The organism is Rhizobium giardinii bv. giardinii H152 (genome assembly GCF_000379605.1).
Lineage (GTDB): Bacteria > Pseudomonadota > Alphaproteobacteria > Rhizobiales > Rhizobiaceae > Pararhizobium > Pararhizobium giardinii.
On the sequence record NZ_KB902713.1, the window covers coordinates 57,672 to 114,372 of the forward strand.

Consider the following 56,701-nt stretch of genomic DNA (forward strand, 5'->3'; position numbering starts at 1 on the left):
TACGGCATCGCCGAATTCATCATCGAAACGCCGCCGCTCGGGGCTGCCGAACGGCTGGCCTCCGTCGAGCGCCTCGCCAAGGAACGGCTTTCGCTCGCCGCCTGATCTCTCGCAAAAGGATTTTCCCGATGGTTCAGAAACATATTCCGTTCGGCATCATGCTGCAGGGGCCCGGTGGTCATATGAACGCCTGGAAGCATCCGAGCGGCCCCGCCGATGCGAGCGTCAACTTCGAGTTCTTCGTCAACACCGCGCGTCGCGCTGAAGCGGCAGGCATCGCCTTTGCTTTCGTGGCAGACGGCCTCTACATCAACGCTCAGTCGATCCCGCATTTCCTCAACCGCTTCGAGCCAATCTCCATCCTCTCGGCGCTCGCGGCTTCAACCTCGAAGATCGGTCTCGTTGGCACGGTCTCCACCTCTTACAGCGACCCCTTCACGGTTGCGCGCCAGTTCGCCACGATCGACCTGATCTCCCGCGGCAGGGCGGGATGGAACGCGGTGACGACCCCGCTAGAAGGGTCCGGGCGCAACTATAGCCGCGAGCACCCCGAACACGAACTGCGCTATGAGATCGCCGACGAGTATCTAGACGTCATCAAGCGCCTCTGGGACTCCTGGGATGACGACGCCTTTGTGCGCAATCGCGAAACCGGCGTCTATGCCGACACGTCGAAGCTGCGAAAGCTTGACCACAAAGGCCGCTTCTTCCGCGTCGAGGGGCCGTTGAACATCGGCCGCTCGAAGCAAGGGCAACCCGTCGTCTTTCAGGCTGGAGCCTCCGATTCCGGGGTGAAGCTGGCAGGTAAACATGCGGATGCGGTCTTTACCAATGGTGGCTCGATCGAGGACGGAAAAACCTTCTACAAGCAGGTGAAGCAGAGCGCGATCGCGCAAGGACGCCGCGCTGCCGATGTCGGCCTCTTTCCCGGTATCGCCCCGATTGTCGGCAGAACGGAGGAAGAGGCCGAGCAGAAATATCAGGCGATCCGCAATCTCGTCACCATCGAGGAGGCGCTGCTTTATCTCGGCCGCTTCTTCGATCACCACGATTTCGGTGTCTATCCGTTGGACGAGCCGTTCCCTGATATCGGCGATATCGGCAAGAACAGCTTCCGCGCCACCACCGACCGGATCAAGAAGACGGCGCGTGAACAGAACCTCACGCTGCGCGAGATCGCGCTTGACGTTGCGACGCCCCGCACCGCGTTCATCGGCACGGCGGACCATATTGCCGATGAATTGATCCGTTGGGTGGAGGAGGGCGCGGCCGACGGCTTCATCCTGGGCTTCCAGGTGATCGCCGAAGGGCTGGACGACTTTGCAACCCACGTCCTGCCGATCCTGGAGAAGCTCGGTTATTTCAACCCCGTGCTTGAAGGCGAGACCCTGCGCGATCATCTCGGCTTGCCCTATCGCGAAAGCCATTATGCCGCTCCGCCCGCCGAGATCGAACGCGGAAAGGCGGTCGGCGCCTGAGGCGCCGGGAGAAGGCCATGAACATCATCGCCCAGACTCCACGCCTGAACGACCCGGTCGAGCAAGGCATTGCGGCCATTCTCGACGAATTCGTGGCGTTGCGTCACGACCTGCATCAGTATCCGGAGCTCGCCTTTCAGGAGCGCCGGACCAGCAAGCTGATCGCCTCGCTTCTCTCATCCTGGGGGTATGAGGTCGCAACCGGCATTGCCGGAACCGGCGTCGTCGCGACACTGAAGCGAGGTACCGGCGACCGCCGCATCGGCATCCGCGCCGACATGGACGCGCTGCCGATCGAGGAGGCGACGGAGCTTGCCTATGCCAGCAACAATCCCGGCGTCATGCATGCCTGCGGTCATGACGGGCATACCACGATCCTGCTCGCCGCCGCGCGCTATCTGGCCGAAAGCAGTGCGTTCGACGGTACGCTGCACCTGATCTTCCAGCCGGCCGAGGAGATCGGCGCCGGCGCCCGCAAGATGATCTCCGAAGGCCTGTTCGAGCGTTTCCCGGTCGATGCGATCTTCGGGCTGCACAACTGGCCAGGCGTGCTTACCGGGCAGTTCGGTTTCGTCGCCGGTCCCGCGATGGCCTCGGTCGACCAGGCAAAGATCCGTATCGTCGGCAAGGGTGGCCATGGGGCGGAACCGCACCGCGCGGTCGATCCGGTGCTGGCATCGGCCTCCTTCATCACAGCATTGCAGAGCGTCGTTTCGCGCAATGTCGACCCGCAGGAGATGGCGGTGGCGACGGTTGGATCGATCCATGCCGGCTCGGCCTCGAATGTCATCCCGGAAAGCGTCGAACTGAAGCTCACCATGCGCGCCTTCACCGAGAGCGTTCGCCAGCAACTGCAGGAGCGTATCCCCGCCGTGGCTCGGGCGCAGGCCGAAAGTTTCGGCGCGGTGGCGGAGGTGGATTACCGGCTGGGTTTCCCGGCGCTGATCAACCATCGCGGCGAGACGGATTTCGCCCGCGACGTGGCGCTCGATACGTTCGGCCCGGCACGGGTGGAGGAGGGGTTCAAGCCGCGCACCGCGAGTGAGGATTTCGCCTTCATGCTGCAGGCCAAACCCGGCAGCTACCTGTTCGTCGGCAATGGCGAGACCGCGCCGCTGCACAGCGCCCACTACGATTTCAACGACGCGATCATCGCACCTGCCGCCCGTTATTGGGTCCGGCTGGCGGAAACCTTCCTCAACTGAGACATCAACAGGACCGGCGACATGAGCGACACGTTTCTCTACACCACGCCCCTCGATCCGCGCGCAAAGCCGCTCATCGACGAACTGACCTACGAATACGACAAGCGCTATAAGTCCTATTTCAGCGCGGCGGGCGCGTCGGAAGAGATGAACCGCTATCCGGTCGAAGCCTTCGCGCCGCCGCACGGCAATTTCCTGCTGCTCCAGCGCAATGGCGAAACGATCGGCGGCGGCGCCTTCAAGCACTATGATGACCGTACCGCCGAATTTAAACGCATCTGGACACGGTCCGACCTGCGCCGGCAGGGACTGGCCGTCAAGGTCCTGGTCGAGCTCGAGCTCCAGGCTGCCCGCCAAGGCTATTCGCGGGTCTACCTGACAACGGGGTTTCGCCAGCCGGAAGCCGTCGGGCTCTATCTCAAATATGGCTACACCGCGCTATTCGACGTCGAGGCCGATCCGGAAATCTACAAGACGTTGCCGTTCGAAAAGCAGATCGGCCATTTCGCGGTGACAGGGGCGGCGGCGCTCGTCCAGCCAGACCATGCGCTGCAGCACGCCGCCGCGCACCGCTGACCATTCGGCAAAACCATAAAGGGGAACGTCATGGCAATCACCACGGATTTCGCCGGCATCGAGCCCGGCCGCAGGACAGCGGAGCACAGCCAGGACTATTCGCGTCACCGGATCGAGCCGGCGCGCCATCCCGGCCGCCTGGTCGGGACGGTTTTCGCAGCCATTGTCGTCGTCGCGGTGCTCTATTCGACATTCACCAATCCGCGTTGGGGATGGAGCGTCTTTGCCGACTGGTTCTTCGCCGAACCGGTACTGGCGGGCCTCGGTCGGACGCTCTTGCTTACCGCTCTTGCGACGATCTCGGGATCGGTTCTCGGAACGGCGCTGGCGCTGGCGCGAGTATCGAAATCACCGCTGCTGTCCGGTCTCTCTTGGGGCTATGTCTGGTTGCTGCGGTCGATCCCGCTGATAGTCCTGCTGCTGGTTCTTAACAATCTCGGCTATCTCTACGAGACGATCCGGATCGCGGTCCCCTTCACCGGCACGGTGCTCGTCGATTATCCAACGGTGCAATTGCTGACGCCGTTTGCCGCCGCCTTCCTCGGCCTTACGCTCAACCAGTCGGCGTTCTTCTCGGAAATCGTTCGTGGCGGCATCCTCTCCGTCGATCAGGGTCAACTTGAAGCCGCTGCGGCGCTAGGCCTTCCGCGCCGTCGCCAAGTGTTCCGCATCGTCCTGCCGCAGGCGATGCGCACGATCCTGCCGACCGGCTTCAACGAAATCATCGGCCTCGCGAAAAGCACGTCCATGGTCTATGTGCTCGCCTTGCCGGAACTGTTCTATACGGTGCAGGTCATCTATCGCCGCAATCTCGAAGTTATCCCGCTGCTGATGGTCGCGACGGCTTGGTATCTCGTCATCATGACGGTACTGTCGATCGCGCAGCACTATATCGAGCGGTATTTCTCGAAAGGCGCCGTGCGCAATCCGGTGCCGCTGCCGTTCCAGTCCTTCTTGTTCCGCTTTCGTCGGCCGCTGCAGGCGCAGATCGCGAGCACGCCGGCGCAGGCCGTGCGGAAAGCCGGCTTCAGCGATGCGCCGCTGCTGAGGGCAGGGGCTCCCGTGCGTGTCCAGGGCATTTCCAAAAGCTTCGGCTTCCTGAAGGTGCTCGATGCTGTCGATCTATACCTGCCGGCCGGCAGCGTCACCGCGATCCTCGGCCCCTCAGGCTCCGGCAAATCGACGCTGCTGCGATCGATCAACCATCTGGAACGTGTCGATAGTGGCTTCATTGCCGTGGACGGTCATCTGGTCGGCTACCGCCAGAGCGGCGAGACGCTTTATGAGCTGAAGGAAAAAGACATTCTGAAGCGCCGCGCCGATATCGGCATGGTCTTCCAGAACTTCAATCTCTTCCCGCATCTGACCGTGCTGGAAAATCTCATCGAGGCGCCGATGCAGGTCCGGGGGACAGACCGCGGCGCCGCCGTCGAACTGGCCCGGGAACTCCTCGCCCGCGTCGGTTTGACGGACAAGATTGATGCCTATCCGCGCCAATTGTCCGGCGGCCAGCAGCAGCGCGTCGCCATCGCTCGGGCACTGGCCCTGAGGCCGAAGGTCCTCCTTTTCGACGAGCCGACGTCAGCACTCGATCCGGAACTCGTTGGCGAAGTGCTCGACGTGATCAAGGAACTGGCTCGGACCGGCACGACCCTCGTCATCGTCACACACGAGATCGGATTTGCCCGCGAAGTGGCCGATACGGTCGTGTTCATGGAAGGCGGCCACATCCTTGAGGTCGGCCCGCCGGCACGGATTTTCAGCCGGCCAGAGCATCCGCGCACGCGCGAATTCCTCGCCAAGGTTCTCTAGCAGATTCCCGGCCGCGTGGGCGGACGAGATGGGACTATAAACGGATACAACCTAAAGATGAAAAGGAGACGGGAAACATGACTATTCTTCATGCGGCTAAACTTCTGATGGCAGGTGCCGTGACCATCGCGGCACTTGGGGTCGTTGCGGCGCAGGCGGCCGATACGTTCGATCTCAGCCCGGACACCTCGAACCGGGTCCGGGCCGAAAAGAGCGAAGCGGCGATCAAGGCTCTTTCGCCTGACTTCAAGTTCGTGACACCTGGCAAGTTCACCGTGGCCATCAATGCCTGGGATCCGCCGATCGCCACCTTCGCAAACGATGCAAAGACCATCGTCGGCGCCGATCCCGATCTGGCTTCGCTGCTGGCGGATTCGCTCGGCCTCGAGCTGGAAATCGTCTCCGTCGCCTGGGCCGACTGGCCGCTGGGTGTTGCCTCCGGCAAGTATGACGCCGTCATCAGCAACGTGACGGTGACCGAGGAGCGCAAGGAGAAGTTCGATTTCTCCACCTATCGCAAGGACGTGCTGGGCTTCTACGTCAAGGCCGACAGCAAGATCACCGAGATCAAGGAGCCCAAGGATGTCGCAGGGCTGAAGGTCATTACCGGCGCTGGCACCAACCAAGAAAAAATCATTCTGGAATGGGATCGCGAGAACGTCGCGGCCGGCCTCGCGCCGATCGAGGTGCAATATTATGACGACCGCGCCGCAAGCGACCTCGCCTTGCAGTCGGGCCGTGCCGATGTCGAGTTCAATCCGAATGCGACACGGGCCTATGGTGCATCGATCAAACACGACACCAAGCTCGTCGGGATCGTCAGCGGCGGCTGGCCGCTGACTGCCGAGATCGCCGTCACCACCCGAAAGGGCGCAGGCCTTGCCGATACCGTCACCGTCGCGATCAACGACCTGATCAAGAGCGGCAAGTATGGCGAAGTGCTGAAGCGCTGGAGCCTCGACGCTGAAGGCATCGACCAGTCGCAGACCAACCCGGCCGGCCTGCCGAAGAGCGGTTCCTGATATCGAGTTGGGCAACCCGACATGGTTCGTTGGGTTGCCTGCCTTTGTTTTTCCCTGGAGATCACGACCATGACCGACCAACCGGTTTTCCGTCCGTTCCTGATGGCGGCACTCGTTTCTACCCTCGCCTTGTTCTCGACCGCTGCGCGCGCCGACGACACTGCTTTCGGCCTCAGCCCTGAGCAACCGGCGCGACTGAGGGCCGAAAAGAATGATGCGGCGATTGCCGCGATCTCGCCGGACTTCAAGTTCGTGACGCCGGGCAAATTTACCGTGGCCGTCAGCCCGGGCGGACCGCCGCTTGCAACCTATGCGACGGATGCAAAGACCGTGGTTGGCGCCGATCCGGATTACGCGTCGGCCATTGCCGATAGCCTCGGGCTTGAGCTTGAACTGCTTCCGGTCGCCTGGATCGACTGGCCGCTCGGCTTGACCTCGCGCAAATATGATGCCGTCATCTCCAATGTCGGCGTCACCGAGCAGCGCAAGGAGAAATTTGACTTCTCGACCTATCGCCAGGGATTGCATGGCTTCTTCGTCAAGTCCGGCAGCCCGATCACTGCGATCAAGGAGCCGAAGGATGCCGCAGGCCTGCGGTTCATCGTCGGTGCCGGCACCAACCAGGAGCGCATCCTTTTGCGCTGGAGCGACGAGGATGTAGCAGCGGGGCTGAAGCCACTGGAACTGCAATATTACGACGACGAAGCGGCAAGCCTGTTAGCTGTCTCTTCCGGTCGGGCCGATGTCATCGTCCAACCGCATGCACAGCTCGTCTTCATCGCCGCCCGCGATCACAACATCAAGCGCGTCGGAACGCTGAGCGCCGGTTGGCCGGATCGCTCGGACGTGGCGATCGCCACGAAGAAGGACAGCGGTCTGGCGGATGCGCTCACCATCGCCACCAACGGCCTGATCACGAGCGGGGTCTACGGCAGGATCCTCGACCACTGGCACCTGTCGGAGGAGGCTCTGCCGCAGTCGGAGACCAATCCGCCTGGCCTGCCGCGATCCTGAGGTACATGTACGATGAGCAGCGTTTCCATCCATCATATCGGCTTTCTTACCCCCGGAAACTACCCGGCTCATGATCCGCTGTCCGGTCTGGAAAAAACCTTGCAGCTCCTGGAGTATGGCGAGGGGCTCGGTTTCCAAAGCGCGTGGGCCCGCCAGCGGCATCTCGAGCCCGGCATTTCGTCAGCCACCGCCTTCCTGGCCGCCGCGACCCAGAGGACCAGCAGCATCGAGCTCGGCACGGCGGTCATTCCGATCGGTTACGAAAGCCCCTACCGTCTGGCGGAAGACCTCTCGACGGTCGATGTGCTGTCGCGCGGGCGGCTCAATGTCGGCTTGAGTGCCGGCCGGCCGCTGCACGCCGACCTGATCGCGCCGCTGGTCTTCGACGGTGACTGGGAAAGCTTCGACTTTTCCCACGACAGGGTCCTGCGCTTCGTCGACAACCTGAAGAGCAAGCCGATCGGGGATGAAACGACGTTCATAAAGACACCCTTCGGTCCGCAGCGCCCACGACTGCAGCCGCATGCCAAAGGGCTGATGGACCGCATCTGGTACGGTGGCGGTTCGTTACGGTCCGCCCGTTGGTCAGGGCAAAACGGGTTCAACCTTCTGATCGGCAATGTTACGAGTGGTGAGGACACGGATGATTTTTATGTCGCCCAGTCGCGCCAACTCAAGGCATACCGGGAGGCTGGTGGATCGGACAAGCGCGTTGCGCTCGGCCGCGTCATCGTCCCTCTCGATAGCGCCGACAGCATTACACGCAAGCGCTATCTCGACTATGCGGCCGGGCGCCATGAGCGAACATTGACGCCCCAGGGCGAACGCCGCACACTCTATCCAGCGGACCTTGTTGGCACGTCGGAGCAAATCCTCGAACGCCTGCTTGCCGATCCGATCATCTCGCAAGTCAGCGAGTTGCGGCTCGAGCTTCCTTATGAATTCGAGGATGAGGAATACCGCCAGATCCTCCACGACTTTTCCACGTTCATTGCCCGAAGGCTCGGCTGGTCCAACGGTTCGCTGCGAGAAAAGCGCACGGCGTGAACTGCCGCTTGCGCGAAAAACCCAGATCCACAGGCCGGATTCACAGGAACGACAAGTATTGACCAGAATCGTTGACTATTTTTTCTCCATTGGCTCGCCGTGGTCCTATATCGGCTTCGACTCTTTCGTCGAACTTGCGGCGAATAATTATGTCGAGATCAAGCCCTACCTCACCACCGTGGTCGAAGAGAATGGCGGCATCTTTTCGCGCAATCGCCCTCCGACGCAGTTATTGGACGCGCGACCTGAAACGTTGGGCGCGCCTAGCAAGGGCCTGATCCTTAAAAAACCGCGCTGATGTCGTTTGGCACTTCAACATGAGAATTCGGCGGTTCCGGCCGCATTTGGCATTTAATGTGAGTCTCGCAGACGGTAGACAGTCACAACAGCCGGTGCAGTATGGGCAACTCATTGGAAGATATACATTTTTGCAAAAGCCATAGAGGAAAAGCGTCTCTGCGAAAACGAAATCTCAAGTTAAGTGGCAAGGCCTGGGGACGAATCTCACATTAAATGCCAAGTCTCAAATTATGGGTGGCCGTAACTATATGATTTTGTTGGCGGCAGAATCTTACGTTTAAATGCAAAACCACACGCGGCCTCAACCGCATTCGGTTGGCCACAAATCCTGCTCCCGGAATTCTGCGGAGGATCGGATAGGACAGTGGCTATAGACTGGCAGTCCGGCAATGGCTATTCGTGATGAAGCGACGTATCGCTAAACCATCCCGTGGATTCTCCAAGGCCTCTTATATTGAAAAAAGTGCAACGCAGTTTTGCCGTCGAGTACAAAACCGGCAGGCGAAAACTCTATCCCAAGTCGAACTCGATCTGGGGCAACATGGATCTAAAGTCCGTCGCTCGCGATCTCGAGGAAGCGGCAACGCCTTATCTGTCAGGTAGCTCTCAGAGTGGCAAATCCGACAGCGAGATGTTTTTGCCGGCACCAGATCAGGCCGAGCCGTTGTTGACACCGCCTCTCGGCACGTCGACAACTACATCAGATACAGAGGAGACGAGCATGGCCCACGACAGCAATACGATAACCAATGCCGATGTACCGACCGTTGTCGAGACGCCCGTTGCGCCGAAGAAGCAAAGCAAACCCCGCGCCAAGAAAGCGGCTCCTGAGACGACGTCAGCTGACGCTACGGCAGAGCCAGCAACTGCTCTGACCGGCGCTGGTGGTGGGAAGGGGAGAGGGGGCAAGGCAAAGGTGATCGAAGCTGCGCCGAGCGCCAAACGGGCACCTGTGCGCCGTGCTCCAAAGTCTGTGCAGACAGCTTCAGCTGCGCCGATCGCGGCGATCGATGAGATGGCAGATCTCTTGCAGTTGGAAGAGGAAAATCAACGACTGCGCAAGCTTCTGGCTGAAAAACTTCGCGCTGAAAATGCTGATCTGCGCAAACGGCTCAAGCTCGATTGATATAAGCAGCCGGTCAATCGCCGGCCGCTATGCTTATCGAGACATACATTTTGGCCACGGTGAATGCTGTTGCCGGAATTGGAACTCGCAGCCTGCTTGCGGGGTAAAACGCGAGGTCGGATAGATGGCATCTCCATGGAAATTTCTTGCCCGACTGATCTCACCGGGACGCGAACAAAAGAGTGAAAACGGCTCGACCAACGAGGTTACGCCGGACCCCTCGGCTATTGCCGGTCAAACTAAACCGCCTGCCGAAGAGAGCGTGAATAGCGCTGGCCGACCGGCAAGCGAGGAGCTACCTCGTCACGATCAAACCGCTGCAATTTCCGCGGAGCCTGTACTTCCCGAAGAAGGCGAAAAAGGTGGCCGCGATAAGGTCGAACGCGAAGCCCCCAAAGTCGTGGGGGCCGCCGATCCAGCGTTATTCGGCGATCCTGGTATCGACGTCACCGCTGCACATGGTGCTACGAACACCAAGCGAGCTGTCGAGGTCGCACCACGCAAGCAAAGAAGTCGCAACAAAGAAGCGGTAGCGATTGAGAACGTTTCCCAGGTTAACCACACTGCAGACGAGATGAACCTCGATGAAGAGATCAGGGTGCTTAGGGGTCATCTAGCCAGAAAGCTAAAGCTGCAAAACGCGCAGTTAAGAAATATGCTGAAGCGGTTTGAACGGTGAAAATGTCGCTCTGCCTGCCCTTTCAGTCGGGATCGATTGCAAGCCTATTGCAGGTGACAATCTCAGTTTTGAAAAGGGTGTCGCCGGTTCGATTCTGTTAAAGGCGACGAGCATGATCCGCCGGCGCCACCCGCGGCACGTGATTGCCACAAAGTCACGAAAAAAGCCGGGTCTCGTGATGTTCTTCACGAGGCCCGGAAGTCGGCCGGACAGCCGGCCTCTGGGAGAACATATACCTTCTAGGGGCCTACGTGAGTTTCCCTACCGTCTTCTCGAGAATTGCCCACAATTCCTCGCCATATTTTTCGCGCCAGCTGGTGTAGAAGCCGCCGTCGCGAAGTTTCTGCCTGAACGCCTCAGTGTCGGGCTGATTGAATACAAGGCCCTGTTTGGCTAGGACGTCTTTGAGGGCCTCCGACAACTTGGCCATATCTTGGCGCTCATCGAGCGCGGCTTGGTTGATGTTGCGGCTCACGACCTCCTGCACATCCGCCGGCAGGCTTGCCCAGTTGCGCTTGTTGGCAACGCAGAAAAATGCGTCCCACATGTGCCGGGTTAATGCGCAGTATTTTTGGACCTCGACAATATTTGCGGTCTTGATGTTGGCCAGCGAATTTTCCTGTCCATCGACGACCTTCGTCTGAAGTGCAGAATAGAGTTCGTTGAAATTAATGGACGCCGGAGCTGCCCCAAACGTCTGGAACATGGAGGTCCACAGCGCTCCGACTGGAACGCGGATTTTCATACCGGCGAGATCTACGGGCGAGTTGACTGGGTGCGTGCTGGTGGTGATGTGCCGGAACCCGTTGTCCCACATCTTTTCCATCGGGAGGAGATTCACCTTTTCGATGAGCTTATGCAGAGCGACACCGAGTTCACCATCCATCGTCTTCCAAACCGTATCATAGTCCGGGAAAATGAAGCCGAGACCGTAGATCGAGGCCGCCGGTACCATCGTGGACAGTACATTGATACCAGAGTTCAGGAACAGATCGATGCCGCCTGCTCTCACTTGCGATAGCATGTCCGTGTCGCTGCCAAGCTGGTTGTTCGGGTAGACTTGCAGCTCCACCCGCCCGTTCGTCTCCTGCTGGATGCGCGTTGCCGCCTCCCTTGCGCGCGTGGTGATCGGATGGGTTTCGGCTAGGTTAAACGCGAACTTCAGGGAATATTCGGCTGCGGCAGCTCGCTTCATCGAAAAGCCGAGCGCGGTGGCGCTGAGACCCAGCGTTGTCGTCATTGTAAATGCGCGTCTTGTCAGATTTACCATTGCGTTCTCCTCCAAATAACTCTGTAAATTTTGACTGGTTGATGCCGGACTACAGGAAGCCAATCGAGAGCCACGGAACCGCAGCAACAACGGCAAGACCAATGGCCATGGCGACGATGTAACCGACGATCGGTTTCATCCCCGCATCGGGGCTGACCCGGGTGATTGCGCAGGCAGCGTAGTAGCCAACACCGAAGGGCGGCGCGAAGAGGCCGATACCCATCGCCAACACGACGACCATGGCGTAGTGCACCTGATGGATACCCAACTGTTGGGCAACCGGAAAGAGCAAGGGCGCGAACAGGACGATCGCAGGTATCCCTTCGAGCACACTGCCAAGGATGATAAATATGACGATCGAGACGATCATGAATGTGACCGCACCGCCCGGAAGTGTTGAAAGGTTTTGAGCCAGAGCTGTCGAGAAGCCTGATTGCGTCAAGCCCCATGCCATCGCCGTGGCCGCACCAATAATCAAAAGGATCGAACCGGATAGGCTCGCCGTCTCGACAAGCATCGGCTTGAGCCGGCGCCAGTCGAACTGACGGTAGAACACCAGACCCGCGGCAACGGAGTAAGCAATGCCAATAGTCGAAACTTCTGTCGCTGTAGCGACACCTTCGATGACGGCTGAGCGGATAACGAACGGAAGCGCAAGGGCAGGGAGTGCGGCGAGAAGCAGCTTGCTGATCTGCCGTCCGCTTGCTCTCTTGACTTGGCTCGAGTCATCATTGCGGCAGCGCCAGCGGACCAAGAAGCAGAGCGTTATCGCCAGAATGAGGCCCGGGAGAAGGCCACCGGTGAACAGTGCTGCGATCGACACCCCGGTTGCGGATCCCACCGTAATCAAGACGATGCTAGGCGGGATTGTTTCTGTCTGAGCACCCGTTGCCGAGAGAAGCGCGACAAGATCGCCCTCGTCTGCGCCGCGCGCCTTCATCTCCGGAAACAAGACCGGCGCGATAGCGGCCATGTCGGCAGCCTTCGATCCTGAGATCCCTGACACGAGGTACATCGCGGCCACCAGCACGTAGTGAAGCCCGCCGCGCACATGGCCAAGTAGGCTGGCTAGGAAAGCAACCATCGCCCGCGCCATACCCGTCATCTGAATGAGTTGCCCGAGAAACACAAACAGGGGGATCGCGAGAAGGATCAGGTGGCTGACACCCTCATCGATCCTGCCGACAATGATCAGAGGCGGCGTTCTGGTCGTCAGAATGAGGTAGCCGAATGTGGCGATCGCAAATGAAAAGGCGATCGGCACGCCGCCGAAGACACAGGCGGCAACGCCGCCGACGAAGAAAATGAGAAGATTGAGGTTTCCAAGACCAACGAGCACCGGCTTCAGCGCCCAAAACAAACAGAAGACCAATGCTACGGCTGCAACCGCGCCGAGTGCGAGCCGGAGATTCGAACTCTGCAGAAGCCGCAACACCGCGAAAACAAGCATCAAGGCGAAGCTCGTCGGCAGCGCCGAGGCGCGCCAAGAGTTCTGAATATCCATCGCGGGCGTCCAAACATAGGACTCTTCGATGGCATATTCCAGAGATGCGGGCAGGATCAGTACGAGGAAGGCAAGTGCCGCCGCAACCGAAACCAATTCCACGAAGCGGCGCGTATCGCCCTTCAATGCAGTAACGAGCGCCGTCATGCGCATGTGCTCCTGCCGCTGAAAGGCGACAGCCGAACCCAACATGGCAAGCCAGAGGAACAAGATCGAGGCCAGTTCATCCGACCAAACCAATGGCACGTGGAATACGTACCGCGCAACGACGGCCGAGAACAGCAGAAGAATTTCGCAAAGCACTAGAAGTGCTACTGGTATCTCCAGGCACTTTACCAAGCCGTGCTCAGTCCTGTGTGCCATTGCAGCCAGGTTTGACGTCCTTGCAACGTCATCTTCCATGGTTCCGTGAACAGTCACAGTGGCCTCCCCATTCGGCCACGCCTGCTCGTTTGCGTCCGTGTGCAGCGCATTCGTCTATCCGTCAAAATCGATCCTCCCACTGCCGTTCAGGCACTACTTCCTGCGGGAAGCTGACCAGCTTCCGTCCTCTAAAGTGCGTTCCAATGAACTCGCGCCTAGCTCCTCTAACGCGTAGGTATAAGGTATGAGGTCATACCCATGTTGGCAAGCGCTTTTTCTGTCGGCTGAGGTGAAGTCTTGAACAGGAATGGGCACGGCCTCCAGTCGAGGCATCGATCGGTCACCTCGACCGCTCAATGTATGGCCCCCGAACAAATCGAGCGGTTCCACTGGCTGGTGTGCACAAATGTCAGGGGATCTTAGAGTCGGCGAGGCGTCCCGTTTGACGACGGGGGCAAAGCCGCATCCTATTCATCGCGGCGCCGCAATCCGATTCTTGAAATCGGCGACCGATCGTCGGCGCACGTCCTGGGCTTAAGCACCGTCAGGTTCCCCGCTTTTGAAAGACTAGGGACGGAATTGTGGCGACATCGAGCCGGCACAGGCGCAGGATGCATGCGAACACTACCATCGACGCTTCCGCGAAACCCGATCGCCGCAATCAATGTCGGCTGCGAAAAGACTGGTTCTTCCTGTTATGCAATGATCAGCATGATGCGAAGAACTCGCTCTTTGGCGGCTGGACGGAGGTGAAAGGACCGGGGCAATCATCGCCACGTTGCTGCGGATGGCAAAAAATGAGATCGATTTTGCCGAGCTCACTCGGAGCCTCGAGCGCATCGCACCCACGGCTGGCTGGGCCCGAAATCGACGTGCTCACGCCGTGGAGCTACGCCGGCTGAACGGCGCCAGCTTGTCGCTTACGCCGGATGAAAGTTCAGCCGCCACTTGTCCCTAGGCGAGGGAAAGTGGCCTTTCAAAGGCACGGCATTATTAGCAGGCCGTCGATACCAGGAATATTTCGGCCAAGTGCGGCGGATCTGCCCGACGGCATCTGAGCCCCTCGGTTTGACTCAATCCAATATGCGCGCCTCCCAGGAAATAGCGGTCGCTTAAACAGCCGCTCGCGCTCGCAAGCTGTTGGTCTCTCCTTATCTCGCTCTCTCAGGCCAAGTGGGCTGGGCACGAGCCGCTGAGGCGCGGCGACGCTTTCTCTGAGGATCAGGATATGATACCGCCAGCTGCGATCAATGCTTCCACTGTATCGACATCGTGCAATGCTGAAGTGCCGATATCGAAATCGACGACGGGCACATTGGAAGCTCGGATAATACTTCTTGCACCCAGATCGCCCTTAAGCCTCGCGACCTCGCCCATGAGGGACCTGGGAAAGATAACGGGATTCCCGTGAATGTTCCCGCAGGTCGCTCCGATAATCGATCGACCACCATGAGCAACGAAAGCCTCAATAAGCGCGTTTAAATCAGCCGTTGAAACCGACGGCATGTCGGCCAGCATGACCAGTGTTCCTTGCGCTGATCGAACTTGGGGCGTCATCATCCCGGTTATCAAAGAACTCGACATCCCGCTGGCGAAATCGGGGTTGTGCGCAATGTTGATTGGAAGGCCAGAGAGAGCGGAAATCATCTCCGGAGCTCGAAAACCGACGACAACAGTAACGGAACGAGCCATGCTTTCACAGGCGCGCATGGCACTTCGCCTGACAAGTGGAATACCATCGAACAATGCCAGGAGCTTGCTATCTATGGCGGTCCCAAAGCGACGTGCCTGTCCTGCGGCGAGCAGCACAACAGCCACCTCTGAAGGGTCCGCAATCTTCTCCATATTGCCTCCTAGGCTCACGGCGCATTTACCTCGCCCACTACTCTATCACTTGAGACTAGGAATGGTCCGTTTCCGATTCAACCGCTTCTTATGACGCGGAAAGCTTTCATTATTAGACCTGATACCCTATATATGTGGTGTGAACCCAACCCATTCGCGCTCGTCGCCAGTCGCTATCCGATGAACAAGATCATAAAGATGCCCATGAATATTGCCTCCTCATCCGGTAATGAAAAGCCCTTGCTAATGCAGCGACAATCATCAGTTCGTCGAACGATGGAGATTGTATTCGAGACCTGGAACTTCTTGATACTTCGAGAAGCCTATTTTGGCGTGCGCCGGTTCGACAAATTTCAGCAGCGCTTGGGCATTCCGCGGCAGACGCTTTCGTCTCGACTGTCCAGCCTTGTGGCGAATGACATCCTGAGCACTGGAAAACGGCCGAACGAGCCGGGGCAACAATATTTCCTAACCGTCCGAGGAAAAGATCTCTTTCCGACGATGCTGTCGCTCATGGAATTCGGCGACAAGTGGCTGACGGGGGGCAACGAGCCCCCACTGAAGCTGATTCATAAAAGTTGTGGGTGTGAATGCCATCCCATCACGGTCTGCTGCGAATGTCTCGAACCCTTCACGGCAAAAGAGGTTGCGCCACGCGACGGGCCAGGCGCGGGGTATGCTCCGGTCGAAGCGCGGCCGACGTCTCGCAGAAGCTCGGATTCGACGCTTTTGGAAAGGGTGCGGCCCTGCTCAGTCGCGCGGACGCTTGGGATCATCGGCGACCGTTGGAGCTTCCTCATTCTACGAGAAGGCTGGTTCGGAGTTCGACGGTTCGAGGAAATGCGCGAGAACCTCGGCATTGCGACTAACATTCTCGCCGACCGCCTCGCCCGGCTCGTACAGGCGGGCGTATTGCGCAAGGTTCCTTATAACGGAGGCGAGCGCTTCGAGTATCGCTTCACCGAAATGGGCCTCGATCTGTACAAGCCCATGCTCGTCATGATGGCCTGGGGAGACAGGTGGCTCGCAGACGGCAAGCCACCGATGCGGCTTCGGCATAAGGCCTGCGGGCAGGATTTTTCCGCCATCGTGGTCTGCTCCGAGTGCAAGAAGCCCATCTCCTCCAAGGACACCGACTACATCCTAAGGTACCCGTTTGATCTTTGAAGGATTTGGCGTCCGATAAGGCATTTCTGAAATCAAACGACGCTCAGGGTTGAGGTGATGCGTCGAGAGGACGTATCTTCGAGCGCAGCATCTGGAAAATGCGCTCCGGCGTAACTGGCAGCGTTTCCACCGACACGCCGAGGTGAGAAAGCGCGTCCGAGACGGCGTTTGCGATCGCCGCCGGCGCGCCGATCGTGCCGCCTTCGCCCATGCCGCGAAAGCCGCCGATGTTGTTCGGCAGATCTGCTTCGATATGGACGATACCGATATCGGGAACGCTACTGGCAACAGGGACCAGATAGTCCGCAAAGCTCGCGGCAACTGCCTGCCCCTGGTCGTCGTGGACGATTTCCTCAAGTAGGGCAGCACCGATACCTTGGGCCACGGCGCCTTGGACCTGTCCGTCCACGATCATCGGATTGATGATCTTGCCGCAATCCTCGGCCACGACATAACGCAGGATTTTCACGCTGTAGGTTTCCGGATCGACCTCGACCATCGCAAGATGCGTCGAGGAGCAGGCGGTTCCGAGATAGGGATCGTAGGTTTCAGAAGCCGTAAGATCCTCACGCTGGTCTCTTGGAATACGCCCCATCTGCGTATAGACCGCAGTAGCGATTTCCTTAATTGTCATGGTCAGGTTTGAGTTTCTGCTTGTAACGATGCCATCATGTATGTCGAGGTCCTCGACACTCTGCTCCATCAGGTAGGCGGCAGCGCGCAAGACCTTGGCTTTCACATTGCGAGCTGCAAGCGTGGCGGCGCCGCCGCCCAGGACCGCCGAACGGCTGGCATAGGTTCCACTGGACATAGGAACCAGAGAACTATCTCCATGCTTGATCTCAATATCCTCGAGCTTGCAGCCGAGCTCGTCAACAATGACTTGCGCCAGTGTCGTCTCAAGCCCCTGTCCGTGCGAGGAGATGCCGAATGCCGCGGTAATCGCGCCGGTGGCGTCGATTTCGATCTTCGAGGTTTCCGTTCCTGTGTTGATCGGCATCCCGGGCGCCACTGAGATACGCGAGCCGATGCCGGTCAACTCGGCATAGCTCGCCAGACCGATTCCGATCCATCGACCCTCTTTCCTGGCTTTGTCTGTTTCGCGCAGGAGAGCGGGGTAATCCACATGATCGCAGGCTCCTTGGAGGCATTCCTGGAAGGCTGACTTGTCCCAGATAATACCGGAAGCAGTGCGATAAGGAAATTCTTCGGCCCGAACGAGGTTCTTGCGGCGGAACTCGACCGGATCCATGCCGAGCTTGCGCGCCGCCATCTCGATAAGCCTTTCCATCGCGAAGGTCGAGGACGGGCGGCCAACACCACGATAAGGACCCGTTGGTGGTTTTGGTGTGAGGACACCCTGGATCCGGCCTCGGTAATGCTCCATCCGATAAGGCCCGGGCAGGAAGCTGACGACCTGCACCGTCTCCAGTGCAGCGGTCCACGGGTAGATCGAGTAGGCTCCGACATCGCCGATCACGTCTGCACGCAGACCGATCAGCATGCCGTCCTTGGTTACCGCCAGCTCGGCCTCGATCAGTTCGTCGAAGGCCTGACTGGTCGCGGAAAGATCTTCCAGCCGATCGCTGATGTACTTGATTGGCCGCTTCAGCTTTCGAGCCAGCGCGCAGACAAGAATTTCTTCGCCATAGAGCGACCCCTTGCCGCCGAAGCTGCCTCCCACATCGGGGGCGACGACGCGCATGCGTGTTCCTGGGAGGTCGAGGCACCCCGAAAGCACATCGCGGATCACGCCTGGAATATTGGAGGATGTGTAAAGCGTGAGCGATTGTTTCCGGCTGTCCCATTCGGCGAGATAGGACCGGTTCTCCATGGCAGCGGCGGTCTTGCGCGTCATCCGGAACCTGCCTTTCACGGTGACGGCTGCATCCTCGAACGCCGCGTCGACGTCGCCACGCTTGAACTCGCGGCGGATGATGGTGTTAGTGCCGGCCTCCTCATGCAGGAGGGGTGCATCGTCCTTGGCCGCATCGACCTGTCTGATAGCGAAGGGCAGTGGCTCGTACTTGATACTGATATGTTCAAGCGCGTCTTCCGCCGCGTACCGGCTTTCGGCCACAATGGCGACGACCGGCTCGCCTACAAATCGAACCTTTCCGCGTGCGAGCGGCCATATGGGGGTGGCGTAGTAACCGGGCATGCGCGAGGCCGGAATGGCCGGTTTGATCTCTCCTTCCAGATCGCTCGCGTCATAGATCGCGACGACGCCGGGCACCGAGAACGCATCGCCGACATCGATGTTCAGGATTCGGGCATGTGGCTGGTCGGAGCGCCGCAATGCGATATGCAACATCCCGGCCGGCGCCATGTCATCGACATACTGACCAACACCCGTCAGCAGACGTGGATCTTCGGTGCGCTTGACCCGCTTGCCGACAAGTTTGGGCCGCAGCTCGACGGAGTGGTCCTGATGGATCATTCGTAGAACTCCACACCCTTTCGCAACCCTTGCCACTGCGTGTCGTCGTGGCCGGAAATGATGGTAGCTCCCCGCTCCTGAAGAGCTTTCAGGCGAGCGAGTGCCTCTGCAGCCAGCTCAATGTTCCAGGTATTCTTTGGAGCGATACCAGTGTCGATGTTGTCCTGGAGCGGCGCAGCATCCGAAGCGAGTATGAAGGAACCATCTTTTTCAAAATCGACACGGGCGACGGTCATTCCGGGGGTATGGCCCGGCATGGGCAGTAACACGATGCGCCCGTCGCCAAAGACGTCATACTCCGCATTGAAGGTCTGGAAACCCTGCGGCTGGTCCCATTCTCCTCGGAGATAGCCAAGATTTTCTGCACCATTTGCCGTTGCGGCCTGCGTCTCCGCCTCGTGGCAGAGGATCGTCGCGCGCCGAAAGTATGTGTTGCAGCCGCAATGATCGGGATGGAGATGTGAACAGATCACAACATCTATGTCCTCGGGATCGATAGCAAGGGTCTTCAACTGATGAACGACCGTCTGCTCAGGTGAAAAGATCGGGGTCATGACCTTGCTCAATCCACCCCATCGCGCGTCTGGATCGATGGCGGCCTCCGGATTGCATCCGCTATCGAACAGCACGTTGCCTCGGGGATGGCGCATCAGGGTGGCGTGAACCGGTAACTCGATCGCTTCTTCCTTCGGCGCCCCGGGGATGTAGATGGACCGGCGCATGCGTAGCCGGCCGCCTTCAAGAAAATGCATCTTCATTCTAGAGGTCCTCTCTCCTTGGCCAATTCGCGGACGGCATTGACGATGTTTTCATAGCCGGTACAGCGACAGATGTTTCCTGAGAGCGCTTCCCTGATCTCCTCATCTGTTTCCAGCGGGTGGTGGCGAAGAAGGTCGGTGATCGCCATAATGAAACCTGGCGTGCAGAAGCCGCATTGCAGACCATGATGCTCGCGGAACGCTTCTTGGATTCGTCCGAGTTTATCGACGCTTCCCTGGCCTTCGATGGTTTCGATTTCGCTCCCGTCTGCCTGCACTGCAAGCGTCAGACAGGAGCGTGCGCTCCTTCCGTCGAGAATGACGGTGCAGGCACCGCAAACGCCATGTTCGCACCCGATATGGGTTCCGGTCAGGCAAAGATCCTGGCGCAGGAAGTCGCTCAGCAGCGTTCGTGCTTCGATCGTGCGCGTCATATACGCTCCGTTGACGCTGACGGTGATCGTCTTCTCACTCATTATGCTTGAAGCCTTTCGTCTTCGCGCGGCTCCAGGCGGCGCGAAGGGCCCGTTTGGCGAGAACGCCCGAGAGATGCCTGCGGTAATCTGCAGAGGCATGGATATCCGTGTTAGGCATGAGGATTCCAGCCAGGCGATCCGCCACCATATCGAGAACCGGCTCGGAAACATCCGTCCCCTCGATGATGCCCTCGATCTCTTCAAGCCGCAGCGGGGTTTCACCAACGCCCATCATGCCAACGCGAACGTCAGACGCCATGCCATCTACACAATGCAGCGTCGTCGCAAAGCAAGCGAGTGCGAAGTCCCCGTGGCGTTTTGCAAACTCCTCAAATCCCCATCCGGCATCCGGTCTCATCGCGTCGAGCTCGACGCGAATTACAAACTCGTCCGGTTCCAGCGAGTTGACCAGCGATCCGACAAAAAATTCGGCTGCAGGTATTTCGCGTCTACCGCGCTGAGAGTAGGCGATGACCGTCCCACCGAGAAACCGTGTCATCATCGGCATCTCGGTCGCTGGATCCGCATGCGCGACGCTGCCGCAGAACGTGCCGCGGTTGCGTACGGTCATATGAGCGACGTGATGCATCGCCTCATGCACGATTGGCAAGTGTTGGCGGATGATCGCGTCTGCCGCGGTCATGTGGTGGCGTACTGTCGCGCCGATCCTCACCCGATCTCCGTGTAGTTCGATCCGATCAAGGCCCGCCACCCGGTTGATGTCGATGAGGATGGTCGGTTTTACCAGCCGAAAATTGATCATCGGCATGAGGCTCTGGCCCCCGGCGATGATCTTGCCCTCTCCCTCAGCTGCCGCAAGCGCTGCGGCAACCTCATCGATCGTGGTGGGCGCGATGTAGTCAAACTGTGCGGGCTTCATGTCGTCTGCGACCTCACCTGCGAAACTAACTTCCTCGACACGTTTTGTTCCTCCCGCATGGCGGTTCAACGCGAAGCTCGAATTTTCACTTGCATTATTAGACTTAAGATAGGAATGTCAAGCTATGTGATTTCGCCGTCAAAGGCGGCTACATCCAATTATCAGGTGAGGAGATGTACGCATGGAAATGTCAGGACAGCAGTTAATTCCGGCGACGAGGGAAGACGTATGGGCCGCACTCAACGACGCTGACGTGCTCAGAGTTTGCATACCTGGGTGTCAGGAACTGACAAAGTCTTCAGATACTGAAATGACCGCCGTTGCGGTTATGAAGGTCGGTCCGGTAAAAGCGCGCTTCCAAGGAGCGGTAACGCTCTCCGAACTTGATCCGCCTAACGGGTACAGAATTACTGGTGAGGGGCAGGGCGGCGTCGCAGGTTTTGCGAAGGGCGTCGCGACCGTGAAACTGGAACCGTCTGACAGCGGCACCGTACTTGTCTATACCGTCGATGCGCAGATCGGTGGCAAGCTGTCGCAGCTTGGTGGCAGGCTGATTGATGTTACTGCGAAAAAGATGGCGGGCCAATTCTTCAAGCGGTTCGCGGAGGAGATCCAGGCGCGGCAGAACGCGGCTGTTGACCCAGGCAGGTTGACCCCGCCGAAATCCGAAGCTGTCTCCCAGAAGGACGGAAGGTCTATTGGCACAGATCGCGCGCGGATAGAGGCAGCCTTTAGTCCCGGGCCGTCGCCCGCGGTTGCAGTCGCGCGCGCGGGTCCTTCGATGCCAGTCCTAGCGTTGGTGGTGTTCGTGTCCGTGTTGGCTGCGTTGTGGGCGGTCTATGGCGGCCTGCTTCCCAGCCTTCTACCGGCAGGTGATGACCGCGGTCGAATGTCTCCGGATCTGGCAAGCGCCGTGCAGTTGATAATGGCTGCGGCGATTGGCTACCTCTTTGGCGCCCAAGCTCGATAACAAGAACCGGAAGTCTGGCATAACAAGGCCGGAACGATAGTTCTGGCCTTTTACTTGTACAAGAAGACTTAATGTATCACTTGCTCCGACGATCGACGAAGAGCTTGAGTTCGCCAAAAACGCCACGCCGGAACATCATCACGCAGATCACGAAAACCAGGCCGATGATGAAGGTGATAGGCAGGCCGCTGGTCGACAAGAAGTGCTCCAGGCCAACGACCAGGGTCGAACCCACGATCGGACCGATCAGCGTTCCCATGCCCCCAAGCAGCGTCATCAGAATGACTTCGCCGGACATATGCCAGGTGACATCAACCAAAGAGGCAAGCTGGAAAGCGATCGCCTTCATCGACCCAGCGAAGCCCGACAGCGCAGCAGACAAGGTAAAGACGATGAGCTTGTAACGGTCTGGCTTGAGGCCAAGCGAGGTCACGCGGGTCTCGTTTTCACGGATTGCTGAAAGGGTGTGGCCGAAGGGCGAATTGACCGCCCGCCAGATGATCACGAGGCCGATGAGCGTACCGCCGAGCACGGTGTAGTACATGGCCGTGATGTTTCGCAAATCCAACATGCCGAGCAGGTAGCCACGCGGCACAGCCTGAATGCCGTCCTCTCCGCCGGTAAACGGCATCTGCACGGCCATGAAATAGACGAGTTGTGCAAGGGCTAGCGTGATCATTGCAAAATAGATCCCGTGCCGCCGGATGGATAGCGCGCCGAACACGAGGCCAAGCACGGCCGCAAATGCGGTTCCGGAAAGCACGGCCAGTTCGAAGGGCAAGTGCCAGATTTTTGCGGCGTGAGCCGCGATATAGGCGCCGCCACCGAAAAATGCCGCGTGGCCAAAGGAGAGTAAGCCTGCGTAGCCGAGCGCCAGATTGAATGCCGCTGCGAAAAGCACGAAGCACAGAATCTTGATTAGGAATAGCGGATACGTCACCAGCGGGGCGATAAGCAGGATCGCAACGACCGCGACCAAGACGAGAAAACATGCTGGTCTAGCAAATCCGCGTGCGGCAGCGGGACTGGACAGAGTGAGACCGTTCATATTCACGCCTCGCGACTAAACAGGCCTACCGGCCGGATGAGAATGACCAGCACCATGACTACGAAGACCGCGATCGAGGATGCTGCGGGATAGAAGGTCTTGGTGAGGCCCTCGATGATGCCGAGGCCGAGGGCCGTCAGGATGGCGCCACCGATCGATCCCATGCCGCCTATAACGACCACGGCGAAGACAACGATGATGATGCTGGAGCCCATGCCGGGGCTTACCTGGTAAAGCGGCGCTGCAAGGGCCCCCGCAAAGCCGGCAAGGCCGACGCAGAAGGCGTAGGTCAGGGTGAGCATCAGGGGCACGTTGATCCCGAAAGCTTGGACCAGGGCGGGGTTCTCGGTGGCGGCCCGCAGGTAGGCGCCGAGCTTCGTGCGCTCGATGGCAAGCCAAGTCAGGATGCAGATGGCAAGCGAAACCACGATGACCCACGCGCGGTACATCGGGAGAAACATGAAGCCGAGATTGATGCCGCCGGTCAACGCCGTAGGAACGGGATAGGGCTTGCCTGCCGCGCCGAAAACATGGCGGAACAGCCCTTCCAGCATCAGCGCGATGCCGAAGGTGAGGAGAAGGCTGTAGAGGTGATCCATCCGATAGAGCCGCTTCAGCAACAGCCGTTCGACGACGACACCGAAAATGCCGACCACGATGGGAGCGGCAATCAGAGTTCCCCAATATCCAAGCCCCAGGCGGGAAAGAAGATACCAGGCAACGAAGCCACCAAGCATATAGAACGCACCGTGTGCAAAGTTGATCACGTTGAGCATGCCGAAGATGATCGCAAGACCGAGGCTCAGCAGCGCGTAGAACGAGCCGTTGATCAAGCCAAGCAGTAATTGGCCGAGAAGGACGGGCAGCGGCACCCCGAGAAAATCAGTCATCGGATTTTACCTGTTTTATGATGCGCTTCACCGTCACACCCCCAGATACCGGTTCAGCCGGTCCATGTTGGCGTCAAGCGCGCTATTGGAGATTTCGTCGACGACCTTGCCCTGATCGAGCACGAAGTGGCGATCGGCAACCGACGCTGCGAAGCGCAGATTCTGTTCAACCAGAATGATCGTCATGCCGCGGTCCTTGAGAATGCGCAACGCGGCGCCGATCTCCTCGATGATCACGGGGGCAATACCTTCCGTCGGCTCGTCGAGGAGGATGAAATCGGCTCCGGTGCGCAAAATCCGGCCGATCGCCAGCATCTGCTGCTCGCCGCCTGAAAGACGCGTTCCGGGCGTGCTGTCGCGCCCCTTCAAGTTCGGAAAGAGGGTGTAGATCTCGTCCACGCTCATTCCTCCCGATTGCCAGGCGGGCGGAAACATGAGGTTTTCGATGACGTTCAACTTCGAGAAGATTCCGCGCTCCTCCGGGACGTAGCCGATGCCAAGGCGAGCGACCTTGTGGGCCGGGACCTTCAGGAGGTCGGTGCCCTGATAGGTGCTCGCGCCGGTACGTTTGCCGACGACGCCGATCAGGCTTCGCAGTGTAGTTGTCTTGCCGGCGCCATTGCGGCCGATCAGGGTGACGACCTCGCCTCTTCTGACATTGAAGTTAACGCCGTGCAGAACATGACTCTCGCCGTACCAGGCTTCGAGATTGCTGACGTTCAAGAGTGTAGGTTCAGCCATGGGTGCCTCCGATGTAGGCTTTGCGAACTTCGGTATTGGTCGAAACCTCTGAATAGGTTCCCTCCGCAATCACCTCGCCACGGCGGAGCACCGTGATCATGTCGGATAGGTCCGCAACGACGCCGAGATTGTGTTCAACCATCAGTACGGTACGGCCCTTGCCGACGTGTCGGATCAGCGATGCCGTTCTGCCAATGTCTTCCGTTCCCATGCCGGCCATCGGTTCGTCGAGCAGCAGAACTTCCGGTTCCAGCGCCAGCGTAGTTGCCAATTCAAGGGCGCGCTTGCGTCCGTAGGACAGTTCGCTGGCCTTCGTCCGCGCCTTTTCGGCAAGACCGACGCTTTCGAGAAGCGCCAGCGCCTCCTCGTCGAAGCGCTTCAGACACCGGTTGGACCTCCAGAACGAGAACGTCTCACGCTCGCGGGCCTGAAGCGCCACCCGCACATTTTCGCGCGCGCTCAGGTGCGGAAACACAGACGAGATCTGGAACGAGCGGACGAGGCCAAGCCGCGCGATGTCGGCAGGCGCCATGTCAGTAATATCGCGGCCCTTGAAGAAGATTTGCCCCGAGCTCGGGGAAAGGAACTTGGTCAGCAGGTTGAACAGCGTGCTCTTGCCGGCTCCGTTAGGGCCGATCAGCGCGTGGATCTGTCCCCGCCTGATCCGGATATCGACGTTGTTCACGGCGACGAAGCCGCCGAACGAGCGCGTCAAATTGCGCGCCTCGATTATAGGTGCGTTCTCCGGCACGGATCCTCCCTATCTGCTCAATTTCCTCCAGTGGCGTCAGACGATGACTGCCACGCGCCTCTCCTCGCAAAAGGCAGTTTCAGAAAAACACACAAAGTCTAATAATGCAAGCTTGCATAACGGCGAAAATTCTGTCTATCTTACCACGGCACCCTACGGTGGCGGATCATATGTCGGCGTCTCGTTGATAATAAGTATGATAGCGCAAGTTTGTTCAAAGCGCTCGCGGAGGAGCTGCAGCGCCGGATCTGGGAGGATGGAATGTTGAAGCGTCTACGAATTTTGCTGTCTTGCGCCGGGGCTATCGGCGCCATGTGCGTTCAGGTCCAGGCCCAAGATTCAGGGCCGATCCGGATCGGCGTCCTGACCGACGTTAGCGGCCAGTTCTCGCACGAGGCCGGCGAGGGCGCGATTGCCGCCGTCAAGATGGCGGTCGAGGATTTCGGCGGCAAGGTCCTCGACCGTCCGCTGGAGGTCGTCGTCGCCGACCATCAGAATAAGCCGGAGGTGGCCGTGGCCACGGCCCGCGAATGGTATGGCTCGCAGGGCGTGACGATGATCAACAACCTGATCAATTCGGGCATAGCTCTGGCTGTCACGCAGGTTGCCAAGGATGAGGATAAGATCGCCATCGTCAACGGTTCCGGTTCGTCACGCCTGACGAACGACGGCTGCACGCCGAACAGCATTCACTACTCATATGATACCTATGCGCTCGCCAACGGCACCGCCAACGAACTGATCCGGGAAGGCAAGAAGAACTGGTACTTCCTAACTGCCGACTACGCCTTCGGCCACGCGCTCGAGGCGGATGCAAGCCAGATCGTCAAGGCAAACGGCGGAACCGTTTCCGGCGCCGTCCGCTATCCGATCGAGACTGCCGACCACAGTGCCTTCATGCTGCAGGCGCAGGCATCGCCCGCCGATGTCGTAGCCATGGCCGGTTCCGGTACAACCTTCGTTAATGCGGTCAAATCCGCCGCTGAATTCGGGCTTGCCTCGTCAGGCAAGACAGTTGCCGGCCTGCTTGTCTGGGATACGGACGTCCACTCGCTCGGGCTCGAAACGGCGCAGGGCATGATCCTGACAAATGCCTTCTACTGGGATCGCGACGACGAGACCCGGGCTTTCGCCAAGAAGTTCGAGGCGCGCGTCGGTCGTCCGCCGCATATGGGCGACGCAGGGGACTACTCCTCGACCATGCACTACCTGCAGGCCGTCAAGGCCGCCGGCACGACGGACACCAAGAAGGTTATGGCTAGTATGAAGGAGACGCCGATCAACGATTTCTTCGCAAAGGGCGGCAAGATCCGCGAGGACGGCCGGATGGTGCATGACATGTACGTTTACCAGGTAAAGACGCCGGCCGAATCCAAGAGCGAATGGGACCTGTTGAAGCTTGTCACGACCATTCCCGGCGACAAGGCGTTCCGCCCGCTTTCCGAGAGCCAATGCCCTCTGGTCAAGAACTGAACGAAATGGAGTGCCCGGCTTTCTTGCGCCGGGCACGCCCACCGCGATGGCATGGGCCCGCTAGTCCGGGGTCAGCAGGGAAGAGAAGAGCAGAAATGAGTGATATTCTAGTGGAGAAATCCGACGGTATAGCCATCGTCACACTGAATCGACCCATGCAGCGCAACGCTGTGACCTTTTCGATGTGGTGCGAGCTCGCGGAGCTATTTCGTCAGTTCGACGGTGATACGGATATTCGCGCTATTCTGCTGATGGGTGCGGGAAGCGATTTTTCTGCCGGCGCTGATATCAGCGAGTTCGAGACGGTCCGGGGGGGAGTGGAGGAAAGTACACGCTACGAGGTCGCCGTTGATGCGGCGGGTGACGCCATCTACGAGGTCTCCAAGCCCACGGTTGCGGTTGTGCGCGGTTATTGCCTGGGTGGTGCTGCGCATCTTGCCATGTCCTGCGATTTTCGGATTGCGGAAGAGAGTGCCACCTTCGGCATTCCCGCCGCCCGCCTGTCGATCGTCTATGGCGTCTCCGCGACCCGCAAACTGTTTTCGCTCGTCGGCGTCAGCGAGGCAAAACGAATTCTATACTCGGCAAGTCGATTCACTGCGCGCGACGCGCTTGCCACCGGTTTCATCGACGAGCTTGCAGCGGATGCGCACGCGGCTGCTCTGGAACGCGCCAATGCCATGGCCGCCAACGCTCCCCTGACGATTAGGGGTGCCAAGTTCATCCTCAACGGCTGTACTCGGGGGGATCTCGACCGTGTCGAGGCGGAAAGACTGATCGACAAGGCGAGTTCAAGTCACGACTACGCCGAAGGACGCAAGGCGTTCGGCGAGAAGCGCTCGCCGCGGTTTCTGGGCCGATAACGGTTTTGGCCTCATTCACCAATTCGCTGCGAAGGCAGCAATTCAAGTATCAAGGAGACAATGCAATGGAGACCAATCTCAAGGGCAAGGTGGCGTTGGTCACGGGCGGTGGCCGGGATGTCGGAGGCGATATCGCACGCGCTCTCGCTGCCGAAGGCGCCGTCGTCGCGGTGAACTACAGCCGTTCCAGGGATGAAGCTGAGGCCGTTGTCACATCCATCGAGGCGTGCGGCGGAAAGGCAAAAGCCTACCAGGCCGACATCAGCGACAATGCCCAGGTCAAGGCGATGATCGCCGCCGTCACGGCGGACTTTGGCACGGTCGACATTCTCGTCAACAATGCCGGTTACGTGAAGTACCAGCGGTTCGTGGACTCGACCCCGCAAGACTGGAAGCAGCAGATCGACGTGTGTCTCTACGGCGCGATCAATTGTTGCCATGAGGTGGCGCCGCTGATGATCGCGCAGAACTCCGGCCGCATCATCAATCTCGTCGGCGACAGCTCCCGCATCGGCGAAGCCAACCTTGCACTTGCCGCCGCCGCGCGCGGCGGTACGATTGCGCTCGGCAAGTCGCTGGCCCGGGAATTCGGCCGCAACAACGTCACCGTCAACACGGTCTCGCTCGGCCTGATCGAGACCTCCCATTCGGACCCGGAATTCCTCGAGAAGAACCGCGAGAAGATCGTCAAGGCTTATCCGTTGCGCCGTATCGGCAGGCCCGAGGATATCGCCCCAATGGTCACCTTCCTCGCTTCCGAGCCATCGTCCTGGGTGACGGGCCAGGTCATCAGTGTCAACGGCGGCTTTTGCATGGTCTAACGGGAGGATTGGGAGGAGCCAAGATGATACGTTACGATTTGATCGCGCCCGTCGGCGAAATCCTTCGGCGGAATGCGCGCCTTTATCCTGAAAAAATGGCGTTCGAGGACAGGATGCGTTCGGTCTCCTATCCGCAGCTCGATGCGGAGACTGAAGCCCTGGCCTCCCACCTCGTCGCTGGTGGCCTTCGGAAGGGGCAGGCCGTCGCGATATTCCTGCCGAATTCCGTCAACTGGGTAGTCGCCTGCCTCGCCGTCGTGCGCGCAGGCGGCATCTGCGTCCCGGCAAGTATCGAATCCACCGAAGCCGAGCTTGCATACCGTATCACCGACGCCGGGTGCGCGGTGCTCCTTGCGTTGCCGGACAAACGGACGATGGCGGACGCGGTCTTGTCGCGGCTCGACAGGCCTGTCCTCGTGATTGATGCGGACCCGGCCTTCGGATTTTCAGCGATGGAGCGGCGGCAGTCGTCCGGTTTCGAGGACGACCGGGATGTCGATCGGCCGGCCTATATCGTCTACACGTCGGGAACGACCGGCCGGCCCAAGGGCGTGCTTCTTTCGACACGATCCATGCTGTGGGTGACGGCCGCCTGCTGGGCGCCGATCGCGGGGATGAACGAGAACGACGTCGTCCTCAATACGCTTCCGCTCTATCATTCCTATGCGCTCAACATCGCGGTCCTCTCCATCATCGCGCTTGGCGCCAGCGAATACATCATGGAGAAATTCTCGACCACGCAGGCGACCGAACTGCTACGGTCGGGACGCTTCACATTCATGCCCGGCGTGCCGACCGTCTTCCACTATTTCCTCTCCGCATGCCAAACAAGCGGCGAGAAACTGCTGTCGTCGGTTAGGCTTTGTGTGTCGGCGGGTGCTATCCTTCCCGGCACTCTAAACAATGACTTCGAGGAATTCTTCGGCGTCGCCCTGCTCGACGGCTACGGCATTACCGAGACTTCCACGATGGTGACCATGAACTGGCCCGGCCGCTGGCGCGTGTCAGGTTCCTGCGGCCTTCCGCTTCCCGGGGTCACAGTCCGGCTGGTCGATCCTAAAACCGGCCTCGACGTTCCGGTCGGCAGCGAGGGCGAGCTGATCTGCAAGGGGCCGAACCTCATGCAGGGTTATCACAACAAACCACAGGAGACCCAGAAAGCCGTCGTCGACGGCTGGTATCGCACAGGCGATCTCGCCAAGGCCGATGCGAACGGTTTCCTGACGATCACCGGCCGCCTGAAGGAGTTGATCATTCGCGGCGGGCAGAACATCGCGCCAGCCGAGGTCGAGGAGACGATCCTGCTCGATCACGCCGTCATAGACTGCGCCGTCATCGGCATGCCCCATACGATGCTCGGCGAGGTTCCGGTAGCCTGTGTCGTTCTCAAGGATGCCAAGGCTTTCGATCAGGCAGCCCTCCTTACCCACTGCAAGGAGCGCCTGTCTGCCTACAAGGTCCCCGATCGCATCTACATCGTAAACGAAATACCTCGGACGGGATCCGGCAAGATCCTGCGCGTGAAGCTGCGCGACAGCCTGCCCGTCGCGTGAGGGAAGTGACAGAGGAGATTTGCATGAACCCTTTCATATTCACCACAACGCCGCAGATCGTTTTCCGGCCGGGTGCAGCCGCCGGGATCGGCGACATCGCCAGGAAGAAGCTGGGTGAGCGCGTTCTGTTCGTGACCGACGCCGGTCTGCGCAGGCTCGGGCTTTGCGATCCGGCTCTGGCCTCGCTTGCAGCCTCGGGTATCGAGGTGACGGTGTTCGACAGTGTCGAAGCCGATCCGTCTCTCGCGACCGTGATGGCGGCATCGGACATGGCGAGGCCAGCGGGTGTTACCGGCATTATCGGTTTCGGCGGCGGGTCTTCGCTTGACGTTGCCAAGGTCGTGGCTCTTCTCTGCGGATCGGGCGAGGATATCGACGAGGCCTGGGGTGTCGGCAACGCGAAGGGGCCTCGCCTGCCTCTGGTGCTTGTGCCGACCACTGCCGGGACCGGATCCGAGGTCACGTCGGTTTCGATCATCACCGTCGGCGGAGACGAGAAGCGCGGCGTATCGTCGCCGATCATCCTGCCCGATATCGCGATTCTCGATGCTGATCTGACGATCGGCCTTCCCGCCCATATCACGGCGGCTACCGGCATCGACGCCATGGTGCACGCGATCGAGTCCTATGCCTCGAAAAGCGCCAACAACAATCCGCTTTCGAAGATGCTGGCGCGCCAGGCGCTTCAGCTGCTGGGCGCGAATATCGAGAAGGCTGTGTTCGACGGTCAAGACCGCGCCGCGCGCGGTGCGATGCTGCTTGGGTCGATGCTTGCCGGGCAGGCCTTTGCGAATTCGCCAGTCGCCGCCGTGCATGCGCTGGCATATCCGATCGGTGGGACCTTCCATATCCCCCACGGCCTATCCAACGCATTGGTTCTTCCGCATGTTCTGCGGTTCAACGCACCCGATGCCGCATCGGTTTACGCGGAAATCGCCGCCGATGCATTTCCGGATCTTGTGTCAGAACGGGAGGATGAGGGACGCTGCGCCGCCTTCATCGAGAGGCTCGCCGGACTGTCGGAAAAGTTCGGGCTTCAGTCACGGCTTCGCGACGTCGGCATCGGCGAGGAGCATCTTGCGGTCATGGCGCGCGACGCGATGAAGCAGACGCGCCTCCTCGTCAACAACCCCCGCGAGGTGAGCGAGAGGGATGCGCTCTCGATATACAGGGCGGCCTGGTAATGGCGAAGCGCGAAACTCCCTCACGACGCTCTGATTACAAGGTGTTCCGCACGACCGGCCTGCGCTGGTCGGACAACGACACCTACGGGCACATGAACAATGTGGTGCATTACAGCCTGTTCGATACGGCGGTGAATGCCTTTCTCATCGAAAACGGCGTGCTCGACATCAAGGGCGGCGCCGAGGTGTTTCTCGTCGTGGAGACGGGCTGCCGCTACCATGCCGAGATGACCTTTCCCGATCAGGTGACGGCAGGCATTCGAGTGGCGAGGCTAGGCAGTTCGTCGGTTCGCTACGAGATCGGCCTGTTCCGTAACGACGAAGACGTCGCCGCGGCCGAAGGTTTCTTCATCCATGTCAACGTCCACCGCCTGTCGCGCCGACCGGTTCCGTTCGGCGGGAAAGCCAGGGAACTGCTTGAGCCGCTTCTGGTCGAAGCGTGATTGCGTTCAATAAGGATAACCCGATGGCAGTTCCCACTCTCAAAGATCCCTCGCTGCTGCGCAGCCAGTGCTTCATCGGCGGGGAATGGCGCGACGCCGACAACGGTCGAGTTATCGACGTCACCAATCCTGCTGACGGTTCCGTTGTTGCAAGCGTTCCCCGAATGGGGGCCGGTGAAACGCAGCGCGCCATAGAGAGTGCCGAACAAGCGCAGTCCGGATGGAAGGCGCTTTCCGGAAAGCAACGCGCTGCCGTTCTGCGGAAATGGTTCGAGCTTCTGATCGAGAACCAGGACGACCTTGCCGCCATCATGACGGCCGAGCAGGGCAAGCCACTTCCTGAGGCCCGGGGCGAGATCGCCTATGCGGCATCCTACATCGAATGGTTTGGCGAAGAGGCCAAGCGTGTCTATGGCGACACGATTCCGGCTCCGACGTCCGACAGGCGCATTGTCGTCATCAAACAGCCGATCGGGGTTTGCGCGGCGATCACGCCATGGAATTTCCCGGCAGCGATGATCACTCGGAAAGTCGGGCCAGCTCTGGCGGCAGGCTGCACCATGATCATCAAGCCGGCTAGCCAGACGCCACTTTCTGCGCTTGCTCTTTGTGTTCTGGCGGAACGTGCAGGCGTGCCGAAGGGCGTGCTTTCCTGCGTGACGGGGTCGGCCGGTGAAATCGGCGCCGAACTGACGTCCAACCCTGCCGTTCGCAAGCTCAGCTTCACCGGTTCGACGGAAATTGGCAAGGTCCTGATGGTCCAGTGCGCGGCAACCGTGAAGCGGACCTCGATGGAGCTTGGCGGAAACGCGCCCTTCATCGTCTTCGACGACGCGGACGTGGGGGCCGCCGTTAAAGGCGCAATCGCCTCGAAATACCGCAACGCCGGCCAGACTTGTGTCTGCGCCAACCGTTTTCTCGTCCAGAGCGGCATATACGACACGTTCGCGGCTCAGCTATCGGACGCGGTATCCCAATTGAGGGTGGGGAATGGATTTGCGTCCGATGTGCAGATCGGCCCGCTGATCGACGAGAAGGCGGTCGCAAAGGTCGAGGAGCTTGTGTCGGATGCCATCAGCCAGGGCGGCAGAGTGGTTGTGGGCGGCGGCCGGCATGCGCTAGGCCACAGCTTTTACCAGCCGACGGTGATCGCCGACGTCTCGCCGGAATCCCAGATCTTCGGCGAGGAGATTTTCGGGCCGGTCGCGCCGATTTTCCGTTTTGAAACTGAAAGCGAGGCAATTCAGCGTGCCAACAAAACTCAATTCGGGCTTGCCGCTTATTTCTACGGCTGTGACATTTCCAGGATCTGGCGGGTCGCAGAGGCGCTTGAGGCCGGCATCGTCGGCATCAACGAAGGAATGATCTCGACCGAGGTCGCGCCGTTCGGTGGCGTGAAGGAAAGCGGAAACGGTCGCGAGGGGTCCAAGTACGGAATGGCTGACTATCTCGAGATCAAATATCTGTGCATGGGGGTCTGAAGAATGACGAGACTTGTTTTCATTGGCCCGCCCGGCGCTGGGAAAGGGACCCAGGCGGAACGGCTTATACGTGAGCGAGGCTTGCTGCACATCTCGACCGGTGATCTGCTTCGCAACGCGATCAAGGCACAAAGCGCACTCGGCGTTCAGGCGAAAGCCGCCGTCGATTCGGGCAGACTGGTGCCGGACGAGGTCGTCATAGGTCTCGTGGAAGAAGGCCTTGAAAATGCTGTCGGCAGGGCTGGCTACATCCTCGATGGTTTTCCGCGGACGGTCGCACAGGCGAGCGCACTAGAGGCACATCTTGCCGAGAAAAATCTGCCCCTGGACCACGTGATGCTCTTCGACATTCCTCTCGAACTGCTTGAAGCTCGCATCAAGTCGCGGTCGGAGCAGTCACTGGAGGCTGGAGGAAGCAGCCGCTCAGATGACAATCCGGAGGTCTTAAAGCGAAGGGTAGAGGAGTTTATCCGCGCAACGGCGCAGTTGTCGCCATTTTACGAGCAACGCGGACTTCTGCGCCGGATCGACGCAAGGCAGGACGTCGAGGCGGTCGCTGCGGCCATTGCTTCGACCATAGGCGGGTGAGCGTCTCGGAGGGAAATGTGACCTATCGCTGGAGGAAGCCATGGCGGCGCGGGACCCGATGACGGACCCTGTCGTCCCCGCGATAGGCCTCTCGACAGACGAGCCTCTTGAAATTTTGCGTTATGCTCACGCCTCGGTCGAGGCGGGGATAGCGACCGCCCTGGTGACCTTGGTCGAGATTCACGGCGGCTCGGCACGCCCGCTCGGCTCGCAAATGGTCGTCAGGGCGGATGGACTCTATTGCGGCTTCGTTTCTGGCGGTTGTACAGAGAACGCCGTTGCAGCAGAAGCATTGGAGGCCTTGCAAAACGGGCATGATCGCTTCCTGCGGCTCGGCGAAGGGTCGCGGTTTTTTGATATCGTTCTTCCCTGCGGAGGAGGGATCAATCTCGCTATCCACCGGCTGCGGAGCGTCAAAGAATTGGAGGAGGTGATCGGTGAACTAGAGCTAAGACGGGGAACAGCTCTCAGATATGGTCCCGCCTCGGAGCGACTATCCGTCGACCGTCGGTTCCGTGGTGTGTCGCAGTGGGATCGTGAAGATTTCGTCATCGCCTACCAACCGACTACCAGACTGCTCGTTTTTGGCCGTTCGATCGAAGCGACGGCAACGGCAGACGTCGCGCGCGCCGCCCGCATCGACATTCATCTCGTCGACGGCCAGATGACGGCCAGTTCTTTAAAGTCGTTGATCGATCCATTTACCGCGGTCGCATTGCTCTATCACGACCTTGACCGGGAGATACCGCACTTGCGGCTCGTGCTCGACAGCCGGGCCTTTTATATCGGAGCTTTGGGAAGTTTGCGCACACACGGTAGGCGGATCAAGGCTCTGGCGGACGACGGCTATAGCGAGGCCGATATCGACCGGATCAAAGCTCCGATCGGAATTTTCGGGAAAGCCAAGAGTGCGTCTTCTCTGGCATTGTCGATCGTCGCAGACGTCGTGGCGGCGAGAATGTCTGCAAAATTCCAGACATGAAATACGGTCGCCCCAGCGAGATGTTACCTGAAGAAGGACGCGCCGACGTGCTATGCGACCGGTCGTAACAGGCTTGAGCGAGCCGACTTCGGCGCAGCGCTCTGTTCACAGCGCGCTCACGGAGCCCGAATAAGGTCACCGCTTTAGGGGTCACGAACCCCTCGGCTCTCGATAATACCCTCCATGGCTTGCGCCGTCTCAGAGTCTGACGAAGCCTTCATCCACCACTGTGTTCCTGGGCGGGTGCTTCTACGCGCCGGCTCTGCGCGTCTCGTAGGAGGAGGTCCGGTTTCCCCTGTTGGTTCGGCCGATTCGGCGAGGGGAGGGTTGGCGGAGAAGAAGCACACCGGAAACGATGCTGCATCTAGTTCTCTAGTGTAATCAATTGCGCTAATGAACTTGATTTGGCTGCAGTTGGTACGTGGAAAGACCTCAGCGAGTGCCAAAAATATTCCCAAAGACAAATTCACCATCCCCACTCACCGCATAGTGGTGCTACTTGACTCACTTTTGATCGTCACCTCGGCGCCATTGACATTTGTGGCCGCCTTTCAAAAGTTCCGATTGCCCAACGAGCAAATTTTCCAAGATAGCTTGCACTATTGAACTTTGTGGTCTAGCTTCTCTTGGCGCTCGACGAGCCTGACAGTCAGGCGAAATCCAAAAGGGGAGGAGAGTTCTGCGCGTTTCGCCTGAGGTGGCGATGGGCAGGTTGCCCGTCTTGTGGGCGAAAAGCGTCATATTCTCATCACGGCGAGGGGGTCGTGCGTGTGAATGACATTATGTTTGCAACTGGGAGAGAGGCGACATGTTCGAATGCACATCGGCCGTCGTAAGAGGCAAATCGCAGCCGTTCGAAATTACAAAACTGGAGCTCGAAGATCCGCGACCCGATGAGGTTGTGATCGAAGTCGTCGGAGTTGGCGTATGTCACACCGACATAGTTGTTCGAGACCAATATTACCCGACACCGTTGCCTGCTGTCCTTGGACACGAAGGTGCGGGCGTTGTGCTCAAGGTCGGGTCCGCCGTAACTAAAGTGGTGCCCGGCGATCACGTGGTGCTAGCATTTGGTTCATGTGGCAAGTGTGAGAACTGCCAAAAAGGTGAGGCGGGCTACTGCCTCGAATTCTTCGGTTATAATTTTGGCGGCGGCCGGAGTGACGGTTCGACGCCTTACCACTGCTGCAACGGAGAGCGCGTCAGCGGTTGTTTCTTCCGCCAGTCTTCGTTCGGCACGCATGCACTTGCTACGGAGCGCAACGTCGTCAAGATCGATAAGGGTGTTCCGTTGGAAATCATGGGCCCTTTGGGGTGTGGCATCTCAACGGGCGCCGGCACGGTTATGAATGCGCTTCGCCCTGTTGCCGGGACAAGCATCGCAATATTTGGGGCCGGCTCCGTTGGTCTCGCCGCCGTTATGGCTGCCAAAGTTGTTGGCTGCACGACGATCGTAGCCGTCGATATAAATGATGGGCGGCTCCAATTGGCGAAGGAGCTGGGAGCAACCCATGTGATCAACGGCCGGACCGGCGATGTCGTAAAAGCCATCCAAGAATTGACTGGCGGACTCGGTGTCCAATACTCACTCGAGTGCACTTCTATCCCAGCAGTTTTCCGACAGGCCGTAGATTGCTTACGACTAACGGGAGTTTGCGCCCTGGTCGGAGCCGCTGCTCTGGGCACGGAAGTGACGTTTGACATGAACAGCATTCTTTTTGGGCGCACCATTCGCGGGGTGATTGAAGGAGAAAGTGTACCTGACACCTTCATTCCTCAGCTCATCGAGTTGTGGAAGCAGGGACGATTCCCGTTCGACAAGCTTATCGAGTTCTATGACCTCGACGAAATCAACGAAGCTTGTGCTGCCTCGGAGAGCGGCAAAGTACTGAAGCCTGTTCTGCGCCCGCGGAAGTCCGCCTGATTCCTACTTCATTGAATAGGAGCGAAGCCTATGAATTTTGACAGTGATTATACAATGACGATCGGCGGCGTGGCCGTTTCCGCCAACAAGACCGCAGCTGTGCTCAACCCGGCGACCGAGGAGATCATCGCCCAGGTACCCTCTGCAGGCCGCGAAGAACTCGACGCGGCAGTCGTAGCGGCCCGCGCGGCATTTCCCGGATGGAGCAACAGGCCACCAGCCGAACGCCAGGCACTTGTGGCGGCGATTGGCGAGAGGCTAGAACAGCACAAGGAGGAGCTTATGCGCCTTCTAACTCGCGAACAAGGCAAGCCTCGTTCGGGAGCCGAATGGGAATTAACTGGCGCAATTATCTGGTGCCGCGAGATTGCTAAGCAAGAATTGCCTGTTCACATCGCCGAGGATTCGGCGGAACGCACCGTCGAAACGCGGCACGTTCCAATCGGGGTGGTTGGAGCGATCACACCGTGGAACTACCCCATTCTTTTGGCCATCTGGAAGGTACTACCCGCACTTCTTGCCGGTAACACCATCATCGTAAAACCATCACCATACACACCACTCGCCACGCTCAAGATCGGTGAGATGATGCGTGATGTCTTGCCTCCAGGAGTTCTCAACGTCGTATCCGGCGGAAATGAACTCGGGCAATTAATGACCAATCATCCCGACATCGGCAAAATCTCCTTCACAGGCTCCACCCAAACCGGCAAGCGCATCATGGAAAGCGCAGCCGGAACGTTGAAACGCATCACCTTGGAACTGGGCGGCAACGATGCAGCGATTGTTTTGCCGGATGTCGATCCTAAGGTGGTTGCCAAGGAAATATTCTGGGCGGCTTTTCAAAATAGCGCACAGCTTTGCGTTGCGGCGAAGAGACTATTTGTTCACGCCGACATTTATGACGCGTTGAGTCACGAACTGGTTGAGTATGCCAAGACGGTGAAGCTTGGAGACGGATCAGAGCAGGGCGTCGATCTCGGCCCGATTCAAAATAAAATGCAGTTCGAGAAAGTGAAAGATCTTCTTGCCGATGCTCGCGATAAGGGACTCAAGTTTCTGCTCGGCGGCGATGTACCGGAAGGCAAGGGTTATTTCGTGCCCGTTGCAATAGTCGACAATCCCCCCGATGATGCGCGGGTGGTCGTAGAGGAGGCATTTGGCCCCGTATTGCCATTGCTCAAGTTCTCGGATCTGGACGATGTGGTTGTGCGTGCCAACGACACAATCTACGGGCTCGGAGGGTCAGTTTGGTCGGCCGACCCCTCCGCTGCTCGCAAGATTGCCGAGCGGTTAGAATGTGGAACCATTTGGATCAACGAGATCCATGCCTTTTCACCGCACGCTACTTTCTCAGGGCACAAGCAGTCCGGTATTGGTGTGGAGAATGCGATCCAAGGGCTCTTGGAATTCACCAACGCACAAACGATCGTGACGAAGAAGATAGCGACGGTAGCGTGAGATTCGTCCACCCACAGCATTTGTGTTAACCGCTCGGCGTTAGCAAAATAGGATTTATACCGTCACGTGAGCCGCCCGCCCGCGTGACGGCCAATTCCATAGGGCGGGTGTGATGTGGCGGTCGAACATCAACTGCGGTAGTTTTCACGCGACATTGTCGGTGCCTGCCGTAATCCCACGAATACTCACCGCGACTGGGCAACGAGCCTAGCTCTCTGTCTTTCAAAGCATGCTTAACGCGGAGGATAGTGATCGCAACAGCTCCCACAACTATCGGAACAGCAACGAGCATAATCACCGGGTCGTTATGGAACCCAGCGTGGTCTGCTGTCTCATATATAAATTTCAGCAAGCTCAGCAGATAATAGCTGATTGCGATGATCGAAAAGCCTTCGACCGCGCGCTCGATCTTAACCTGCTCAACGATCGCGGGACCGTCGAAATAAATGGACGGTCGAGCGTAAAGCTCGGAGTTAAAATCTGCGTCTCTGGTTTGCATGCAGCTGGACTGGAGACACGCGGTGCTGGGACGGATGTCGTTGGGGAAGCTTCTTCTTCTGCGCCCTTAGAAGTCACGTTCATCTTCCCCATTTCCAAAAGCACATGAATTGGCGATCCTATATGAAGCGGATGCAATCAACTTGAAAGCCCCCGCGGGTGTAAAGGATTCTTTGATCCGGAAGTCCTCACTTCAAAAGGTCGCAGTACGCTCAGGCTTCTTACAAAAGGCTTCGTCGCGCCAATTCTCCCCTCTGAGCACGCTTCATTTCTATCTGGTCCGCGAAAAGCCTCTCAGTCACTTGGAAAGATTGAGCAAGGTGGTCCTCTGCTCGGCGGTGAGCGGCCGGACCTCGTGGTTCTGCAAGAGCAAAAAGAGCTTCGCCGTTTCCTCCAACTCCTCAGTCGCGTACTGGGCGTCCTTTAGGGACTTGCCCGCGACGACCGGTCCATGGTTTGCCATCAACACCGCATGATGGTTCGCGGCGGCGGCTCCCACCGCCGCCGCCAGCGCTTCGTCGCCGGGAGGAAAATACGGCACGAGCGGCAGAAAGCCGATACGCATGACATAGTAGGCGGTCAGGGGCGGCAGAACGTCGCGCTCGTTGACCTGCTTCAGCAAGCTGACGGCAACCGAATAGGTTGAATGCAGGTGGACGACGGCTCGGCGATCGTCCTTGCCGCAATACATGCACTTGTGGAGGAACGCCTCCTTGGTGGGCTTGTCACCTCCGACATGCACACCTTCCGCCGAAAAGCAGGGGAGCCGCGCTGGATCGAGGGCGCCCAGCGAGGCGTTGGTCGGCGTCATCAGAATGCGACCGCCCGACAGCCGGACGCTGATGTTGCCGGTCGATCCTGCGGTCAGCCCGCGGTCGAAGAGCGAGCGGCCGACCTCGACCATCTCGTCGCGTACCTTCGTCTCTTCGGATATGGAGCCCATCATCGTAGCCGGTCCCAAGCGTCCATGAAGAAGTCCCGTTCGCCGAAGTTGCCCGACTTCAACGCGAGCGACAGAGGTCGCCCCTGGCTCTTTGCGTGTACCCACGGAACTCCGGGGGCGATTTCGTTGCCAATCGAGAGCTGGTCGACGCCGAGCGACTTCACCACCGCTCCCGACGTCTCGCCGCCGGCGACGATGAGTTCGCTCACACCCTTCTCGACGAGCCTTCGCGCGATTGAGGAGAGGGCGGCCTCGACCATCTCGCCAGACTGCGCGACGCCCAGCTTGCGTTGGTTTTCCTTCACCTCGTCAGGCAGAGCCGTCGCATAGATGAGAACAGGCTTGCGGCCCAGCCGAGAAGACGCCCACTCGAGGGCCTCGCCGACGACGTCGCCTCCCTCCGCCAGCTTCGAGACGTCGACGCGAAATCCCTCGTGGTCGGCGAGCATCGTCTCTACCTGTCCGTTGGTAGCGACCGAGCAGCTACCGGAGACGACGGCCCTGTAGCCTTCGTCCAAGTCAGTCGTAACGGCAGCGTCGCGACTGTTCCCGCCGGCAAGAAGAACGCGCGCCAGACCATATGCAAGGCCCGACGCCCCGGTGAATAGCACGAGATGCTTGAACGCCTGGGCAATCTCGACAAGGTCCTCGTCAGCCAGGGCGTCGACGACGACAATACGCGTGCCGTCGCCGTGAATGGGGGCGGCCCATTCCGCGATGGCGGAAGCCCCGTGCTTCACCGTCTCGTAATAGCATCCGGTGATTTCGGCCCGCGACTGCGGCCCGAGCACCCGTAGCAGGTTCGCGTCTATCATCGGCGTCAGCGGATGATTGCGCATGCCGGACTCGTCCAGCGGCACGTCGCCGACGAACAGGTTGCCCTTGTAAACCGTCCGGCCGTTGGCCGGAAACGCGGGGCAGGCGATCGTTATGGATTGGCCAAGCTCCGCAAGCATCGCGTCGGCGACCGGGCCGATGTTGCCCTTCGCCGTGGAATCGAACGTCGAGCAATACTTGAAGTAGTACTTTTGCGCGCCACGGCCACGCAGCCATCGCAGCGCGACCAGGGACTCCTCGACCGCCATTTGCGGAGGTGTCGTTCGAGTCTTGAGGGCGACAACGATTACGTCGGCGTCAATGTCCCGGTCGTCTTCAGGAACGCCGATCAGCACCGTCGTTTTGAGGCCGGCGCGCGCGAAGATGTTCGCGACGTCGGTCGCTCCCGTGAAATCGTCGGCCACGCAGCCGACCAGCAACTTTCCGGCGGCCACCATGGATCACCTCATGATGAAGGGGTTGGCGACATCTTCAGCGGTCGAGATCATCACGCTCTTCGTCTGCATGTAGTTCTGGATCGAGGCGATGCCATTCTCTCGACCGATGCCGGAGTGCTTGTAGCCTCCAAGGGGCGACATATAGCTGATGACGCGGTAGGTGTTGACCCAGACCGTACCCGCCTGGATGGCGGCCGAAACTTTCAGGATACGACGCATGTCCTGCGTCCAGAAGCCCGCCGCCAGCCCGTAATTGGTGTCATTGGCAATATGCACGGCTTCCTCATCGCTGTCGAAGGGGATGACCGCCAGAACCGGGCCAAAAACCTCCTCCTGCGCGATGCGCATGTCGTTTCGGACACCGGAGAAGATCGTGGGTTCAACGAACCAGCCCTTGGACAGCTCGGCATTGTCCGGCCGCCCCCCGCCGAGAACGCATTCGGCGCCTTCGCCTCTTGCAATGTCGATGTAGCCCAGGATTTTCTCGAGTTGCGGCGGCGTCGTCACCGGGCCAACCTGCGTCGACGTCAACAACGGATCGCCCATTCTCGCTGTTTTTGCGAGGTTGACGATCTTCTCGAGGAATTGGTCGTGGATCTTGCGCTGCACGAGCAGTCTTGAGCCCGCGATGCATGTCTGTCCGGTGGCAGCGAAAATGCCGGAGATCACCCCATTCACGGCATTGTCGATCTCCGCATCGTCGAAGACGATGTGCGGGCTCTTGCCGCCGAGTTCAAGCGTAACCTTCTTGAAGTTGCGTGCTGCAAGCTCGCCGATCTTGCGCCCGGTGCCTTCGCTTCCCGTGAAAGCGATCTTGGCGACGTGCTTATGGGTCGTTAGCGTCTCGCCGACATCCGCGCCGAACCCTGTGACGACGTTGAAGACGCCCGCGGGAAAGCCAGCCTGTTCGACGAGCTTTGCGAACTCAAGGGTCGAAGCAGACGTGAACTCCGAGGGCTTTGCCACGAAGGTGTTACCTGCGGCGAGAGCCGGCGCCAGCTTGTAGGCGAGCAGCAGGAGAGGGGAGTTCCACGGCGTGATCCCGACGCAGACGCCGAGCGGCTCGTTTCGAGTGAAGTTGAAGGTGTCCGCCTTGTCGATCGGGATGACCGCTCCTTCGATCTTGTCCGCCAGCCCGCCGAAGTAGTAGTACCACTGCGGGATGTACTTGAGCTGAAACAGCATCTCGTTGATGAGCTTGCCGTTGTCCGTAACCTCGATCGTCGCGAGATGCTCCGCATTCTCGGCGATCAGGTCGCCAAGACGCCGAAGAAGATGTCCGCGGGCGCTCGCGGTGAGCTTCGGCCACGCACCTCTCGTGAAGGCGCGGTGCGCAGCCTCGACGGCTCGTTCCGCGTCTTGCTTGCCGCCCTTCGGAATAGCGGCCCAGGTCTGCCCGTTGAAAGGGTTCTTCGTCTCGAACGTGTCTCCGTTGGAAGCGTCTTCCCACTTGCCGTCGATGAACATCTTATATGTCTGCATTGTCTTTCTCTCTTCTAGCATCCGAGTTGTCGGGCGAGGTCTTCGAGATCGTCGGCGACGTAGTCCCAGCGCTGCTCGGCTGTCAGGTCGGTGGTCTGACCCTCGCCGTATTCGGTGGGTCGTGCGATGAATGCGGTTTTAAGGCCAAGGCTGCGCGCGGCGGCAAGGTCGTAATTGTGGGCAGCGCACATCATGACGGCCCCGGGCTCCAGATAAAGGAGTTTGCAGACCCCGAGGTAGGTCTCCGGATCGGGCTTGTAATGCTGGAAAAGCTCGCAGGAGAACACGTTGTCCCAGGGCAAGTCGGCATGCTTTGCCATGTTGACGAGAATCGCGACATTGGCGTTGGACAGCGGGCCGATGATAAATTTCGACTTCAGCCGGTGCAGCCCGCGCGATGCGTCGGGCCAGCCGTCCAGGCGATGCCAGACCCTGTTGACGTGCATCATCCGGTCGTGGTCGAGTTCGGCCAGTTCCATCTCTGCGAACACTGCCTTCAAGGCATCGAAGTGGAGTTCGTCGAGGTTCGTCCACGGCAACTCGCCGCTGCGCACGCGCGCCTTCTGGGGATTGTAACGGTCTCGCCAGCGGTCGACGAGGCCGGCCCAGTCGATCTGCAGGTCCTCCGCCGCGCCCCAGTCGGTGAGATCGCGGATGATTGAACCCCGCCAGTCGACGACCGTGCCGAACGTGTCGAAGACAATCGCCTTGACGCTGCTGGTCATCTAGCGCCCTCCTTCTGGTGGGACGAAACGCGCTCGAACGTTTCCACTCGCTTGTCGGCCACCCAGTCTCGAACCATCGCATCAAAGCTCATGAAGTGCGGCGTCTTCAGGTGGAAGTCGAAATCGGCTCTTGAACCGTAGACTTCATAGAGGTAGGTGCGCTCCGGCCGCTCAGGATCGCGGCAGACATCGAACACTTCGCAGTTCGGTTCGTCGCGCAGCGACGTCGCCGCATTCTCGATCGTCGCCGCATGGAAATCATCGGCGAACTGGCTTCGAACGACGAACTCTACGACCACGACAAAGCCTGTGGATGCCGAACTCATGCGACCTCCTTGCGGACGGCACCCAGAGCGCCGATCACGCTGCGCGTCATCTCCGCACAATTGGCGCTTCCGCCATACTCCATTGGAACCGCGATCTTGGTCGACAAGGTGTGCTCGACCGCCGCTTCGATCAACCCGGCGGCGTCAGCAAGCCGCTGATCGCCGTGCTTCACCGCCAGCCAGTCCAGCATCATCGCTCCCGACAGGAACATTGCGCCCGGATTGGCGACGCCCTTGCCCGCGATATCGGGAGCGGTCCCGTGTGCCGGCTGGAAGAGGCCGTGGGTATCGCCGATGTCCGCCGAAGGGGCCATCCCCATGCCGCCGATCAGACCGGCCGCAAGGTCGGAAAGGATGTCGCCGAACATGTTCTCGGTCACCAGCACGTCGAGCGTCCAGGGCCTCTTCACCATGTTGAGCGCCAGCGCGTCGACATAGGCATAGTCCCTCTGCAACTCGGTGTGCTTGGCGGCGATCTCATCGAAGACCTTGCGGAAGAAAGCCATCGAACTGAAGACATTCGCCTTGTCGACGCAGGTCACCGTGCCGGGCTTGCCGCGACGCTTGCGCTGGGCGGCGAGCTGGAAAGCGAATTCGGTAACGCGCTCGGTGCCGGCCCGCGTGATCTGCATCGTGTCGTAGGCCTCTTGGTCGTTCAGCACCTCGCCGCGCCCGCGCGCATAAAACAGGCCTTCTGTCTGCTCGCGGACCAGCACGAAGTCGATTCCTTCGGCGCGAGGATCGGACAGCACTTTCGGGAGACCGGGAAACCACCGGATCGGACGGACACCCGCAAACAGGCCGAACTCCATGCGAAGGTCGAGCTGCGGAATGATTTCCGTTCCGTCCGGGAAGCGGATGTCGGGCCAGCCCATCGCGCCGAAGAGGATTGCGTCGGATGTCCGGCAGGCCTCGAGCGCGGCGGCGGGCAGGGCCTCGCCGGTTTCCGCGTAGTGCTGCGCCCCGGCCTGATGCGTCTCGAACACGAGCGGTGGCGCGCCCGCCTGGCCGACGGCGGCGTCGATCAATTCCAGGCAGGCAGGCATGACTTCCCTGCCGATCCCGTCGCCGGGAAGGACTGCGATCTTGAGGGTGTTGTTCAACATGATATATGAAACCTGTCCTAGAGGTGGTTGAGGCCGAGGCGCTCGAGGAGGTCGAGCAGTTCCTTGCCTGCCCGCTCCCGGTGCGCCTTGTGAATGTTTCGTGCCTTTTCGCGATCGCCTTCGCGGATCGCCTGCACGAGTTCTGCATGTTCGCGGGTTGAGTTGACGGGCTTAGGACGCATCTTCAGCGTCACCATCCTGACGCGATGTGCGCGGTCGATGAAATTGAGGACCACCGACTTGAGCATCTGGTTGCCGCCAAGTTCGAGCAGTTGCTCATGAAATCTCGCGTCCGCCTGCGCCCAGCGCTCCAAGTCATCTTGCGAAAGCGCATGGTCCATATCGGCCGTAGCCTTTTCGAGACCCCGGAGTTGATCCTCGGAAAGATGGCGGCTGGCGGCCAGCTCTGCTGCCGTACTCTCCAGCGACGTCAGGATTTCGTAAATTTCCTTCATGTCAGAAATAGAAATCGGCAGGACCCGCATTCCATGCCTGGGGATCACCGAAACAAGTCCGTCCTGCTGGAGGCGCATGAGCGCCTCCCTCACGGGCGTCCGGCTCATTCCCAACTGGGAGGCGACTTCCTGTTCGGTCGCCTGGTAACCGGGCGCCCACTTGTTATCCAGGATGAGCTGCCGCAACCGAAGGTGCGCTGTCGCGGTCATTGTTTTCGCGAAGGCGTCCTCTTTGATCTCGGAGACCGGCGCTGTCTGTTTCCTGGTCGGCATTTTCTTTCCCTTCAAGCAGGCTGATTTCTCAGGAGCCTACATATTTTCGCCAGCTATGTTCAGGCTGGTATCCGAGAACGCTCTTTGCTTTGTCGATGGACAGCAAGGTTTCGTTCTTCCCGATCTGCTTCTTGAACGAGACCCCCGGATACCACGTCCTGACGAGTTCCTCGTTGGAGGTGGTCATGACCCCATCGTCGTTTGCGATGATGAAGACCTCGGCACCTTTGCCGCTCCACTCGAGCGAGCGTCGGATCGCCTGTGCCCCGTCGCGGGCGTCGATATAGGTCCAAAGGTTGAAGCGTCTGCTGCCAGGGTTCTGCTCGAAGGCCGGGAAGTCGGCATACTCGCTCTCATCCATAACGTTGGAGAAGCGTAGGCAAACGATCTTGAGCTGGCTGTCCCATCGGCAATACTGCTTTGCCATCTCCTCGCCGAGATGCTTCGAGAGGGAATAGGACGTTTCCGGGCGCGACTGGTAATTCTCGTCCGCCGGCAGATAGTCAGGCTTGATCTCGTAAGGAATGCCGAGCAGGGTCTCGCTCGACGCCCACACGATGTTTTTGATGCCGAGCAATCGGCATGACTCGAAAACATTGAAGGTCGAGATGGTGTTGACCCGGAAAACGTCAGCAGGTGCAACGCGTCCCGGCATCGGCACAGCGGCCAGATGCACGACGGCTTCAGTGTTGCGATTGTGGTCCCAATCAAAGCCACTGATCGCCTCGATCGTGGCGCGCATGTCCTCGAAATCGACCTTGACGAAGGGGCAGAGGTTTTCTGGCGGAGCGATCGTATCCGCGTTGATGACGTCGTGGCCGCTCTCAACCAGATGCTTGATCGTGGCTCTACCCAGTTTGCCGCTGCCGCCTGTTACTAAAACTCTCATATCGTAATACCTCCGTAGACCTTCCTCGTTAGCGGCTTCGGCCGACCGCGACGGCCAGGATGATGAGCATTCCGCGCGCGATGAGCTGCTGGCTGTAGTCGAGGCCGCCAAGGATAAGACCGTTGTTGATGACACCGATGAGCAGGGCACCGACGATGGAACCGATCACGGTGCCGCGTCCGCCGAATAGGCTGGTGCCGCCGAGAACCACGGCTGCGATGACAGACAGCTCGTCGCCTTCGCCAAGCTGGAAGCGTCCAGACTGCAGGCGTCCAGCATAGAGCATGCCCGCGATTGCAGCGGCCATCCCCGTCAGTAGCAGCACCTGGAACTTGATTTTCCGGACATCGACGCCGCTGTAGCGAGCCGCGATCGAGTTTCCGCCTGCCGACATTACCTTGCGGCCGAACGGTGTCTTGCGGAGCGCGATATGGGCGACGATACCCAGAATGGCGACCCAGACAACGAGGACGGGAACAGGGCCGATGTTGCCGGAACCAAAGATGAAAATGAACGTGTCGTTGATGATCGGAACAGGCGAGGTGCCACTCACCCACATTCCGACCCCTCGCGCGATCCCCATCATGCCGAGCGTCACCAAGAACGACGGGATGTTGAGATAGGCAGTTAGACCGCCGTTTATGGCGCCTACCAGCAGCCCGAGGGCTAAGCCCGCGAGAATGCCGGGGAATAGACCATACTGGCTCAGCACCAGGCCAGCGACCACCGACGACAGTCCCGCAATGGCTCCGACGGAGAGGTCGATCTCGCCCGCCGAGAGAACGAACGACATTGCCATGGAAACGATGGCGACGATCGCAGTCTGCCGCAGGATGTTGAGCAAGTTGTTCGAAGATAGGAATCCGCGATCCTGCAGCAGGACGGCGAAGACGATGAAGATGACGACGAAGCCGATGTAGACGACGTAGTCGCGCCAGTTGCTGTGCCACGGCCGCATGTGGGTTGCATCCGCCTCTGTGTTCAATGTCTTGGCTTCAGTGGACATTTTGAGTTGCCTTCTGAATTGCGACCTGCAGACCGAGTTCGGTGCGGATCAGCGGAGATTGGGTTTCGTCGCCGGCAGTCGTGGCCCAGCTCTCGATTTCGTCGCGCTCGATTTCGCGCACGAGTCGTCCGTTGTTCATGACAAGGATGCGGTCGCTCGTTGCCAGAAGCTCGGCAGGTTCCGACGAGATGACGATGACGGACTTCCCGGAGGAGGCGACGGTCCGAATGAGTTCTACGATCTCGGCCTTTGAACCGATGTCGACGCCTGCTGTCGGTTCGTCGAGAATGACAACCGAGGGATCAACCGCCAGCCATTTGGCGATAACGATCTTCTGCTGGTTGCCGCCTGAAAGGTTCCTGACCTTGTTGTCAGCGGACGGCGTCTTGATCCTCAGTTGCTTGATGAGATCGGAGGTCAGCGTTCCCTCGCGTCGACGGTCGATGAAGGGACCGCGGACGAGCTGACCGATCTGCGGCAGTCCAAGATTGTCGCCGACGCTGTGCTCGACAACCAGACCTTCCTCGTGGCGGCTCTCCGGAACTAGCACGATGCCGGCCTTGATGGCATCCGAAGGCGACTTGAACTCAACGGCAGTGCCGCCGAGTTCTACGGTTCCCCCAGTTTTCTTATCGACGCCGAAAAGGAGGCGGGCAAGCTCGCTCCGGCCCGCGCCCATGAGACCTGCTATTCCCACAATCTCGCCCTTGTGGACGTCGAAGCTGACATCGTTGGGTTTTCCCGAGGGGCCCGAAAGGCCACGTACGCTCAGCGCGGGTTTGCCGTTGCGATCAATGGGGCGCGCCTGGTATTGGAAGCCGGTGACACGCTTGCCGACCATGTGCTGCACGATCGAGTCGAGTGTGAATTCGGATGTTTTCCCGGAGGTCACGTTCTGACCGTCGCGCAGTATCGTGATCTCGTCGGCGATGGTCATGATCTCGGTCATGCGGTGCGAAACGTAGATCACGGCTGTTCCCGCCGCAGTGAGCTTCTTCAACATGCCGAACAGAGTGTCGGCTTCCTGTGCGCTCAGCGACGAGGTCGGTTCGTCAAGGATAAGGATCCTGGCGTCCTGGTGGATGGCCTTGGCGATTTCGGTCAGCTGGGCCTGGCCGGGGCTGAGTTCAAAAACAGGTGTCCTCGGATCAACCCTGAGGTTGAGCTGGCCGATGATCTCGGCTGCCTGTGCGATTTCCCTGCGCTCGTCTACGAAGATCGACAGGCGGCGGGGCTCCCGGTTCAGGAAGATGTTCTGGGCGACCGAGAGGGTGGGGATCAGGCTGAGGTCCTGGAAGATCATCTCGATGCCGAGCCTGCGGGAATTCTCCGGAGAGTTTGACGACATGTGCTCGCCAAAAACCTCGATGGATCCCTCCGTGGGTGTGACCACACCCTGCAGGATCTTCAACAGGGTGGACTTGCCGGCACCATTTTCGCCGACCAGCGCATGGATTGTTCCGGTTTGGATCGCCAGGTTGACGCCGCGCAATGCGTGCACGCCGCCAAACGATTTCCTCACGTCGCTCATCCTGACGGCGGCGAGGGTTTCGGTGACTGCTTGAGTGTTCATGGTCGTTGTCCGCCGCTTTGGGACGGGGAGCGGCCGGAGCCGCTCCCGCGCACCGTTAGTTCATTGCGTCGGTGAGAATCGTCGGTGCCTGGTCGCCGTTAGACTGCGGCCACGCCTCGATCAGGTTATCGCGGGTCACGGCAAGGGCCGGGAGCACGACGTAGGGAGGCGCGTCCTTTCCGAGAAGGGCGTATCCCGCAAGGATGCCCTCGGCATAGCCGGCGCCGTAGGGACGCTGAGAGCCCGTTCCCTTGACGTAACCCTTCTTTGCCATGTCGATCGAGATGTTGACGCCAAGGTCGCAAGTGGTGATGACGAGGTTCTTGGACGCGCCCGCTGCGCGCGCCGCTGACAGAACGCCTTCCGTTGGAACGTCCCACACCGCCCAGATGCCATTGAGGTTCGGGTGCGCCGTCAGCATTGCGGAGGCGACGCGCTCGGATTCGCTTGAGAAATCGGGGCCTCCGACTCCGGTCTCCTGCACGACCTTGATATCGGGATAATCCTTGATCGCTTCCTTGAAGCCGACAACGCGTTCTTTGGTGGCAAAAAGGTCGGACGCATGCGGGATGAGACCGATTTCGCCCTTGCCGTCGAGCGCCTTGGCCATGAGCAGTGCGGCGACCTTTCCCATGCCACGGTTGTCGGAAGAGACGAGGCTCACATAGTCTTTGCCAGCCTTCATCCCGGCGCCGGTCTGGTCAAGGAAGATGATCTTGATGCCAGCGGCAGCAGCTTTCTTGTATGCTGCCGCCGTGGCTGACTGTTCGGCGGGAACGGTGATCATGACATCAGGTTTGAGCGCCATGACGCTTTCGATGTCTGAAACTTGCTGCTCCGCGCGATATCCAGCATCAGTCGTCGCAACGATTTCGACACCGAGCTCTTCCAGCGCCTTCTTTTGCCCGGCCATCTGGGCCTTGGCCCAGTCAGACGCCGTGTAGTGCATCACAATCGCCGCTTTGGCATGCTTCGCCTTGATCTTTTCGATCTCTTCGGCAGATAGCTTCAGGTCGCTCGCGAGGGTCGCTTTCTCGCCATTGGGCCCGCTTGCCGGGTGACTTTCAATATCCTTGATCTGTTTATCGATATCGACCGCGAAAGCGCTGGGCGCATAGGCTGCGCTACCGCCGAGGGCAGTGGCAAGGGCGATCATCTGTAGGGACTTGCGCGTGGTCAAAGGCATCTTGGTTCCTCCCATTAAGGCCTATTGAGCTCCTCGAATGCAATAACGTATACGTTAACGCATTTATAAAAGGTGTCAACTGAAGAAATGACCAGAAGCATAGCGAACCGGCTCGGGCATCCCGGATTTGGGATGGTTTCAATCTGTTACGTGATCATCTCGTCCGTTCGCCACCAAAGGGATGGAAGAAGATCGCCCCGTGACTCCGGCTCTCGATCAACGTGTCAGCCAACAAAAGCTATTGCGCAGATACAAAGGTATAAGGTATGAGGTATGATGTCAGCACACGAATTTTCGGCAACAAAGTGTGATTTTGTCGAATTTATCACAAAGCAGGCGTGATTTTGTGATTTAATTGTTGTGATATTTGAAATAGTGCGCCACATTAGTCGCGGTTTCTGAGGGAGGAAGAATTGACAGCAGCAGTTTCGATCCGCGATCTCGCGAGCGCTATCCGAGTCCTGTCAATCGACGCGGTTGAAGCCGCAAAGTCCGGGCACCCCGGAATGCCCATGGGTATGGCTGATGCGGCGGCGGTGCTGTTCGGCCGGCACCTCAAGTTCGATCCAATCGAACCTGGCTGGCCGGACCGCGATCGTTTCGTCCTGTCGAACGGCCATGGCTCGATGCTGCTCTACAGCCTTCTCCACCTCACCGGGTACGAAGACATGACGATTGAGGAGGTTCGCAACTTCCGCCAATGGGGCTCCAAAACGCCAGGTCATCCCGAATACGGCCACACCGCTGGTGTCGAGGCGACCACCGGGCCGCTCGGACAGGGGATCGCGTCGGCTGTCGGAATGGCGATCGCGGAGCGGCGCCTATCAACGGAATTTGGCGCAGCACTTGTCGATCACCGGACCTACGTCTTCTGTGGAGATGGATGTCTCATGGAAGGCGTTGGTCAGGAAGCTGCTTCGCTGGCCGGCCACCTTCAGCTCGGCAAGTTGATCGTCCTTTACGACGATAACTCCATTACCATCGACGGCTCGACCGCAATCGCGTTTTCGGAAGATGTGCTCGCGAGGTTCGACGCATACGGATGGCACACACAGCGCGTTGACGGTCATGATCCGGACGCGATCGACGCGGCGATCTCGCAGGCGAAGGCGGAAGCATCCAGGCCATCCCTCATCGCTCTGAAAACCATCATCGGATACGGCTCTCCGTCAAGGGCGGGAACAAGCTCCGTACATGGTGCACCGCTCGGCGCCAGCGAAGCCGCCGCGACAAAGGCAGCCTATGGCTGGACGGCGGACGCTTTCGAGATTCCTGCTCCGATCCTCAAAACTTGGCGCGAAGTCGGCGCGAAGGGCGCCAAGGCGCGCAAGGACTGGCAAGCGCGGCTCGAAGCAGCGGGCGCAGATGTCAGAAGTGAGTTTCAACGCCGCACCGCCGGCTCATTGCCGGCGCGATACGCCGAAGCGGTGAACGCCGCCAAGGCAAAGCTGCTCGACAAGCCGCAATCAGTGGCAACGCGTAAGGCGAGCCAGATCGCACTGGAAGCGCTGACGGAGCTGCTTCCCGAAATGATCGGCGGGTCCGCTGACCTCACCCACTCTAACCTGACCCGGGTTCCGGCCGTCGACAGCGATTTCACCGCCGCTGCAAGCGGGCGGTATGTCAGCTATGGCGTGAGGGAGTTCGCCATGGCCGCCGCGATGAACGGTATGGCGGCTCACGGCGGCGTCATACCGTATGGCGGCACGTTCCTCGTCTTCTCCGATTATTGCCGCAACGCCATTCGTGTGGCGGCTCTGATGGGCGTCCGCTCTATCTTCGTGATGACGCATGATTCGATCGGTCTTGGCGAAGACGGTCCGACCCACCAGCCCGTCGAGCATCTCGCCAGCCTCAGGGCAATGCCGAACTTGCATGTATTCCGGCCCGCGGACACCATCGAGACGCTGGAATGCTGGGATCTTGCCATAACCAGCAAGAACACGCCGTCGGTTCTGGCGCTCTCGCGGCAGAATGTCCCACAACTGCGCACCCAGCGTGACGGCATCAATCGCTGCGCACGGGGAGCCTATGTGCTGCGGGAAGCCAGCAGCGAACGTGCCATCACAATCATCGCCACCGGAACGGAGGTCGCGCTTGCGATCCAGGCGGCTGAAGAGCTTGAGGCTGAAAACTTTCCGGCCGCGGTCGTTTCGATGCCGAGCTGGGATCTTTTCGAACAACAGCCCAAAGACTACCGCAGCTCGGTCCTCGGGAAGGCACCGCGCATTGCCGTGGAAGCGCTCTCGAAGTTCGGCTGGACCAGGTATGTCGACAGCGAAGACGACGTGATCGGGATGTCCGGCTTCGGAGCGTCTGCGCCGGCCGAGACGCTATACGAGCAATTCGGGATCACGCGTGACGCAATCGTCACGCGCGCCCTAGCAAGGATAAGGGGCAAGCAATGAGCGCGCCGGCGACACTCGGAAATGACGATGCGCGCGTCCAGTATGGTTCTGTCGATGAGTACCTCTCGGCCTGGGCTGGTGAGGATGTGTCCCGTCAGGGGGTGGCGGCTCTAATAAACGGTGTGTTGGATGCCGCCGGTCTTTTATCCGCACGCATCGCGGCGGGTTCCCTGGAGGGCGATCCGGCCCGCCTTGTCGGATCAAATACCGGCGGTGATGCGCAAAAGGCAATCGACATCGCGTCGCACGAGTTGTTCATCGAAATACTCGCAAGCGCAGGGGCCGCGCGGGTCTTGTCCGAGGAGGCCGACGCGCCAGTTATGCTCAATGGCCAGCGCTTTGCGGCCGCAATCGATCCGATCGACGGTTCAGGCAATGTCGGGCTGGGCACGCCCGTCGGCACGATCTTCTCGATCATTCCATTCAGCGAAACTGAAGACCCGTTTTTGGCCCCCGGGAAGCGACAAGCCGCCGCCGGTTATGTCTCATTCGGCAACACGGTCGATCTGGGTTTCTCGGTCGGAGAGGGTGTGCTGCTGGCGACGATGCATCCCCAAACCGGCGAGTTCCTGATCGTCAAAAGGCAGGTACAGATACCTCGCGACACGTCCGAGCTTGCATATAACGCTTCCAACCACCGTCATCTTCACCCTGCTATGAGCCTGTATCTTCAGGATTGTCTGGCTGGCAAGGAGGGAACGCGCGGTCGCGATTTCAACATGCGCTGGCTCGGATCGGCAGTCGGAGAGCTCCACCGGATCCTGCTCAGAGGTGGCGTCTTCTTCTACGCTGCTGACAAGCGACCGGGCTACGAAAATGGGCGCCTTCGCCTGGTGTATGAAGCAAACCCGATCGCGTTCCTGATGGAGCAGGCCGGTGGGCGGGCCACCGACGGCACGACCGCAATTCTGGACAAGATCCCAACCTCTCACCATTGCCGCACGCCGCTCGTTTTCGGTTCGGCGACGGAGGTCGACCTGATCGCAAGCTATCTCGATTCCAATCCAACCAGCGAGTGACACTTCATGGCCAGGATTACTCTCCGCCAGCTGCTGGATGATGCCGCCGAACACGGCTACGGCGTCCCGGCGTTCAACATCAACAACATGGAACAGGCGCTTGCCATCATGGAAGCGGCCGCTGCAACGGATGCGCCTGTCATCCTGCAGGCGAGCCGCGGGGCCCGAGCCTACGTCAACGACATCATGCTCAAGCACATGATGGATGCGGTGACGGAGATCTATCCCAATATCCCCGTTTGCGTCCATCTTGACCACGGAAACGAACCGAGCACCTGCGTCACTGCGATCCAGCACGGCTTTACTTCCGTCATGATGGACGGATCGATCCTTGCTGACGGGAAAACCGCGGCCGACTGGGACTACAACGTCAAGGTCACGAGAAGCGTCAGCGACACGGCCCATTGGGCAGGGGTCTCGGTAGAAGGAGAGCTCGGCGTCCTGGGCTCGCTTGAGACCGGCACGGGCGAGGCAGAAGACGGTCATGGTGTCGAAGGCAAGCTCGATCCGCATCAGCTTCTGACCGATCCGGAGGAAGCCGCGAAGTTTGTCGAAGAGACCAAGGTGGATGCGCTTGCCGTCGCAATGGGCACCAGCCATGGCGCCTACAAGTTCTCACGCCGGCCGGACGGTGACGTGCTGGCAATGGATGTTATCGAGGCGATCCACCGGAAACTTCCGAATACCCATCTCGTCATGCACGGTTCGTCAAGCGTGCCGGAGGAGTTGCAAGAGATCTTCAATCGCTTCGGCGGGCGGATGAAGCCGACCTGGGGCGTGCCGCTCGAGGAAATCCTGCGCGGCATTCGGCATGGCGTGCGAAAGGTCAACATCGACACGGATTGCCGCATGGCAATGACCGGCCAGGTCCGCCGAGTGCTGTCCGAAGATCCGACAGAATTCGACCCTCGCAAATATTTGAAGCCAGCAATGACGGCGCTTTCAAAGCTGTGCCGCGAGAGATTCGAAGCTTTCGGAACGGCAGGGCGCGCAAGCTCTATTAACGTCGTGCCGCTCGCGGAAATGGCGAAGCGGTATCAAGCCGGCTCGCTCTAGGTCGGCCAACATCCATTCGAACGCAAACGTGGTGAAGCGGGACATGACCGAAAAGAAAACCCTCTGGATTGGCACCAGCTGGAAGATGAACAAGACGCTTGCCGATGCCGCGCAATTTGCGCACGGTCTCAGGGCCGCAGACATCACGTCCCATCCGCGCATCCAGCGCTTTGTCATCCCTCCTTTCACTGTTGTCCGAGAAGTGAAGACCACGTTGGCGGACACGTCGGTGAAGGTCGGCGCGCAGAACATGCACTGGGACGACGAGGGCGCCTGGACGGGCGAGATTTCCCCCGTGATGCTTAAGGACTGCAACCTCGACATCGTCGAACTTGGTCACTCCGAGAGGCGTGAACATTTCGGCGAGACAGACGTGACGGTAGGGCTGAAAGTCGAGGCGGCGGTTCGCCACGGCTTGATCCCGCTCCTCTGCATAGGGGAGACACTTCCCGAACGCGAGGCCGGGCGAGCCCGCGACGTCCTCGAGCGCCAGGTTCGCGGCGCATTGGGAAGCCTTTCCACCCACCAGAAGGAAAAACCGATACTGCTTGCCTACGAGCCTGTTTGGGCCATTGGCGTCAATGGGATCCCCGCGACAGCGGACTACGCCGACGCCCGCCAGGCCGAGATCATCGCGTTCGCGGAAGCCGTGCTCGGCCGGCGCATTCCCTGCCTCTACGGCGGTTCGGTCAACGCGGACAACTGCGAAGAGCTCATATCCTGCCCTCATGTCGATGGGCTGTTCATTGGCCGCTCGGCCTGGAAGATCGAGGGCTACCTCGACATCCTCGAAAAGTGCGCGGCCAAAATCTGAGGAGTGATGAAAATGAAAGTTGCAGTAGCAGGCGACAGCGCGGGCGAAGGCCTCGCTAAGGTCCTCGCCGATTATCTCAAGGAGCGTTTCGAGGTGTTCGAAGTATCCCGAACCGACACCGGTCTCGACGCTTTCTATGCGAACCTCTCCGACAGGATCGCCAACGGAGTGCTTGACGGCACCTATGACAAGGCCATCCTCGTGTGCGGCACCGGGATCGGCGTCTGCATTTCGGCCAACAAGGTACCGGGCATAAGGGCAGCCCTTGCGCACGACACCTACTCCGCGGAGCGGGCGGCGTTGTCGAACAACGCCCAGATCATCACCATGGGCGCCCGCGTCATCGGGCCGGAGCTCGCGAAGTCTATTGTCGACTCCTTCCTCGCCCAGAAATTCGACGAGAACGGTCGCTCGGCGAGCAATGTTGCGGCGATCGATGAGGTCGATACGAAATACCACGCTCGCTAGTTGGGAAGATGTGCAAGCATCTGTTCGCGGTCGATGCGCCAGGCGCAATAAGCCTGGGGCATTATCGTTCTCGGGTGATTTCCCGAACCCAGCGATCAGACAGGGCGGCTTGCGATATCCAGGGCTTCGCGGCCGCCTTCAGATGCAGCGCCTGCGACGATCGCAGTGCGACCTGCGCGAAATGCGGGATGCGCCGTGCTTTGACCTTATGTTCTGGCGGTCATTTCAACAGCGATGTGCGGAAGTGTTCCATGTTTTCCTCGACGCTCTCGCGGCTGAGGTCACCGGTCTTTCTGTCCCGGATCATCTCAAACATGTGTTCGTGGAGATCGACTGCGCGCCATTTGCCACTGACCTCCAGCGATTTTTGCACCCAAGGCGCGACCATCGTCAGCACGAAGTCGGCGATCACGACGATCAACGGGTTTCCGGCAGCTTTGTATATTGCTCGGTGGAAATCGAGGTCGGCCTTGAGGAGATCTTCGATCGCGGAGTTCGCATCCTCCGACAGCCTTTTTAGTCGGTCGATGCACTCTCTCATTGCGGCGAGGTCTTCGTCCGTACGCCGCAGGGACGCGAGTTCTGAACAGTTGCGGTCGAAAACGTATCGCAGCTCCATCAGCATCTCAGGCGTCGAGCTCTGAAGATAGAGCTGAAACATCGCGAGCGGCATCGCCGGAAGGCCTTCGTCCTTACGGATGTAATTTCCAAAGCCATGCCGCGTCTCGACAAGACCTGACACCGCGAGCGTCTTGATCGCCTCTCTGATTGGAGTGCGACTGATGCCGAGAAGCTGGGCCAGCTCCTTTTCATTGGGAAGTTTGTCACCAGGCCCAAGGTTGCCTTTGGCAATTTCGCCCGTAATGTAGTCGAGCGCTATGTCCAGCCGGCTTGGGATTTTCTTTGGCTCAACAGACAGCATTCCTGGTCACGCTCCAATCAGAAATTGAGAAGGTACGAGGTCATACCGCGTTTTGCCGCTTGCGACAAATGCCGAACGTCGAACTGGCCACTTCTCCAGGTTATTCGCTGATTTGTCCCAGCCGCTTCGAGGCTTTCGGATCG

At 59.4% G+C, this 56,701-nt stretch carries 52 protein-coding genes and 2 pseudogenes (2 of these 54 only partly in view); 29 read left to right on the plus strand and 25 right to left on the minus strand.

Annotation, left to right across the window (positions count from 1 at the left end; all coding sequences use genetic code 11):
- The 11 genes and pseudogenes from A3AY_RS0126935 to A3AY_RS0126990 form a co-directional block, all read left to right on the plus strand.
- On the plus strand, positions 1 to 105 hold the end of the coding sequence (locus A3AY_RS0126935) for an LLM class flavin-dependent oxidoreductase (protein WP_018328786.1). 888 nt of this gene lie to the left of the window's left edge; only the last 105 of its 993 coding nucleotides appear in the window; its start codon lies beyond the left edge, outside the window; its stop codon occupies positions 103 to 105.
- A 23-nt stretch (positions 106 to 128) separates the two neighbouring features.
- A complete protein-coding gene (locus tag A3AY_RS0126940; protein ID WP_018328787.1) occupies positions 129 to 1,478 on the plus strand; it encodes an LLM class flavin-dependent oxidoreductase in 1,350 nt (449 codons plus the stop codon).
- 17 nt (positions 1,479 to 1,495) lie between these two features.
- A complete protein-coding gene (locus A3AY_RS0126945; protein ID WP_018328788.1) occupies positions 1,496 to 2,683 on the plus strand; it encodes a M20 aminoacylase family protein in 1,188 nt (395 codons plus the stop codon).
- 21 nt (positions 2,684 to 2,704) lie between these two features.
- Complete coding sequence (locus tag A3AY_RS36275; protein WP_018328789.1) at positions 2,705 to 3,259, plus strand: GNAT family N-acetyltransferase; 555 nt, start codon at positions 2,705 to 2,707, stop codon at positions 3,257 to 3,259.
- 30 nt (positions 3,260 to 3,289) lie between these two features.
- On the plus strand, positions 3,290 to 5,071 hold the full coding sequence (locus tag A3AY_RS41120; protein ID WP_018328790.1) for an amino acid ABC transporter permease/ATP-binding protein: 1,782 nt from the start codon (positions 3,290 to 3,292) through the stop codon (positions 5,069 to 5,071).
- 77 nt (positions 5,072 to 5,148) lie between these two features.
- Entirely contained in the window at positions 5,149 to 6,093 is a 945-nt protein-coding gene (locus tag A3AY_RS0126965) for an ABC transporter substrate-binding protein (RefSeq protein ID WP_026203863.1), read from the plus strand.
- Between the two features lie 69 nt (positions 6,094 to 6,162).
- Positions 6,163 to 7,107: an ABC transporter substrate-binding protein gene (locus A3AY_RS0126970; protein WP_026203864.1), complete on the plus strand. Its 945-nt coding sequence runs from the start codon at positions 6,163 to 6,165 to the stop codon at positions 7,105 to 7,107.
- Between the two features lie 12 nt (positions 7,108 to 7,119).
- Positions 7,120 to 8,154, plus strand: a complete 1,035-nt coding sequence (locus tag A3AY_RS0126975; protein ID WP_018328793.1) for an LLM class flavin-dependent oxidoreductase — start codon at positions 7,120 to 7,122, stop codon at positions 8,152 to 8,154.
- A 58-nt stretch (positions 8,155 to 8,212) separates the two neighbouring features.
- Positions 8,213 to 8,420, plus strand: a pseudogene (locus A3AY_RS0126980) (DsbA family protein); the annotation flags it as partial.
- A gap of 488 nt (positions 8,421 to 8,908) precedes the next feature.
- Positions 8,909 to 9,580 (plus strand): prolipoprotein diacylglyceryl transferase, encoded by a 672-nt coding sequence (locus tag A3AY_RS38305; protein ID WP_026203866.1) that lies wholly within the window; start codon positions 8,909 to 8,911, stop codon positions 9,578 to 9,580.
- A gap of 124 nt (positions 9,581 to 9,704) precedes the next feature.
- On the plus strand, positions 9,705 to 10,259 hold the full coding sequence (locus tag A3AY_RS0126990) for a hypothetical protein (RefSeq protein ID WP_018328795.1): 555 nt from the start codon (positions 9,705 to 9,707) through the stop codon (positions 10,257 to 10,259).
- A gap of 247 nt (positions 10,260 to 10,506) precedes the next feature.
- On the opposite strand, the gene A3AY_RS0126995 is transcribed toward A3AY_RS0126990, so the two are convergent.
- The 3 genes from A3AY_RS0126995 to A3AY_RS0127005 form a co-directional block, all read right to left on the minus strand.
- Complete coding sequence (locus A3AY_RS0126995) at positions 10,507 to 11,499, minus strand: TRAP transporter substrate-binding protein (RefSeq protein ID WP_018328796.1); 993 nt, start codon at positions 11,497 to 11,499, stop codon at positions 10,507 to 10,509.
- Between the two features lie 79 nt (positions 11,500 to 11,578).
- Positions 11,579 to 13,396: a TRAP transporter large permease gene (locus tag A3AY_RS0127000; RefSeq protein WP_085995069.1), complete on the minus strand. Its 1,818-nt coding sequence runs from the start codon at positions 13,394 to 13,396 to the stop codon at positions 11,579 to 11,581.
- 1,221 nt (positions 13,397 to 14,617) lie between these two features.
- A complete protein-coding gene (locus A3AY_RS0127005; RefSeq protein ID WP_018328798.1) occupies positions 14,618 to 15,241 on the minus strand; it encodes a nucleotidyltransferase family protein in 624 nt (207 codons plus the stop codon).
- Between the two features lie 180 nt (positions 15,242 to 15,421).
- Between A3AY_RS0127005 and A3AY_RS0127010 the strand changes: the two genes are divergently transcribed.
- Positions 15,422 to 16,408 (plus strand): winged helix-turn-helix transcriptional regulator, encoded by a 987-nt coding sequence (locus A3AY_RS0127010; protein WP_234913092.1) that lies wholly within the window; start codon positions 15,422 to 15,424, stop codon positions 16,406 to 16,408.
- 43 nt (positions 16,409 to 16,451) lie between these two features.
- On the opposite strand, the gene A3AY_RS0127015 is transcribed toward A3AY_RS0127010, so the two are convergent.
- Genes A3AY_RS0127015 through A3AY_RS0127030 form a run of 4 tightly spaced genes read right to left on the minus strand, consistent with a single transcriptional unit; the run spans position 16,452 to position 20,962 of the window.
- Positions 16,452 to 18,848 (minus strand): xanthine dehydrogenase family protein molybdopterin-binding subunit, encoded by a 2,397-nt coding sequence (locus A3AY_RS0127015; protein ID WP_018328800.1) that lies wholly within the window; start codon positions 18,846 to 18,848, stop codon positions 16,452 to 16,454.
- Positions 18,845 to 19,606 (minus strand): N-acyl homoserine lactonase family protein, encoded by a 762-nt coding sequence (locus A3AY_RS0127020; RefSeq protein WP_018328801.1) that lies wholly within the window; start codon positions 19,604 to 19,606, stop codon positions 18,845 to 18,847. The genes A3AY_RS0127015 and A3AY_RS0127020 overlap by 4 nt, the downstream gene beginning before the upstream one ends.
- Positions 19,603 to 20,082, minus strand: a complete 480-nt coding sequence (locus A3AY_RS0127025) for a (2Fe-2S)-binding protein (protein WP_018328802.1) — start codon at positions 20,080 to 20,082, stop codon at positions 19,603 to 19,605. The genes A3AY_RS0127020 and A3AY_RS0127025 overlap by 4 nt, the downstream gene beginning before the upstream one ends.
- Entirely contained in the window at positions 20,075 to 20,962 is an 888-nt protein-coding gene (locus A3AY_RS0127030; protein ID WP_018328803.1) for an FAD binding domain-containing protein, read from the minus strand. Before A3AY_RS0127030 ends, A3AY_RS0127025 begins: the two co-directional genes overlap by 8 nt.
- 181 nt (positions 20,963 to 21,143) lie before the next feature.
- On the opposite strand from A3AY_RS0127030, the gene A3AY_RS0127035 reads away from it, so the two are divergent.
- Positions 21,144 to 21,932 (plus strand): SRPBCC family protein, encoded by a 789-nt coding sequence (locus tag A3AY_RS0127035; protein ID WP_018328804.1) that lies wholly within the window; start codon positions 21,144 to 21,146, stop codon positions 21,930 to 21,932.
- 76 nt (positions 21,933 to 22,008) lie between these two features.
- Here the strand turns inward: A3AY_RS0127035 and A3AY_RS0127040 are convergent, their stop codons facing one another.
- Genes A3AY_RS0127040 through A3AY_RS0127055 form a run of 4 tightly spaced genes read right to left on the minus strand, consistent with a single transcriptional unit; the run spans position 22,009 to position 25,362 of the window.
- A complete protein-coding gene (locus tag A3AY_RS0127040) occupies positions 22,009 to 22,980 on the minus strand; it encodes a branched-chain amino acid ABC transporter permease (protein WP_026203868.1) in 972 nt (323 codons plus the stop codon).
- A gap of 2 nt (positions 22,981 to 22,982) precedes the next feature.
- Positions 22,983 to 23,870, minus strand: a complete 888-nt coding sequence (locus A3AY_RS0127045) for a branched-chain amino acid ABC transporter permease (RefSeq protein ID WP_018328806.1) — start codon at positions 23,868 to 23,870, stop codon at positions 22,983 to 22,985.
- A 33-nt stretch (positions 23,871 to 23,903) separates the two neighbouring features.
- Positions 23,904 to 24,611 carry an ABC transporter ATP-binding protein gene (locus A3AY_RS0127050; protein WP_018328807.1) on the minus strand — a complete coding sequence of 236 codons (708 nt, stop codon included), beginning with the start codon at positions 24,609 to 24,611 and terminating at the stop codon, positions 23,904 to 23,906.
- Positions 24,604 to 25,362 (minus strand): ABC transporter ATP-binding protein, encoded by a 759-nt coding sequence (locus A3AY_RS0127055; RefSeq protein ID WP_018328808.1) that lies wholly within the window; start codon positions 25,360 to 25,362, stop codon positions 24,604 to 24,606. The genes A3AY_RS0127050 and A3AY_RS0127055 overlap by 8 nt, the downstream gene beginning before the upstream one ends.
- A 261-nt stretch (positions 25,363 to 25,623) precedes the next feature.
- Here A3AY_RS0127055 and A3AY_RS0127060 point away from each other — a divergent pair, with 261 nt between their 5' ends.
- From A3AY_RS0127060 to A3AY_RS0127115, 11 genes are all read left to right on the plus strand, one after another.
- The gene (locus A3AY_RS0127060; RefSeq protein WP_420830253.1) at positions 25,624 to 26,835 is read left to right on the plus strand and encodes an ABC transporter substrate-binding protein; all 1,212 of its coding nucleotides are present in this window, start codon (positions 25,624 to 25,626) and stop codon (positions 26,833 to 26,835) included.
- Positions 26,836 to 26,930: 95 nt separating this feature from the next.
- Entirely contained in the window at positions 26,931 to 27,698 is a 768-nt protein-coding gene (locus A3AY_RS0127065) for an enoyl-CoA hydratase-related protein (protein WP_026203870.1), read from the plus strand.
- Between the two features lie 65 nt (positions 27,699 to 27,763).
- Positions 27,764 to 28,519: an SDR family NAD(P)-dependent oxidoreductase gene (locus A3AY_RS0127070; protein WP_018328811.1), complete on the plus strand. Its 756-nt coding sequence runs from the start codon at positions 27,764 to 27,766 to the stop codon at positions 28,517 to 28,519.
- Positions 28,520 to 28,542: 23 nt separating this feature from the next.
- Positions 28,543 to 30,072: a class I adenylate-forming enzyme family protein gene (locus A3AY_RS0127075; protein ID WP_018328812.1), complete on the plus strand. Its 1,530-nt coding sequence runs from the start codon at positions 28,543 to 28,545 to the stop codon at positions 30,070 to 30,072.
- Positions 30,073 to 30,095: 23 nt separating this feature from the next.
- Positions 30,096 to 31,256: an iron-containing alcohol dehydrogenase gene (locus tag A3AY_RS0127080; protein ID WP_018328813.1), complete on the plus strand. Its 1,161-nt coding sequence runs from the start codon at positions 30,096 to 30,098 to the stop codon at positions 31,254 to 31,256.
- The gene (locus A3AY_RS0127085) at positions 31,256 to 31,699 is read left to right on the plus strand and encodes an acyl-CoA thioesterase (protein ID WP_018328814.1); all 444 of its coding nucleotides are present in this window, start codon (positions 31,256 to 31,258) and stop codon (positions 31,697 to 31,699) included. Before A3AY_RS0127080 ends, A3AY_RS0127085 begins: the two co-directional genes overlap by 1 nt.
- A 23-nt stretch (positions 31,700 to 31,722) precedes the next feature.
- On the plus strand, positions 31,723 to 33,180 hold the full coding sequence (locus tag A3AY_RS0127090; protein WP_018328815.1) for an NAD-dependent succinate-semialdehyde dehydrogenase: 1,458 nt from the start codon (positions 31,723 to 31,725) through the stop codon (positions 33,178 to 33,180).
- Between the two features lie 3 nt (positions 33,181 to 33,183).
- Positions 33,184 to 33,768, plus strand: a complete 585-nt coding sequence (locus A3AY_RS0127095) for an adenylate kinase (RefSeq protein WP_026203871.1) — start codon at positions 33,184 to 33,186, stop codon at positions 33,766 to 33,768.
- 40 nt (positions 33,769 to 33,808) lie between these two features.
- A complete protein-coding gene (locus tag A3AY_RS0127100) occupies positions 33,809 to 34,750 on the plus strand; it encodes an XdhC family protein (RefSeq protein ID WP_018328817.1) in 942 nt (313 codons plus the stop codon).
- An 808-nt stretch (positions 34,751 to 35,558) separates the two neighbouring features.
- Positions 35,559 to 36,674, plus strand: a complete 1,116-nt coding sequence (locus tag A3AY_RS0127110; protein WP_018328819.1) for an NAD(P)-dependent alcohol dehydrogenase — start codon at positions 35,559 to 35,561, stop codon at positions 36,672 to 36,674.
- 30 nt (positions 36,675 to 36,704) lie between these two features.
- Positions 36,705 to 38,135: an aldehyde dehydrogenase family protein gene (locus tag A3AY_RS0127115; protein WP_018328820.1), complete on the plus strand. Its 1,431-nt coding sequence runs from the start codon at positions 36,705 to 36,707 to the stop codon at positions 38,133 to 38,135.
- Between the two features lie 220 nt (positions 38,136 to 38,355).
- On the opposite strand, the pseudogene A3AY_RS38310 reads toward A3AY_RS0127115, so the two are convergent.
- The 12 genes and pseudogenes from A3AY_RS38310 to A3AY_RS0127175 all read right to left on the minus strand — a co-directional run.
- A pseudogene (locus tag A3AY_RS38310) lies at positions 38,356 to 38,553 on the minus strand (DUF3422 family protein); the annotation flags it as partial.
- A 378-nt stretch (positions 38,554 to 38,931) separates the two neighbouring features.
- Complete coding sequence (gene otnC, locus A3AY_RS0127125) at positions 38,932 to 39,579, minus strand: 3-oxo-tetronate 4-phosphate decarboxylase (protein ID WP_026203872.1); 648 nt, start codon at positions 39,577 to 39,579, stop codon at positions 38,932 to 38,934.
- On the minus strand, positions 39,576 to 40,850 hold the full coding sequence (gene otnK / locus A3AY_RS0127130; protein WP_018328823.1) for a 3-oxo-tetronate kinase: 1,275 nt from the start codon (positions 40,848 to 40,850) through the stop codon (positions 39,576 to 39,578). The genes otnC and otnK overlap by 4 nt, the downstream gene beginning before the upstream one ends.
- A 3-nt stretch (positions 40,851 to 40,853) precedes the next feature.
- Positions 40,854 to 42,332, minus strand: coding sequence for an aldehyde dehydrogenase (locus tag A3AY_RS0127135; protein ID WP_018328824.1), 1,479 nt, complete (start codon positions 42,330 to 42,332; stop codon positions 40,854 to 40,856).
- 14 nt (positions 42,333 to 42,346) lie between these two features.
- Positions 42,347 to 43,057, minus strand: coding sequence for a haloacid dehalogenase type II (locus A3AY_RS0127140; RefSeq protein ID WP_018328825.1), 711 nt, complete (start codon positions 43,055 to 43,057; stop codon positions 42,347 to 42,349).
- Positions 43,054 to 43,383, minus strand: coding sequence for a putative quinol monooxygenase (locus A3AY_RS0127145; RefSeq protein ID WP_018328826.1), 330 nt, complete (start codon positions 43,381 to 43,383; stop codon positions 43,054 to 43,056). Before A3AY_RS0127145 ends, A3AY_RS0127140 begins: the two co-directional genes overlap by 4 nt.
- A complete protein-coding gene (locus tag A3AY_RS0127150) occupies positions 43,380 to 44,489 on the minus strand; it encodes an isocitrate/isopropylmalate dehydrogenase family protein (RefSeq protein ID WP_018328827.1) in 1,110 nt (369 codons plus the stop codon). The genes A3AY_RS0127145 and A3AY_RS0127150 overlap by 4 nt, the downstream gene beginning before the upstream one ends.
- A gap of 17 nt (positions 44,490 to 44,506) precedes the next feature.
- Positions 44,507 to 45,217, minus strand: coding sequence for a GntR family transcriptional regulator (locus A3AY_RS0127155; RefSeq protein WP_018328828.1), 711 nt, complete (start codon positions 45,215 to 45,217; stop codon positions 44,507 to 44,509).
- Between the two features lie 28 nt (positions 45,218 to 45,245).
- Positions 45,246 to 46,106 carry an NAD-dependent epimerase/dehydratase family protein gene (locus A3AY_RS0127160; protein WP_018328829.1) on the minus strand — a complete coding sequence of 287 codons (861 nt, stop codon included), beginning with the start codon at positions 46,104 to 46,106 and terminating at the stop codon, positions 45,246 to 45,248.
- A gap of 28 nt (positions 46,107 to 46,134) precedes the next feature.
- A complete protein-coding gene (locus A3AY_RS0127165) occupies positions 46,135 to 47,112 on the minus strand; it encodes an ABC transporter permease (protein WP_018328830.1) in 978 nt (325 codons plus the stop codon).
- Entirely contained in the window at positions 47,102 to 48,685 is a 1,584-nt protein-coding gene (locus tag A3AY_RS0127170; RefSeq protein WP_018328831.1) for a sugar ABC transporter ATP-binding protein, read from the minus strand. Before A3AY_RS0127170 ends, A3AY_RS0127165 begins: the two co-directional genes overlap by 11 nt.
- A 55-nt stretch (positions 48,686 to 48,740) precedes the next feature.
- Positions 48,741 to 49,871, minus strand: a complete 1,131-nt coding sequence (locus tag A3AY_RS0127175) for a substrate-binding domain-containing protein (protein WP_018328832.1) — start codon at positions 49,869 to 49,871, stop codon at positions 48,741 to 48,743.
- A gap of 413 nt (positions 49,872 to 50,284) precedes the next feature.
- On the opposite strand from A3AY_RS0127175, the gene tkt reads away from it, so the two are divergent.
- The 5 genes from tkt to derI are packed head-to-tail and all read left to right on the plus strand — an operon-like array spanning position 50,285 to position 55,636.
- Positions 50,285 to 52,279: a transketolase gene (gene tkt / locus A3AY_RS0127180; RefSeq protein WP_026203873.1), complete on the plus strand. Its 1,995-nt coding sequence runs from the start codon at positions 50,285 to 50,287 to the stop codon at positions 52,277 to 52,279.
- Positions 52,276 to 53,298, plus strand: a complete 1,023-nt coding sequence (locus tag A3AY_RS0127185) for a class 1 fructose-bisphosphatase (protein WP_018328834.1) — start codon at positions 52,276 to 52,278, stop codon at positions 53,296 to 53,298. Before tkt ends, A3AY_RS0127185 begins: the two co-directional genes overlap by 4 nt.
- A 6-nt stretch (positions 53,299 to 53,304) precedes the next feature.
- The gene (fba, locus tag A3AY_RS0127190; RefSeq protein ID WP_018328835.1) at positions 53,305 to 54,354 is read left to right on the plus strand and encodes a class II fructose-bisphosphate aldolase; all 1,050 of its coding nucleotides are present in this window, start codon (positions 53,305 to 53,307) and stop codon (positions 54,352 to 54,354) included.
- A gap of 43 nt (positions 54,355 to 54,397) precedes the next feature.
- Positions 54,398 to 55,168: a triose-phosphate isomerase gene (locus A3AY_RS0127195; RefSeq protein ID WP_018328836.1), complete on the plus strand. Its 771-nt coding sequence runs from the start codon at positions 54,398 to 54,400 to the stop codon at positions 55,166 to 55,168.
- A 12-nt stretch (positions 55,169 to 55,180) separates the two neighbouring features.
- Positions 55,181 to 55,636 carry a D-erythrulose-4-phosphate isomerase gene (gene derI / locus A3AY_RS0127200; protein ID WP_026203874.1) on the plus strand — a complete coding sequence of 152 codons (456 nt, stop codon included), beginning with the start codon at positions 55,181 to 55,183 and terminating at the stop codon, positions 55,634 to 55,636.
- Positions 55,637 to 55,856: 220 nt separating this feature from the next.
- On the opposite strand, the gene A3AY_RS0127205 is transcribed toward derI, so the two are convergent.
- Both A3AY_RS0127205 and A3AY_RS0127210 read right to left on the minus strand, forming a co-directional pair.
- Positions 55,857 to 56,558: a FadR/GntR family transcriptional regulator gene (locus A3AY_RS0127205; protein ID WP_018328838.1), complete on the minus strand. Its 702-nt coding sequence runs from the start codon at positions 56,556 to 56,558 to the stop codon at positions 55,857 to 55,859.
- Between the two features lie 100 nt (positions 56,559 to 56,658).
- Positions 56,659 to 56,701: the end of an SDR family NAD(P)-dependent oxidoreductase gene (locus tag A3AY_RS0127210; RefSeq protein WP_018328839.1), read on the minus strand. 752 nt of this gene lie beyond the right edge of the window; the window shows 43 of its 795 coding nt (coding positions 753–795); its start codon lies off the right edge, out of view; it ends in the stop codon at positions 56,659 to 56,661.

Excerpts from the sequence above, each read along its gene's own strand:
- A3AY_RS0127140 (WP_018328825.1), bottom strand. The coding sequence starts at position 43,057 with ATGACCAGCAGCGTCAAGGCGATTGTCTTCGACACGTTCGGCACGGTC.
- A3AY_RS0126975 (WP_018328793.1), top strand. The coding sequence starts at position 7,120 with ATGAGCAGCGTTTCCATCCATCATATCGGCTTTCTTACCCCCGGAAAC.
- A3AY_RS0127065 (WP_026203870.1), top strand. The coding sequence starts at position 26,931 with ATGAGTGATATTCTAGTGGAGAAATCCGACGGTATAGCCATCGTCACA.
- A3AY_RS0126940 (WP_018328787.1), top strand. The coding sequence starts at position 129 with ATGGTTCAGAAACATATTCCGTTCGGCATCATGCTGCAGGGGCCCGGT.
- A3AY_RS0127070 (WP_018328811.1), top strand. The coding sequence starts at position 27,764 with ATGGAGACCAATCTCAAGGGCAAGGTGGCGTTGGTCACGGGCGGTGGC.
- derI (WP_026203874.1), top strand. The coding sequence starts at position 55,181 with ATGAAAGTTGCAGTAGCAGGCGACAGCGCGGGCGAAGGCCTCGCTAAG.
- A3AY_RS0127035 (WP_018328804.1), top strand. The coding sequence starts at position 21,144 with ATGGAAATGTCAGGACAGCAGTTAATTCCGGCGACGAGGGAAGACGTA.
- A3AY_RS0127175 (WP_018328832.1), bottom strand. The coding sequence starts at position 49,871 with ATGCCTTTGACCACGCGCAAGTCCCTACAGATGATCGCCCTTGCCACT.
- fba (WP_018328835.1), top strand. The coding sequence starts at position 53,305 with ATGGCCAGGATTACTCTCCGCCAGCTGCTGGATGATGCCGCCGAACAC.
- A3AY_RS0127095 (WP_026203871.1), top strand. The coding sequence starts at position 33,184 with ATGACGAGACTTGTTTTCATTGGCCCGCCCGGCGCTGGGAAAGGGACC.
- A3AY_RS0127100 (WP_018328817.1), top strand. The coding sequence starts at position 33,809 with ATGGCGGCGCGGGACCCGATGACGGACCCTGTCGTCCCCGCGATAGGC.
- A3AY_RS0127015 (WP_018328800.1), bottom strand. The coding sequence starts at position 18,848 with ATGATCCATCAGGACCACTCCGTCGAGCTGCGGCCCAAACTTGTCGGC.
- A3AY_RS0127010 (WP_234913092.1), top strand. The coding sequence starts at position 15,422 with ATGAACAAGATCATAAAGATGCCCATGAATATTGCCTCCTCATCCGGT.
- A3AY_RS0127135 (WP_018328824.1), bottom strand. The coding sequence starts at position 42,332 with ATGCAGACATATAAGATGTTCATCGACGGCAAGTGGGAAGACGCTTCC.
- otnC (WP_026203872.1), bottom strand. The coding sequence starts at position 39,579 with ATGATGGGCTCCATATCCGAAGAGACGAAGGTACGCGACGAGATGGTC.
- A3AY_RS0127170 (WP_018328831.1), bottom strand. The coding sequence starts at position 48,685 with ATGAACACTCAAGCAGTCACCGAAACCCTCGCCGCCGTCAGGATGAGC.
- A3AY_RS0127045 (WP_018328806.1), bottom strand. The coding sequence starts at position 23,870 with ATGACTGATTTTCTCGGGGTGCCGCTGCCCGTCCTTCTCGGCCAATTA.
- A3AY_RS0126965 (WP_026203863.1), top strand. The coding sequence starts at position 5,149 with ATGACTATTCTTCATGCGGCTAAACTTCTGATGGCAGGTGCCGTGACC.
- A3AY_RS0127080 (WP_018328813.1), top strand. The coding sequence starts at position 30,096 with ATGAACCCTTTCATATTCACCACAACGCCGCAGATCGTTTTCCGGCCG.
- A3AY_RS0126970 (WP_026203864.1), top strand. The coding sequence starts at position 6,163 with ATGACCGACCAACCGGTTTTCCGTCCGTTCCTGATGGCGGCACTCGTT.
- otnK (WP_018328823.1), bottom strand. The coding sequence starts at position 40,850 with ATGGTGGCCGCCGGAAAGTTGCTGGTCGGCTGCGTGGCCGACGATTTC.
- A3AY_RS0127085 (WP_018328814.1), top strand. The coding sequence starts at position 31,256 with ATGGCGAAGCGCGAAACTCCCTCACGACGCTCTGATTACAAGGTGTTC.
- A3AY_RS0127185 (WP_018328834.1), top strand. The coding sequence starts at position 52,276 with ATGAGCGCGCCGGCGACACTCGGAAATGACGATGCGCGCGTCCAGTAT.
- A3AY_RS41120 (WP_018328790.1), top strand. The coding sequence starts at position 3,290 with ATGGCAATCACCACGGATTTCGCCGGCATCGAGCCCGGCCGCAGGACA.
- A3AY_RS0127050 (WP_018328807.1), bottom strand. The coding sequence starts at position 24,611 with ATGGCTGAACCTACACTCTTGAACGTCAGCAATCTCGAAGCCTGGTAC.
- A3AY_RS0127005 (WP_018328798.1), bottom strand. The coding sequence starts at position 15,241 with ATGGAGAAGATTGCGGACCCTTCAGAGGTGGCTGTTGTGCTGCTCGCC.
- A3AY_RS0127030 (WP_018328803.1), bottom strand. The coding sequence starts at position 20,962 with ATGAAGCCCGCACAGTTTGACTACATCGCGCCCACCACGATCGATGAG.
- A3AY_RS0127020 (WP_018328801.1), bottom strand. The coding sequence starts at position 19,606 with ATGAAGATGCATTTTCTTGAAGGCGGCCGGCTACGCATGCGCCGGTCC.
- A3AY_RS0127195 (WP_018328836.1), top strand. The coding sequence starts at position 54,398 with ATGACCGAAAAGAAAACCCTCTGGATTGGCACCAGCTGGAAGATGAAC.
- A3AY_RS0127060 (WP_420830253.1), top strand. The coding sequence starts at position 25,624 with ATGTTGAAGCGTCTACGAATTTTGCTGTCTTGCGCCGGGGCTATCGGC.
- A3AY_RS0127040 (WP_026203868.1), bottom strand. The coding sequence starts at position 22,980 with ATGAACGGTCTCACTCTGTCCAGTCCCGCTGCCGCACGCGGATTTGCT.
- A3AY_RS0127160 (WP_018328829.1), bottom strand. The coding sequence starts at position 46,106 with ATGAGAGTTTTAGTAACAGGCGGCAGCGGCAAACTGGGTAGAGCCACG.
- A3AY_RS0127205 (WP_018328838.1), bottom strand. The coding sequence starts at position 56,558 with ATGCTGTCTGTTGAGCCAAAGAAAATCCCAAGCCGGCTGGACATAGCG.
- A3AY_RS0126995 (WP_018328796.1), bottom strand. The coding sequence starts at position 11,499 with ATGACGACAACGCTGGGTCTCAGCGCCACCGCGCTCGGCTTTTCGATG.
- A3AY_RS0127150 (WP_018328827.1), bottom strand. The coding sequence starts at position 44,489 with ATGTTGAACAACACCCTCAAGATCGCAGTCCTTCCCGGCGACGGGATC.
- A3AY_RS0127110 (WP_018328819.1), top strand. The coding sequence starts at position 35,559 with ATGTTCGAATGCACATCGGCCGTCGTAAGAGGCAAATCGCAGCCGTTC.
- A3AY_RS0127155 (WP_018328828.1), bottom strand. The coding sequence starts at position 45,217 with ATGCCGACCAGGAAACAGACAGCGCCGGTCTCCGAGATCAAAGAGGAC.
- A3AY_RS0127145 (WP_018328826.1), bottom strand. The coding sequence starts at position 43,383 with ATGAGTTCGGCATCCACAGGCTTTGTCGTGGTCGTAGAGTTCGTCGTT.
- A3AY_RS0127000 (WP_085995069.1), bottom strand. The coding sequence starts at position 13,396 with ATGGCACACAGGACTGAGCACGGCTTGGTAAAGTGCCTGGAGATACCA.
- A3AY_RS0127075 (WP_018328812.1), top strand. The coding sequence starts at position 28,543 with ATGATACGTTACGATTTGATCGCGCCCGTCGGCGAAATCCTTCGGCGG.
- A3AY_RS0127165 (WP_018328830.1), bottom strand. The coding sequence starts at position 47,112 with ATGTCCACTGAAGCCAAGACATTGAACACAGAGGCGGATGCAACCCAC.
- A3AY_RS36275 (WP_018328789.1), top strand. The coding sequence starts at position 2,705 with ATGAGCGACACGTTTCTCTACACCACGCCCCTCGATCCGCGCGCAAAG.
- A3AY_RS0127025 (WP_018328802.1), bottom strand. The coding sequence starts at position 20,082 with ATGAGTGAGAAGACGATCACCGTCAGCGTCAACGGAGCGTATATGACG.
- A3AY_RS0126945 (WP_018328788.1), top strand. The coding sequence starts at position 1,496 with ATGAACATCATCGCCCAGACTCCACGCCTGAACGACCCGGTCGAGCAA.
- A3AY_RS0126990 (WP_018328795.1), top strand. The coding sequence starts at position 9,705 with ATGGCATCTCCATGGAAATTTCTTGCCCGACTGATCTCACCGGGACGC.
- A3AY_RS0127115 (WP_018328820.1), top strand. The coding sequence starts at position 36,705 with ATGAATTTTGACAGTGATTATACAATGACGATCGGCGGCGTGGCCGTT.
- A3AY_RS0127090 (WP_018328815.1), top strand. The coding sequence starts at position 31,723 with ATGGCAGTTCCCACTCTCAAAGATCCCTCGCTGCTGCGCAGCCAGTGC.